Source organism: Salinispora pacifica CNR114, from assembly GCF_000514775.1.
Classification (GTDB): Bacteria; Actinomycetota; Actinomycetes; order Mycobacteriales; family Micromonosporaceae; genus Micromonospora; species Micromonospora pacifica.
The window spans coordinates 1-57,094 of record NZ_AZWO01000008.1; the positions used below are offsets into that span (position 1 = coordinate 1).

54 protein-coding genes, 1 tRNA gene and 1 pseudogene (1 of these 56 cut by a window edge) are annotated in these 57,094 nt (G+C 70.8%); 40 read left to right on the top strand and 16 right to left on the bottom strand.

The features are described 5' to 3' along the window. The 4 genes from B118_RS0106655 to B118_RS0106670 form a co-directional block, all read left to right on the top strand. Positions 1-1,882: serine/threonine-protein kinase (locus B118_RS0106655; RefSeq protein WP_018810722.1), on the top strand; the 1,882-nt coding region annotated here is incomplete at its 5' end. Between the two features lie 75 nt (positions 1,883-1,957). After that, positions 1,958-2,701, top strand: coding sequence for a M50 family metallopeptidase (locus B118_RS0106660; RefSeq protein WP_018810723.1), 744 nt, complete (start codon positions 1,958-1,960; stop codon positions 2,699-2,701). Between the two features lie 106 nt (positions 2,702-2,807). Next, positions 2,808-3,308 carry a SigE family RNA polymerase sigma factor gene (locus B118_RS0106665; RefSeq protein WP_018221139.1) on the top strand — a complete coding sequence of 167 codons (501 nt, stop codon included), beginning with the start codon at positions 2,808-2,810 and terminating at the stop codon, positions 3,306-3,308. After that, the gene (locus tag B118_RS0106670; RefSeq protein WP_018810724.1) at positions 3,301-4,182 is read left to right on the top strand and encodes a hypothetical protein; all 882 of its coding nucleotides are present in this window, start codon (positions 3,301-3,303) and stop codon (positions 4,180-4,182) included. The genes B118_RS0106665 and B118_RS0106670 overlap by 8 nt, the downstream gene beginning before the upstream one ends. 18 nt (positions 4,183-4,200) lie before the next feature. Here B118_RS0106670 and B118_RS0106675 read toward each other — a convergent pair whose 3' ends face one another. Next, positions 4,201-5,784: an acyl-CoA carboxylase subunit beta gene (locus B118_RS0106675; protein ID WP_018810725.1), complete on the bottom strand. Its 1,584-nt coding sequence runs from the start codon at positions 5,782-5,784 to the stop codon at positions 4,201-4,203. A gap of 85 nt (positions 5,785-5,869) precedes the next feature. Between B118_RS0106675 and B118_RS0106680 the strand changes: the two genes are divergently transcribed. Further along, positions 5,870-6,745 carry a biotin--[acetyl-CoA-carboxylase] ligase gene (locus B118_RS0106680; protein WP_028192542.1) on the top strand — a complete coding sequence of 292 codons (876 nt, stop codon included), beginning with the start codon at positions 5,870-5,872 and terminating at the stop codon, positions 6,743-6,745. Between the two features lie 64 nt (positions 6,746-6,809). Beyond that, entirely contained in the window at positions 6,810-7,433 is a 624-nt protein-coding gene (locus B118_RS0106685) for a PH domain-containing protein (RefSeq protein WP_196230329.1), read from the top strand. A 91-nt stretch (positions 7,434-7,524) separates the two neighbouring features. On the opposite strand, the gene B118_RS0106690 is transcribed toward B118_RS0106685, so the two are convergent. From B118_RS0106690 to B118_RS33855, 3 genes and pseudogenes are all read right to left on the bottom strand, one after another. After that, the gene (locus tag B118_RS0106690; RefSeq protein WP_018221134.1) at positions 7,525-8,220 is read right to left on the bottom strand and encodes a GtrA family protein; all 696 of its coding nucleotides are present in this window, start codon (positions 8,218-8,220) and stop codon (positions 7,525-7,527) included. 64 nt (positions 8,221-8,284) lie between these two features. Next, complete coding sequence (locus tag B118_RS0106695; RefSeq protein WP_018221133.1) at positions 8,285-8,860, bottom strand: GtrA family protein; 576 nt, start codon at positions 8,858-8,860, stop codon at positions 8,285-8,287. A 140-nt stretch (positions 8,861-9,000) separates the two neighbouring features. Beyond that, positions 9,001-9,085: pseudogene (locus B118_RS33855) on the bottom strand (GtrA family protein); the annotation flags it as partial. 135 nt (positions 9,086-9,220) lie between these two features. On the opposite strand from B118_RS33855, the gene B118_RS0106700 reads away from it, so the two are divergent. Genes B118_RS0106700 through B118_RS0106710 form a run of 3 tightly spaced genes read left to right on the top strand, consistent with a single transcriptional unit; the run spans position 9,221 to position 13,118 of the window. Continuing rightward, entirely contained in the window at positions 9,221-11,059 is a 1,839-nt protein-coding gene (locus B118_RS0106700) for a phosphoenolpyruvate carboxykinase (GTP) (protein WP_018810729.1), read from the top strand. 36 nt (positions 11,060-11,095) lie between these two features. Next, positions 11,096-12,316: a geranylgeranyl reductase family protein gene (locus B118_RS0106705; RefSeq protein WP_028192543.1), complete on the top strand. Its 1,221-nt coding sequence runs from the start codon at positions 11,096-11,098 to the stop codon at positions 12,314-12,316. Positions 12,317-12,347: 31 nt separating this feature from the next. Further along, entirely contained in the window at positions 12,348-13,118 is a 771-nt protein-coding gene (locus B118_RS0106710; RefSeq protein ID WP_026185416.1) for an isoprenyl transferase, read from the top strand. A gap of 116 nt (positions 13,119-13,234) precedes the next feature. On the opposite strand, the gene otsB is transcribed toward B118_RS0106710, so the two are convergent. From otsB to B118_RS0106725, 3 genes are all read right to left on the bottom strand, one after another. After that, positions 13,235-14,059, bottom strand: coding sequence for a trehalose-phosphatase (gene otsB / locus B118_RS0106715; RefSeq protein ID WP_018221129.1), 825 nt, complete (start codon positions 14,057-14,059; stop codon positions 13,235-13,237). A 100-nt stretch (positions 14,060-14,159) separates the two neighbouring features. Further along, entirely contained in the window at positions 14,160-14,513 is a 354-nt protein-coding gene (locus tag B118_RS0106720; protein WP_018221128.1) for a hypothetical protein, read from the bottom strand. Positions 14,514-14,672: 159 nt separating this feature from the next. Then, on the bottom strand, positions 14,673-15,116 hold the full coding sequence (locus B118_RS0106725; RefSeq protein ID WP_018221127.1) for a helix-turn-helix domain-containing protein: 444 nt from the start codon (positions 15,114-15,116) through the stop codon (positions 14,673-14,675). A 266-nt stretch (positions 15,117-15,382) separates the two neighbouring features. Between B118_RS0106725 and B118_RS0106730 the strand changes: the two genes are divergently transcribed. The 5 genes from B118_RS0106730 (at position 15,383) to B118_RS0106750 (ending at position 18,966) form a co-directional block, all read left to right on the top strand. Then, positions 15,383-15,727, top strand: a complete 345-nt coding sequence (locus B118_RS0106730) for a hypothetical protein (RefSeq protein ID WP_018221126.1) — start codon at positions 15,383-15,385, stop codon at positions 15,725-15,727. Between the two features lie 31 nt (positions 15,728-15,758). Next, positions 15,759-16,130, top strand: a complete 372-nt coding sequence (locus tag B118_RS0106735) for a hypothetical protein (RefSeq protein WP_028192544.1) — start codon at positions 15,759-15,761, stop codon at positions 16,128-16,130. A 282-nt stretch (positions 16,131-16,412) separates the two neighbouring features. Continuing rightward, a complete protein-coding gene (locus B118_RS0106740) occupies positions 16,413-17,105 on the top strand; it encodes an aggregation-promoting factor C-terminal-like domain-containing protein (RefSeq protein ID WP_018221124.1) in 693 nt (230 codons plus the stop codon). 130 nt (positions 17,106-17,235) lie between these two features. After that, a complete protein-coding gene (locus B118_RS0106745; RefSeq protein ID WP_018221123.1) occupies positions 17,236-17,889 on the top strand; it encodes a rhomboid family intramembrane serine protease in 654 nt (217 codons plus the stop codon). A 108-nt stretch (positions 17,890-17,997) separates the two neighbouring features. After that, entirely contained in the window at positions 17,998-18,966 is a 969-nt protein-coding gene (locus B118_RS0106750) for an NAD(P)/FAD-dependent oxidoreductase (RefSeq protein WP_018221122.1), read from the top strand. A gap of 16 nt (positions 18,967-18,982) precedes the next feature. Here the strand turns inward: B118_RS0106750 and B118_RS0106755 are convergent, their stop codons facing one another. Continuing rightward, a complete protein-coding gene (locus B118_RS0106755) occupies positions 18,983-19,675 on the bottom strand; it encodes a TetR/AcrR family transcriptional regulator (RefSeq protein WP_028192545.1) in 693 nt (230 codons plus the stop codon). A gap of 133 nt (positions 19,676-19,808) precedes the next feature. On the opposite strand from B118_RS0106755, the gene B118_RS0106760 reads away from it, so the two are divergent. Next, on the top strand, positions 19,809-20,759 hold the full coding sequence (locus B118_RS0106760; RefSeq protein ID WP_028192546.1) for an NAD-dependent epimerase/dehydratase family protein: 951 nt from the start codon (positions 19,809-19,811) through the stop codon (positions 20,757-20,759). On the opposite strand, the gene B118_RS0106765 is transcribed toward B118_RS0106760, so the two are convergent. Then, positions 20,756-21,700, bottom strand: a complete 945-nt coding sequence (locus B118_RS0106765) for a DMT family transporter (RefSeq protein ID WP_018810737.1) — start codon at positions 21,698-21,700, stop codon at positions 20,756-20,758. The two genes, B118_RS0106760 and B118_RS0106765, sit on opposite strands and share 4 nt — an antisense overlap. 3 nt (positions 21,701-21,703) lie before the next feature. Next, a complete protein-coding gene (gene glpX, locus B118_RS0106770; RefSeq protein ID WP_018221118.1) occupies positions 21,704-22,735 on the bottom strand; it encodes a class II fructose-bisphosphatase in 1,032 nt (343 codons plus the stop codon). A 152-nt stretch (positions 22,736-22,887) separates the two neighbouring features. Here glpX and B118_RS0106775 point away from each other — a divergent pair, with 152 nt between their 5' ends. Further along, positions 22,888-23,637 carry a DUF4245 domain-containing protein gene (locus tag B118_RS0106775; RefSeq protein ID WP_018810738.1) on the top strand — a complete coding sequence of 250 codons (750 nt, stop codon included), beginning with the start codon at positions 22,888-22,890 and terminating at the stop codon, positions 23,635-23,637. Between the two features lie 40 nt (positions 23,638-23,677). On the opposite strand, the gene B118_RS0106780 is transcribed toward B118_RS0106775, so the two are convergent. After that, on the bottom strand, positions 23,678-23,890 hold the full coding sequence (locus tag B118_RS0106780; protein WP_018721170.1) for an exodeoxyribonuclease VII small subunit: 213 nt from the start codon (positions 23,888-23,890) through the stop codon (positions 23,678-23,680). A gap of 112 nt (positions 23,891-24,002) precedes the next feature. After that, on the bottom strand, positions 24,003-25,256 hold the full coding sequence (gene xseA, locus B118_RS0106785; RefSeq protein ID WP_080635150.1) for an exodeoxyribonuclease VII large subunit: 1,254 nt from the start codon (positions 25,254-25,256) through the stop codon (positions 24,003-24,005). Between the two features lie 73 nt (positions 25,257-25,329). On the opposite strand from xseA, the gene B118_RS0106790 reads away from it, so the two are divergent. Both B118_RS0106790 and B118_RS0106795 read left to right on the top strand, forming a co-directional pair. After that, on the top strand, positions 25,330-26,313 hold the full coding sequence (locus B118_RS0106790; RefSeq protein ID WP_026185415.1) for a 4-hydroxy-3-methylbut-2-enyl diphosphate reductase: 984 nt from the start codon (positions 25,330-25,332) through the stop codon (positions 26,311-26,313). A gap of 95 nt (positions 26,314-26,408) precedes the next feature. Then, positions 26,409-26,867, top strand: a complete 459-nt coding sequence (locus tag B118_RS0106795) for a hypothetical protein (protein WP_026270568.1) — start codon at positions 26,409-26,411, stop codon at positions 26,865-26,867. A 72-nt stretch (positions 26,868-26,939) separates the two neighbouring features. On the opposite strand, the gene B118_RS0106800 is transcribed toward B118_RS0106795, so the two are convergent. The 3 genes from B118_RS0106800 to ppc all read right to left on the bottom strand — a co-directional run bounded on the left by B118_RS0106800 (position 26,940) and on the right by ppc (position 34,405). Continuing rightward, positions 26,940-30,185 (bottom strand): S8 family serine peptidase, encoded by a 3,246-nt coding sequence (locus B118_RS0106800; RefSeq protein ID WP_026270569.1) that lies wholly within the window; start codon positions 30,183-30,185, stop codon positions 26,940-26,942. 130 nt (positions 30,186-30,315) lie between these two features. Further along, positions 30,316-31,524, bottom strand: coding sequence for a DNA recombination protein RmuC (rmuC, locus tag B118_RS0106805; protein WP_018810741.1), 1,209 nt, complete (start codon positions 31,522-31,524; stop codon positions 30,316-30,318). A 94-nt stretch (positions 31,525-31,618) separates the two neighbouring features. Further along, positions 31,619-34,405, bottom strand: a complete 2,787-nt coding sequence (gene ppc / locus B118_RS0106810; protein ID WP_018221109.1) for a phosphoenolpyruvate carboxylase — start codon at positions 34,403-34,405, stop codon at positions 31,619-31,621. Positions 34,406-34,642: 237 nt separating this feature from the next. Between ppc and mfd the strand changes: the two genes are divergently transcribed. The 3 genes from mfd (at position 34,643) to B118_RS0106825 (ending at position 40,087) form a co-directional block, all read left to right on the top strand. Next, positions 34,643-38,293, top strand: a complete 3,651-nt coding sequence (gene mfd, locus B118_RS0106815; protein ID WP_018810742.1) for a transcription-repair coupling factor — start codon at positions 34,643-34,645, stop codon at positions 38,291-38,293. A gap of 79 nt (positions 38,294-38,372) precedes the next feature. After that, positions 38,373-39,107: a hypothetical protein gene (locus tag B118_RS0106820; protein ID WP_018810743.1), complete on the top strand. Its 735-nt coding sequence runs from the start codon at positions 38,373-38,375 to the stop codon at positions 39,105-39,107. A gap of 2 nt (positions 39,108-39,109) precedes the next feature. Beyond that, positions 39,110-40,087 carry a nucleoside triphosphate pyrophosphohydrolase gene (locus B118_RS0106825; protein WP_018221106.1) on the top strand — a complete coding sequence of 326 codons (978 nt, stop codon included), beginning with the start codon at positions 39,110-39,112 and terminating at the stop codon, positions 40,085-40,087. A gap of 12 nt (positions 40,088-40,099) precedes the next feature. On the opposite strand, the gene B118_RS0106830 is transcribed toward B118_RS0106825, so the two are convergent. Next, positions 40,100-40,795: a hypothetical protein gene (locus tag B118_RS0106830; protein WP_018810745.1), complete on the bottom strand. Its 696-nt coding sequence runs from the start codon at positions 40,793-40,795 to the stop codon at positions 40,100-40,102. A gap of 243 nt (positions 40,796-41,038) precedes the next feature. On the opposite strand from B118_RS0106830, the gene eno reads away from it, so the two are divergent. The 19 genes from eno to B118_RS0106925 form a co-directional block, all read left to right on the top strand. After that, complete coding sequence (gene eno / locus B118_RS0106835; RefSeq protein ID WP_018221104.1) at positions 41,039-42,322, top strand: phosphopyruvate hydratase; 1,284 nt, start codon at positions 41,039-41,041, stop codon at positions 42,320-42,322. A gap of 32 nt (positions 42,323-42,354) precedes the next feature. Continuing rightward, positions 42,355-42,978 (top strand): FtsB family cell division protein, encoded by a 624-nt coding sequence (locus B118_RS0106840; RefSeq protein WP_018221103.1) that lies wholly within the window; start codon positions 42,355-42,357, stop codon positions 42,976-42,978. A 28-nt stretch (positions 42,979-43,006) separates the two neighbouring features. Next, complete coding sequence (locus B118_RS0106845) at positions 43,007-43,564, top strand: DUF501 domain-containing protein (protein ID WP_018221102.1); 558 nt, start codon at positions 43,007-43,009, stop codon at positions 43,562-43,564. A 1-nt stretch (position 43,565) separates the two neighbouring features. After that, the gene (locus B118_RS0106850; protein ID WP_018221101.1) at positions 43,566-44,078 is read left to right on the top strand and encodes an amino-acid N-acetyltransferase; all 513 of its coding nucleotides are present in this window, start codon (positions 43,566-43,568) and stop codon (positions 44,076-44,078) included. A gap of 45 nt (positions 44,079-44,123) precedes the next feature. Next, positions 44,124-45,053, top strand: a complete 930-nt coding sequence (locus B118_RS0106855; RefSeq protein ID WP_043541068.1) for a Ppx/GppA phosphatase family protein — start codon at positions 44,124-44,126, stop codon at positions 45,051-45,053. Positions 45,054-45,162: 109 nt separating this feature from the next. Next, positions 45,163-46,899, top strand: a complete 1,737-nt coding sequence (locus B118_RS0106860) for an alpha-keto acid decarboxylase family protein (protein ID WP_043541070.1) — start codon at positions 45,163-45,165, stop codon at positions 46,897-46,899. A gap of 142 nt (positions 46,900-47,041) precedes the next feature. Continuing rightward, positions 47,042-47,374, top strand: a complete 333-nt coding sequence (locus B118_RS0106865) for a PadR family transcriptional regulator (RefSeq protein WP_018221098.1) — start codon at positions 47,042-47,044, stop codon at positions 47,372-47,374. After that, complete coding sequence (locus B118_RS0106870; RefSeq protein ID WP_028192549.1) at positions 47,371-48,465, top strand: HAAS signaling domain-containing protein; 1,095 nt, start codon at positions 47,371-47,373, stop codon at positions 48,463-48,465. The genes B118_RS0106865 and B118_RS0106870 overlap by 4 nt, the downstream gene beginning before the upstream one ends. Before the next feature lie 142 nt (positions 48,466-48,607). Beyond that, positions 48,608-49,108, top strand: a complete 501-nt coding sequence (locus B118_RS0106875; RefSeq protein WP_027645510.1) for an LppU/SCO3897 family protein — start codon at positions 48,608-48,610, stop codon at positions 49,106-49,108. 198 nt (positions 49,109-49,306) lie between these two features. Then, positions 49,307-49,993, top strand: a complete 687-nt coding sequence (locus B118_RS0106880) for a dienelactone hydrolase family protein (protein WP_018810752.1) — start codon at positions 49,307-49,309, stop codon at positions 49,991-49,993. A 46-nt stretch (positions 49,994-50,039) separates the two neighbouring features. Next, a complete protein-coding gene (locus B118_RS0106885) occupies positions 50,040-50,801 on the top strand; it encodes a uracil-DNA glycosylase (protein ID WP_018221094.1) in 762 nt (253 codons plus the stop codon). An 18-nt stretch (positions 50,802-50,819) separates the two neighbouring features. Then, positions 50,820-51,602, top strand: a complete 783-nt coding sequence (locus tag B118_RS0106890) for a DUF4129 domain-containing protein (protein WP_018810753.1) — start codon at positions 50,820-50,822, stop codon at positions 51,600-51,602. A gap of 40 nt (positions 51,603-51,642) precedes the next feature. Beyond that, positions 51,643-52,242: a hypothetical protein gene (locus B118_RS0106895; protein WP_018810754.1), complete on the top strand. Its 600-nt coding sequence runs from the start codon at positions 51,643-51,645 to the stop codon at positions 52,240-52,242. Further along, entirely contained in the window at positions 52,242-53,249 is a 1,008-nt protein-coding gene (locus tag B118_RS0106900) for an AAA family ATPase (protein ID WP_018221091.1), read from the top strand. The genes B118_RS0106895 and B118_RS0106900 overlap by 1 nt, the downstream gene beginning before the upstream one ends. Beyond that, entirely contained in the window at positions 53,249-54,637 is a 1,389-nt protein-coding gene (locus B118_RS0106905; RefSeq protein ID WP_028192550.1) for a DUF58 domain-containing protein, read from the top strand. Before B118_RS0106900 ends, B118_RS0106905 begins: the two co-directional genes overlap by 1 nt. Before the next feature lie 31 nt (positions 54,638-54,668). Further along, a complete protein-coding gene (locus B118_RS0106910) occupies positions 54,669-55,229 on the top strand; it encodes a hypothetical protein (RefSeq protein WP_018221089.1) in 561 nt (186 codons plus the stop codon). A gap of 98 nt (positions 55,230-55,327) precedes the next feature. Then, a complete protein-coding gene (locus tag B118_RS0106915; RefSeq protein ID WP_018221088.1) occupies positions 55,328-56,653 on the top strand; it encodes an NAD(P)/FAD-dependent oxidoreductase in 1,326 nt (441 codons plus the stop codon). A gap of 137 nt (positions 56,654-56,790) precedes the next feature. Continuing rightward, positions 56,791-56,871 (top strand) — tRNA-Leu (locus B118_RS0106920). 128 nt (positions 56,872-56,999) lie between these two features. After that, positions 57,000-57,094, top strand: the 5' end (the start) of a protein-coding gene (locus B118_RS0106925; protein ID WP_018221087.1) for a Bax inhibitor-1/YccA family protein. The gene runs 721 nt beyond the window's last position; 95 of the gene's 816 nt are visible here — the first part of the coding sequence; it begins with the start codon at positions 57,000-57,002; the stop codon falls past the right edge of the window.

Here is a 57,094-nt window from a genome sequence, read left to right on the forward strand (position 1 = left end):
GAACGCACCCTCGGAACTCGTCGCTGGCCGGTATCGGCTCTTGTCGCCGATCGGTCAGGGTGGCATGGGTCGGGTGTGGAAGGCGCAGGACGAGGTGCTGCATCGGACTGTGGCGATCAAGGAGTTGGTTCCGCCGCCCAGTCTCACCGATGAGGAGCGCCGTGAGATGCGGGAGCGTTCGCTGCGCGAGGCGCGGGCGATCGCTCGTCTCAATCACGTCAACGTCGTTCGTATCTTCGATGTGCTGCGTACCGATGGTGATCCGTGGATCGTGATGGAGTATGTGGCGTCGAAGTCTCTCCAGGACACGCTGGCGGAGCAGGGGTCGGTGTCGCCGGCCCGGGCGGTGCAGATTGGTCTGGGGGTGCTTGGTGCGCTGAAGGCGGCGCACAAGGCGGGGGTGATGCACCGGGACGTCAAGCCGGGCAATGTGTTGCTCGGTGAGGACGGGCGGGTGGTGTTGACCGATTTCGGTCTTGCCACGGTTCCGGGTGACCCGAATGTCACCCGTACTGGCATGGTGCTCGGCTCGCCTGCGTACATCGCGCCCGAGCGGGCACGGGACGGTACTGCCGGGCCGGAGGCGGATCTCTGGTCGCTGGGGGCGACCCTGTACGCGGCGGTGGAGGGTAAGTCGCCGTATGCTCGTCCCTCGGCGATCGCGACCCTCGCGGCGCTGGCCACCGAGCCGCCGCCGCCGCCGAAGAACGCCGGCCCGCTGCGTCCGGTGCTCAACGGCCTGCTGCGTAAGGATCCGACTGAGCGGATCACCGCCGAGGTGGCGGAGCGACTACTGCGCCGAGCCGGCGGCAAGCGTTCACAGCTCATCCCGCTGCTGTCCGGCGTACGCCGGCCCGGGCCGAACCGTCGCCCGGGGCGGACGCCGGCGGCTGTGCCGGCGCCGCGACCGGCGCCGAAGCTGTCCGAACCCCCGGCGTCGGTGGCACCGGCATCGCCGCCGTCGCCCGGTGCGCCACCACCGACGGCCGAGCCGCCGGCGGATGCCGCCCGCACCGCGAAGGTGACGGGTACCGGCCCGACCGCGCCGGTCGATCCTCCGGTGGACCGACCGTACGCCGACCCGACGGCGAAGCTCGGTGGGCTGTCGGCTGCCCCGGCATCGTCCATGTCCCCACCCGGGGTGCCCGCGGCCGGTACTAAGCGTCACGTCACCCGTCGCAACCTGCTGATCGGTGCCGTGGTGGTCCTGCTCCTGCTTGGTGTCGTGGTGGCCTATCCGCGGCTCGCCACGGAGGGTGACGGAGTGGATCCGGGTGCCGTCGCGACCGGTGCCGGGGCCACCACGGCTCCGGCCAACTCGGCTCCGAGCGCCACGGCGCCAACGAGCCCCCCGACGGCCAGCGCCAGCCCTCCGCCGGCCAGCGTCAGCCCGACCCCGAGTGGCACGGCAGGCGCGGCCCTGCCGGCCGGCTGGAAGCTACACCGGGACGCCACGGGATTTGTGGTGCCGGTGCCGCCGGGGTTCGACCTGGACTACCGCCGGCAATGGGGTCGGGGGCCGGAGGACTATCGGGTCCGGTTCTCCGACGGTCAGGGGCGGGCCCTGCTCATCGACCAGACGACGACGCCACTGGACGATGCTGTGGCCGACTGGCGTAAGCAGGAGGCTGCCCGACGCGACGGCTACCGTGGCTACCAGCACGTCAAGATCGTTTCAGTGGACTACTGGGATGAGGCCGCCGACTGGGAGTGGATCTTCGATGACGACTACGGACGTCGGTTGCACGTCCGCAATCGTGGCTTCGTGACCGCGCCCGACAAGGGGTACGCGATCCGCTGGGACTGCCCGGAGGACGACTGGGCGGCGAACGAGTCGATCTTCGAAATCATCGCCGCCGGTTTTGTGCCAGTACGTAGCTGATCTCCTCCCGGCTGGCCGAGGGCGGCCAGATCGGGCCGGAGGTCGGCCGGGACGAGGGCGGTAGGCTCCCCGCCCATGGTGTCGATCGACGGTCTGACCGGTATCTGGGACACACTGCTCGGCGCGCAGCCGGACCCGCCCCCGCTGCTGGTGCTGCTGACCGGGGTGGGGGCGTTGGTTGTGGTCAGCGCCGGTCGACCCTGGCGGGTCGCCCGCAACGCGGTCACCATCGCCCACGAGGGCGGGCACGCCCTGGCCGCCCTGCTCACCGGCCGTCGCCTGCACGGCATCCGGCTGCACTCGGACACCTCCGGGCTCACCCTCTCCGCCGGTCGCCCCACCGGACCCGGCATGGTGATCACCCTGCTCGCCGGCTACCTGGCTCCACCGCTGGTCGGGCTCGCCGGTGCCGGAATCCTCGGTGGCAACCGGATCACCCTGCTGTTGTGGATCGCCGTCGCACTGCTGCTGGCGATGCTGGTCCTGATCCGCAACGTCTTCGGAGTGCTGTCGCTGCTGGTCACCGGAGGGCTCGTACTCGCCGTCTCCTGGTACGCCGCACCACAGGTGCAGGCGGCGTTCGCGTACACCGGGGTGTGGTTCCTGCTGCTCGGCGGTATCCGCCCGGTGGTCGAGCTGCAACGGCTACGCGCCAGCGGCCGGATGCCCGCCTCCGACGCCGACCAACTCGCCGGCATCACCCCCTTCCCCGCGTTCTTCTGGGTCACGATGTTCGCCCTGGTCAACCTGGTCGTGCTGGGTTTCGGCGCGGCTCTGTTGGCCGGCCCGGCCCTGACCGGGTACGGGCTGACCGGCTGAACCGGAGCCCGGGTTGGCCCAGTCGGGGCGGAAAAGCCGGGAGCTGCCGGCAACCTGGGGCCGGCGCTGGGGCGTGTCCTCTGCGACCGCCACGGGAGGTAGCCAGGTGCCGGATGTCGATGGGTTCGACGAGTTCTATCGGGGGAGCCGACAGCGGCTGCTCGGCTTCGTGTACGTGCTCACCGGTGATCTCACCGAGGCCCAGGATGCGGTGCAGGAGGCGTATATCCGGGCCTGGCAGCGCTGGTCCACGGTGAGCGGGTACGACAACCCGGAGGCGTGGGTGCGGGTGGTGGCGAGCCGGATCGCGGTCAGCCGATGGCGCAGCCTGCGCAGCCGCGCCCGGGCGTACCTGCGGCACGGTGCCACCGAGAGCGTCCCGGCGCCAAGCACCGACACGGTGGCGGTGGTCGCCGCACTACGCCGGCTGCCGGAGGAGCAGCGCATCGCGATCGCGCTCTACTACCTGGTGGGGATGCCCGTCGTCGAGGTGGCCCGGGAGACCAACGCCCCGGTCGGCACCGTCAAGGCCCGGCTGGCTCGCGGCCGGGCTGCTCTCGCCGGGCTGCTCGCTGTCGTCGATCTGGAGGAGGCCGTCGATGCGTGATGAGTTGAGCGTCTCCGAGCCGATGCAACGCGGCCTGCGCGACGTCCGTTGGCTGGAGGCGGCGGAGCTCCGTGCTCGGGCCCGCCGTCGCAGCCGGCGTACCGCCCTGTTGGCGGGGATCGTCCTGGTGGGGACCTTGGCGGTGGTCACCGTCGCGGTGATCAACCCCCCATGGAGCTACTCACCGGCCACCTCGGTACCGGTGCAGGCCGCGGTGGGAAGCACCCCCGCGTCGCCCGCCGGGCAGGTTGCGGCGGTGCGTTCCGACCTTCCGCCCGAGCTCTTCGTCCAACAGTCGGACCTGGTCGTGCGCACGGAGCTGCACCTCGGCGAGGCCGCCCTGGGCGGGACGGTCACGCTGGGGCTCGGGCGCGACCGATGTGGCCCGGGCCCGGAGGCGGAGGCGTGGATGAACCGGTCGCAGACGCTACTGCGGTGGTCGGCCGGCGGCCCCGATCGGCTCGGCGACATCCTGGTTGTGCAGGATCTGTATCGGTTCCGCGGTGATGACGCGGCTCGTTTCTTCGCCGAGGTCCGACAGACGATCGCCTCCTGCCCCCAGCAGGGGGAGGTCTGGACGGCCTACCACGAAGGCAGCGCGGTGGAACTGAAAGCGCTGCACCACTGGGACACCCCGCAGGTGGACTTCGCCGGTGAGGAGTCGCTCCTGCTGCGGCATTCGTCCTCCCTGTCCGTCAACCCCACGACGGGCGAACCGCAGGCCGTGGCGAACTCACCGGAGCTGCGGGTCGTGTTGCGCGTCGGTGACCTGGTGACGGTGCTCTTCCTCAGCATGGCCGGCGAGGCGGAACTGGTCCGCCTCGCCGACGTGGCGGCCCGCCGCATGTGCACCGCCGCCAGCCCGCCCTGCTGAACCCCGCTGACCGCACACCTACAGCGGGATGTTGCCGTGCTTCTTCGGGGGCAGGGTCTCGCGCTTGGTACGCAGGACCCGCAGCGCGCGGACGATCTGTGCCCGGGTTTCGTGTGGCGGGATGACCGAGTCGATGTACCCGCGTTCGGCGGCGATGTACGGGTTGGCGAGGGTGTCCTCGTATTCGGTGATCAGCTCGGCGCGCCGCGCCGCCGGGTCGGCGGCGCCAGCCAGCTCCTGCCGGTGCAGGATGTTGACCGCCCCCTGCGCTCCCATCACCGCGATCTGGGCGGTTGGCCAGGCGAAGTTCAGGTCCGCGCCGAGGTGCTTGGAGCCCATGACGTCGTAGGCGCCGCCGTACGCCTTGCGGGTGATGACGGTGACCTTCCCGACGGTGGCCTCGGCGTACGCGTAGATGAGCTTCGCGCCCCGGCGGATGATGCCCTCCCACTCCTGGCTGGTGCCGGGGAGGAAGCCGGGTACGTCCACGAAGGTGAGTACCGGAATGTTGAACGCGTCGCAGGTGCGGACGAAGCGCGCGGCCTTCTCCGACGCGGCGATGTCCAGCGTGCCGGCGAAGTGCATGGGCTGATTCGCGACCACGCCGACCGGCCGGCCCTCGACCCGGCCGTAGCCGACGATCAGGTTCTGCGCGTACAGCGGCTGCACCTCAAGGAACTCGCCCTCGTCGAGGACGTGCTCGATGACCTGGTGCATGTCGTATGGCTGGTTCGCCGAGTCCGGGATGAGGGTGTCCAGCTCCCGGTCCTCGTCGCTGATCTCGAGGTCCATGTCGACCGGGTACGTGACCGGCTCGTCCAGGTTGTTCGACGGCAGGTACGACAGCAGCGCCCGGACGTACTCGATCGCGTCCTCCTCGTCGGTGGCGAGGTAGTGCGCGTTGCCGCTGCGCGAGTTGTGCGTACGGGCGCCGCCCAGCTCCTCCATTGCGACGTCCTCACCGGTGACAGTCTTGATCACGTCCGGGCCGGTGATGAACATGTGTGAGGTCTGGTCGACCATCACGGTGAAGTCGGTGACCGCGGGCGAGTAGACGGCGCCACCCGCGCACGGGCCCAGGATGAGCGAGATCTGCGGGATGACGCCACTGGCCCGTACGTTGCGGAAGAAGATCTCGCCGTAGAGGCCGAGCGAGGCGACGCCCTCCTGGATTCGCGCCCCGCCGGAGTCGTTGATCCCGATGACCGGGCACCCGATCTTCATGGCCAGGTCCATCACCTTGACGATCTTCTCGCCGAAGACTTCGCCGAGGGAGCCGCCGAAGACCGTGAAGTCCTGCGCGAAGACGCAGACCTGGCGGTCGTCGATGGTCCCGTAGCCGGTGATGACGCCGTCGCCGTAGGGGCGGGTCTTCGCCAGTCCGAAGTTGGTGGACCGGTGTCGGGCCAGCTCGTCCAGTTCGACGAAGGAGCCCGGGTCGAGGAGGAGCTCGATCCGTTCCCGCGCGGTCTTCTTGCCCCGTGCGTGCTGCTTGTCCACGGCGCGCGCCGACCCGGCGTGCACCGCCTCGTCGATCCGACGCTCCAGGTCCGCCAGCTTGCCCGCGGTGCTGTGGATGTTGGTCCCGGTCTCGGTAGTCACCAAGGGAATATAACGATGGTTCAGCTCGGCGCCGCTGTGCAGTACGCCTCACCACCGGTGATCGGGAGGGCCGTAGGCTGGCGGGATGCTGGGTTCCCCGTACACCGATCTGGATCGCCCACCACTGTCGGTGGCGCGGCTGCGTCGCGCGTTGGTCGCGCCGCACGGTGCCTGGGCCCGGCTGGAGCTTCTCGCGGAGACCGGTTCGACCAACGCGGACGTGGCCGAGTATGCCCGCTCGGGGGAGCCGGAGGGCCTGGTACTGGTCGCGGAGCGGCAGCGTGCGGGGCGGGGGCGGCGGGGCCGTGACTGGCAGTCGCCGGCCCGGGCGGGGATCGCGACCAGCGTCCTGCTTCGGCCGGGGGAGGCGGTGGCCGAGCGGGGCTGGGCGCCGGTGCCACCGTCGGCGTACGGGTGGCTGCCGCTGCTCGCCGGAGTGGCGCTGGTGCAGGCGGTGACCCGGCTGGCCGAGTTGGAGGCCACCCTGAAGTGGCCGAACGATCTGCTCATCGGTGCGGCGAAGTGCGGCGGCATCCTCGCCGAGGGGGTGCCGATGGCAAGGACGGCGGCGCCCCCCGCGATCGTCCTCGGCATCGGGCTGAACGTGACTCTTCGTGCTGATGAGTTGCCGGCGAACCCGAATGGTCTGCCGGCGACCTCGCTGCAGTTGGCCGGTGCCGCGGCGACCGACCGGGATCCGTTGTTGCGGGCGCTCCTCCGGTCGCTGGGCGACTGGTATGGGCGGTGGCGGGCCGCTAAGGGTGATGCGGTGGCCAGCGGCCTGCGCGCGGCGTACCTGGCCGTCTGTGCCACCGTGGACCGTCCGGTCCGGGTGCTGCTGCCGGACGGCGGCGAGTTGACCGGCACGGCGACCGGCGTTGACGCCGACGGCCAGCTGGTGGTGGCCACCCCAGAGGCCACCCGGCACCTCTCCGCCGGCGACATTCTGCATCTGCGCTGAACGGCCACGGCTGACCGGCGGGGCCGAGCTCGGTAGCGCTGTCGTCGTCCGGCCCGCGCGGCTGATGTCGTGGGATGGGGTGAGCGGTTACGGTCTGCGCGTCCGATCTGTGCTGGAGGTACCCGTGGCGTTTCCGGAGGACGTGCTCACCGAGGACGAGCACGTCGTGCTGCATCTGCACCCGCACTGGAAGGCCCTGGTCCGGCCGGTCGCGGTGATGGTGCTCGCCGTCGCGGTGGTGGTGGCCGCCCTGGTGCTGGCCCCCGACGGTGCTGGCCGGGCGGCGGCGTTGGTGGTGCTGGGCGGGGCGGCGCTGGTGGGGGTGCTCTGGTTCGCGCTCTGGCCGGCGCTGGTCTGGCAGGCGACCCACTACCTGTTCACCAGTGAGCGGGTGCTCATCCAACAGGGCGTGCTCTCCCGGGACCGCCGGGGCATCCCGCTCACCCGGGTCACCGACCATGCGATGCAGCAGCGCCTCAGCGAGCGGTTGTTCGGCTGCGGAACCCTGACCATCGACTCCGCGGGGGAGCGTGGGCGGTCGGTGTTGGTTGATGTGCCGCAGGTGGGGCGGGTGCAGACTACGCTCTACGAGCTGGTGGAGGCGCAGTACGACCGACCGCCGTCCGACGACGCCGAGCCTCGGGAGGCGCTGACCGAGGCCCGGGACGGCAGGCCGTCCGGGGAGTAGGGCTGAGCGGTCCCGTCGCAGCCGGGCTGAGCTGGCTCCGGGTCGGGCTGGGGCGGGCTGGGCCGGCGCCCCGCCCCGGAGCCGGGCACGGTCAGGGGCGACGGGATCGGCGGGTGCTCGTCTGCAGCTCCGCGGCGAGCTCGGCGGCCAGCTCCCGGTCCAGGTCGAGGCGGGCGTCCAGCGGGATGGTCAGGCCTTGGATCGGTGCGCGGAGGGGGTGGTGGGTGCCCGGTGGCGGGGCGGTTTCCTCCAGCTCCGAGACCGACTCCGCCAGCTCGGCGACCGGGTCCATCTCGGCCATCGTGTCCCACTCGTCGCGGGGGATGCTGTGCCAGTTGTTGGTGGCCGGCGCTGGTGCGGGTTGGAAGACGAACGTCCGGTAGGACCAGAACCGGAACAGCGTCGCCAGCAGGATACCCATCGTCTTGGCGAGGTTGAGGGCGAGCAGGCTGGTCACGCCGAGGCCGTATTTGGCCGCGGCCAGCACGCCCAGCTCGATGAGGAGCCCCGCACCGTTGAAAAGGAAGAAAAGGGCATACTCGCGTCTAACTGCCGTTTTCGGGCGATCACGGTACGTCCAGTGGCGATTCATCAGGTACGACGTGATCGTCGCGGTGATGGTGGCGACGACCGTCGCCTTCAGTGCGCCGCCCTGGAAGACAGTGAGTGCAAGGGCGTTGAACACCGCGTAATTGATAACGGTGTTGACGCCTCCGACGATGCCGAATTTGAGCGCCTCATGCAGGAACTTCTGCCAGCGCTCGGGCAGGAGACGGACAAGACGCATGCAGAACACCTTAGGCGAGTTGGCTGGGCCGGGATCGCCCCGGCCTGGCGAGATGGGCGCCAGGTCACGCCCGGTATCGGTCGTGCTTCGCTTCCGGTGCGGCGGGAGTTCCCGCTGGTACGAAGACGAACCGTCGATAGGACCAGAACCGGAAGAGGGTCGCCAGCCCGGTGCCGACGAGATAGCTGGCGATGTTGTCCGCCAGCGGGGTCTGGAAGACCTCCGGCCAGATCTGGCCCAGGCCGTAGCGGCTGATCGCCAGAACCGCCACGGTGATACCGAGGCCCACCGCGTTGAAGATGAAGAAGAGCGCGTACTCGCGGGCTGGGTTGCCGCCCCGGCGGTGTCGCCACGTCCAGAACCGGTTGCCGAGGAAGGCGAAGGTCGCCGCCACCACCGTGGAGATGGTCTTCGCAGTCACCTGCTCGACGTCCTGCACTGAGGTCAGGAGGTTGAAGAGGGCGAAGTCGACGAGGAAGGCGATGCCGCCCACGGTGGCGAACTTGCTCAACTCGTGGACGAGGTGACCGAACCGGTCCAGCAAGGAGTGGATCAGGCCCGGCCGGGTTCGCCGGGAGCCGGGCTCCCCGGTCATCGTCGCTGCCACCGAGCGAGCGTACCGGGTGCGGGCCCGCGGCACGGGTAGCACCGGTCGGCATGGCCGGTCCCGACAGCGATGAGCGGGGAATTACCGCCCCGGGCAGTGCCTCCCGAGTGACCTGGCCAAGTGGGGACACGGTCACCGCCGCCGTACCGGACGACGACAGGCCAGCTGTTTCGTCACTGGATTTGCGTGAAACTGCGCGTGAAAGCGGGTATTAGCTCGCGATGCCGCAGCCGGACCGTAGCTTGTGCAGTTCTTCACAACCAGTCCCACTGACTGGTGACGCAAGCCGGTTTACGCTGAGGCCAATCCCAGGTTTCACGTAGGCGACGCGACGCGCCGTCAAGCCTCGTGCATCCCATAGACCGGTCAGCGTCGACCACAAGGAGATGTGTCATGGTTGCTCCGGCCACTGTTCGGGGTATCGATCAGGCCCCGACATCCCACCCCAAACTGCTTGCCTGGGTCCGTGAGATCGCGGAACTGACCACCCCGGACCGTGTGGTCTGGGCGGACGGGTCAGAAGAAGAGTGGCGTCGTCTCACCGACGAACTCGTCGAGGCCGGCACCCTGGTCCGACTCAACCCGGAGAAGAAGCCCAACTCGTTTTACGCGCGAACCGATCCGACGGACGTGGCGCGGGTCGAGGAGCGTACCTACATCTGTTCGGTGGACGAGGCAGACGCCGGCCCGACCAACAACTGGATGGCCCCGGCCGAGATGAAGCGGACGATGACGGAGCTGTACCGCGGTTGCATGCGCGGTCGCACCATGTACGTCATCCCATTCTGCATGGGCCCGGTAGAGGCCGAGAAGCCGATGTTCGGCATCGAGATCACCGACAGTCCGTACGTGGTCGCCTCAATGCGGATCATGACCCGGATGGGCGGGAAGATCCTCGCGGCGATGGGCGACGACGCGGACTTCGTGCACGCGCTGCACTCGATCGGCGCGCCGCTGGCACCGGGCCAGCAGGACGTGTCCTGGCCGTGCAACGAGACGAAGTACATCTCGCACTTCCCGGAGACCCGGGAGATCTGGTCCTACGGCTCCGGCTACGGCGGCAACTCGCTGCTCGGCAAGAAGTGCTACTCGCTGCGGATCGCCAGTGTGATGGGGCGGGACGAGGGCTGGCTCGCCGAGCACATGTTGATCCTGAAGATCACGTCGCCGGAGGGGAGGGTCTACCACATCGCCGGGGCCTTCCCGTCGGCCTGCGGCAAGACCAACCTCGCCATGCTGGAGCCGACCATCCCGGGCTGGAAGGTCGAGACCATCGGGGACGACATCGCCTGGATGCGGTTCGGCCCGGACGGGCGCCTCTACGCGGTCAACCCGGAGTACGGCCTCTTCGGGGTCGCCCCCGGCACCGATTGGAAGACCAACGCCAACGCGATGCGGACGTTGGACCGCGGCAACTCCATCTTCACCAACGTGGCCCTCACCGACGACGGTGATATCTGGTGGGAGGGCATGGGCGAGCCCCCGACGCACCTCATCGACTGGAAGGGCAACGACTGGACGCCGGAGAGCGAACACCTCTCCTCCCACGCCAACAGCCGGTTCTGCACCCCGATCACCCAGTGTCCGATCCTCGCCGAGGACTACTACAACCCCAACGGCGTACCGATCGACGCGATCCTCTTCGGTGGCCGGCGTCGGGACACCGTTCCACTGGTCACTGAGGCGCGGGACTGGGTGCACGGCGTCTACCTGGGCGCCACGCTCTCCTCGGAGACCACCGCCGCGGCTTCGGGCGCGGTCGGGGTCGTGCGTCGCGACCCGATGGCGATGCTGCCCTTCATCGGCTACCACGCCGGCGACTACTTCCGGCACTGGATCGAGATGGGTAAGGGCGTCGACGGCGACGAGTCGAAGCTGCCGAGCGTCTACTACGTCAACTGGTTCCGCAAGGACGCCGAGGGTAACTTCCTCTGGCCGGGCTTCGGCGAGAACTCCCGGGTCCTGAAGTGGATCGTCGAGCGGATCGAGGGCCGGGCCGACGCCGTGGAGACGCCGATCGGCATGGTTCCCACCGCGGACGCGCTGGACATCGAGGGCCTGGACATGACCTCGGAAGACATTCGGATCGCACTGAAGGTCGACGCGAACGAGTGGCAGGCCGAACTACCGATGGTCACCGAGTGGTTTACGAAGTTCGGGGACAAGCTGCCTGGTGTCCTCTGGGCTGAGCTGGACGCGCTGCGTGCTCGGCTCGACGTGGAGCCGCAGTAGGAGCGGATTTGGCTGGGCCGGCGCCGCGGGCGATGGATGATCCCCGCAACGGCCGCCGAGAGCGGTAGCTCGGCGGCGGAGAGGGGATACGACGTGGCGACCGGGCTGGCTGACGGGGGCGACGAGTTCGATGTGGTGGTGGTGGGGGCCGGCCCGGCGGGCTCGGCCGCCGCCCTCGCCGCCCGCCGGACCGGAGCCCGGGTGCTCCTGCTGGATCGGGCCGACTTCCCCCGGGACAAGGCCTGCGGGGACGGGATCGCCGCGGATGCGCTGGATGTCCTGGCCGGGCTGGGGGTGCCCGACCCGGTGGCCGGATACGCCCCGCTGCGCGCACTTCGCCTGGTCGCCCCGGGCGGACCGGCGGTGGCGCGGGCACTGCCCCGCCCGGCGTACACGGTGCCCCGAACCGTCTTCGATGCTCGGCTGGTAGCGGCGGCCGTCGCGGCCGGCGCCCAGCTGCGTCGGCACGTGGTACGTCGGGTCGAGGTGCGGGCGGACCGGGTCGTGCTCGATGGGCAGATCGCCGGGCGGGCCGTGGTGGGTGCCGACGGTGCGGGCTCCGTCGTGCGTCGGGTACTGGGACACCCCCCGAATCCGGACCGCCATCTGGCCCTGGCGATCCGGGGCTACGCGCCCGCCCCGCCCGGCCCGCCGGAGCAGCTCATCGTCACCTCGGCCGCCCGCTGGCCGGCATACGCCTGGTCCTTCCCGATCGGCGACGGACGGGCGAACGTCGGGTACGGGGAGGTGCTCCGCGGCGAGTCGCTGACCCGGGAACACCTCGTCGCGCGGATTCCAGCGCTGCTACCCGGGCTCGATCCGGCGGCGGTTACCGCCCTGCGAGCGCACCACCTGCCGCTCTCCACCCATCGGCCGGTGCCGGGGCGCGGCCGGGTGGTGCTGGCGGGTGACGCGCTCTCGTTGATCAATCCGTTCACCGGGGAGGGGATCTTCTACGCGTTGCTCTCCGGAGCGCTCGCCGGCGCCGTGGTGAGTCGTACGCCGGGGCAGGCCGCTCGGCGCTACACCGCGGCGCTTCGTCGTCGACTCGGTGGCCATCTGCGGCACAGCTCGGTTGCGGCCTGGCTCGCCCGGCGGGAATCGGTGGTGGACGCGGCGGTGTGGGCGGCCGACCGGGATGACCGGGTGTATCGGGCGGTGGTGGAGTTGGGGCTCGGCGACGGCCGGTTGGATCTCCGGACGCTGGCAATGATCGGGCGTGGTCTGGCCGTCGGGGATCGGCATCCCCAGCCGTGAGGCGTCATTCCGGTCGCTACCCTGGCAGGTGATGACTCTGCGGGACGTTGTCTACTCGGTGTACGAACGCCGGCTCACGGCCAAGCTGGCGGGCAAGCCGGTGCCTCAGCACGTCGGTGTGATGTGTGACGGTAACCGCAGGTGGGCGCGGGAGATGGGGTTCGTTGACCCCAACGACGGCCACCGGGTCGGTGCCGAGCGGATCAAGGAGCTGCTGCGGTGGTGTGACGCGGCCGGCGTCGGGCATGTGACGCTCTGGCTGCTCTCCACCGACAACCTGACCCGCCCGGCCGCTCAGCTCGATCCGTTGTTGCAGATCATCGAGGACCTGACGAGCGAGCTGGCCGAGGAGGGCAACCCCTGGCGGCTGCGGCTGGTCGGGGCGCTCGACGTGTTGCCGGCGCAGCACGCGGCGGCGCTCAAGGCAGCGGCGGAGCGGACCCGGGACCGGGTGGGCGGCGCACAGGTCAACATCGCCGTGGGCTACGGCGGCCGGCGCGAGATCGCCGACGCGGTGCGGTCGTTCCTGCACGAGCACGCGAAGGCCGGCACCGGCATCGAGCAGCTGGCCGAGACGTTCGATGTCGAGCACATCACCGAGCACCTCTACACCCGGGGCGTGCCGGACCCCGATCTGATCATCCGGACCAGCGGCGAGCAGCGGATGTCCGGCTTCATGCTCTGGCAGTCCGTCCACTCGGAGTTCTATTTCTGCGAGTTGAACTGGCCGGATTTTCGCCGGGTCGACTTCCTCCGCGCGCTGCGCTCCTACGCCACCCGCCAGCGTCGCTTCGGTATCTGATCGCCCGGGGACCGCCGTCGCTGGCTGGCCCGGGATCACCGCGCACCTGGTCGGCGGCCCCGAACCGGCCCGAGGCTGGGGTGTGCCACGGCCGCTGGTGCGCCGCAGCCCGGGAGTCAGGCCAGCCGGCGCGCGGCGGCCGTGAGGAAGTCGCCGAGGTCTGCGGGTGAGTCGATGGTCAGGTCTGCCTCGGCGGCAACCTCCGCACCGGTCTCCGGGTTGGCGACGGCGACGCAGACGCCGAAGAAGCGCGGGTCGGCGGCGGCCCGGGCGCGTAGCGCCGCGAAGGCCTTGATGTCCGATACGTCGTCGCCGAAGTACCAGGCGGCCTCCGCGTCCCGCACCGCCTCGTCGATGACCATGCCCTTGTCCCGGTCGACCGGCGGCTTCAGCTCGAGGACCATCCGTCCGGCCTGGACCCGGAGGCCGAGCTGCTCGGCCTGGGCGTAGCCCCACCGGGTAACCGCCGGTCCGAGCTGCGGGGCGGTCCGCCAGTGCAGTGCCACCGAGAGCCGTTTGTACTCCACCAGGGTGCCCGCGGGCAGCTCGGCGCGGGCCTGGCCGGCGAGCTCCGCCATGGTCGGCACCCAGGGCAGCGCCGCCGGTTCGGTGACGGTTTCGCCGCCGGAGTGGCTGTGCTCCAGCCCGTAGAGACCGTAGAGGTCAACACCGGCGAGATCACCGAGTCGCTCGCGGAGGAAGTCGACCGGGCGGGCGGAGACGATCGCGATCCGACGGACGAGGGGAGCGAGCGCCTCGATCGCGGTGCGCACCCTCGGTGCGGGGTGCACCGCCGTCGGGTCGTCCCGGACCGGTGCGAGGGTGCCATCGAAGTCGAAGAAGAGGACGGTTCCGGCAGCCCGGGCAGCGGTTCTCTGCCAGGCGAGGTCGGCGGTGAACGGGGTTTTCGGCGGCTGCTTGCCCAGATTCAACGGCGGCACGCGCGACAGCGTACCCCGCTCGCAGCGGCTCAATCGTGGCCGTGAGGTACCCGGCCACCGGGCCTGGCGGCGGGTGGATGCCGGGTCTTGGTGGTGGCGTTCAGCGTTCGGCGGCTTCCCGTCCCCGACGCCCGATTGGGACGACGGTGGCTTCCCGACTGTGCCTGAGCAGGTAGCCCTCGACGAAGCCGGAGTTTCGGTCACCGGTGCCGGATTCGATCTCGTTGAGCCGGGCCACCAGGAACTCGGTGAGCGCGCTGATTCGGTCGTTGAGTCGTTCGTTCAGTTCGGCGAGCACGGCCAGGACGACGGCGGTGCCGGTGGCGGTGAGCGTGACGAGGTTGACGAGCAGGGGAAGCTGCTCGCCGTTGACCGCCAGGGTCACCGCGTTCCCGGTCACGCACAGCGTCAGGGACGCGGTGCCGACCACGACTGCCAACCATTTCAGGGTCATGGACAGACCCCTCCTTCTGTCCCGCAGGGCTGGGTTCGGCCTTCCCGTCCCCCCGCCGACGACGAGCCCAAGCAGTACGAGTAGGGACGCTAGCGTGCCGATCCGGGCCCGGGAGTGAAACGAATGAGTCTGACCTGCTGTTCTTTCGCCATCTGAGGATCATCCAACCTTTTTGCCCTGGTTTGGTGCTGCCACCGGGAGAGTGGGGCGATACGCGAGGTATCGGATAGTTTCTCGAATGTGGAACTTCTCCGCATCCGACACCTCGGGGTTGACCAGTCGGCGCAGGAGTGCCTCGACGTCGGGATCCATCGGGGGCGGGATCGTCTCGGGTCGGTGGGGGGTGCTCCGTCGGTCCCAGCCCAGCGTGGTGAAGGCGGTTGCCGGGTCGAGCCCGAGTCCTTCACAGAACGCCACGACGCGTTCCGCCTCGGGGTCGCTGGCCCAGTCGCCCCGGACCCATCGGTTCACCGTCTGTCGGGAGACGCCGGTGCGCCGGGAGACCTCAGTGCCGCTCCAGGCGCGGGTAGCTCGGGCCTCTTCGAGTGCGCGCCGGACGAAGGTGGCGAAGGCGATCTTTCGTGCGTTGGCCGTCTCGGTCACCTGGTGACCGTACGGCTACGGAGCCCTCGAACGGTCTCCTGGCACGCGGTTGTCACGTGAATGTGACGATCTGCTCGGCTTTTCGCTGTCCAGATCAGCGCTCCTGATACCGGTCCTCACCTGGGTTAATAGGTGCTTGCGCGGCTGGGGGGAATCAGGCGAAAAGCTGATACTGTCACGTTCGCGGGACACTCTACCGTGTGTCCCTGCAGGAGATGACGACTGCTTGCTCCCATGCGTGATATCTCCGGCACGAGGGGGACTTGGTGACCGAACTCGCCACCCGAGCGCAGGCCTTCGGCCTGATCGCCGCCGGGGTAGCCACCGGTTTGAGCGCGCCCTGGTGCCTCTACCTGGCCCGGGGTTCCCGCTACCTCTCCCTCAGCGTCGGGGACCGGGCGGAGTGGCACGCCTGGCGTACCCACCTCGGTTGTCCGGAGCTCCGCGTCCGCGTCTACGACACGGGCGGTGAGCTTCGCCGCTCGTCGGTGGCCGAGGTTGTCCTGGACGGGTGCCGGATCCGCGTCGAGTTGGTCGAACAGGTCGGCACCGCCGACCTCGACCAGCTACTCGTCGTGGATCCCACCCCGGTTGAGCCGGAGGAACGATGAGTTCACACAGCCCACAGTCCGGAGTGGCCGGATGAGCCCACTCCTCGCCCTGCTCCTCGTCTGCGTCCTGACCGCCGCCAGCTATGCCGCCGGTCGTTTGCATGGTCAGCTCAGCTACCGGATCGGTTACCGGTTCGGCTACCGGCAGGGCTACTTCGACGGTGACCGCGGCGCCTGGAACCGGCGTCGGCGCGACGCCCAGGCGGCGATCGCATCCGCGCTCGCCGGCCCGCGGCCGGTGGAGGCGGCTCGCACCCGCATCGCGCCCCCGATGGCCCGGTCCGGCACCACCTACACCGGCACGGCGGCGGCTCCGGCCGGTGGCCGACAAGGGACCGGTGCGGCGACGGCTCCGGTCGATGGCCGACATTCGACCGGGACGCTGGTTCGGCGAAGTGGGTGAGCGGTCGGCGGGTGAAGCTCTCGACTACCCTGGGTGGCGAAAGGCGGGGTTCGAGAGTGGTGCAGGTCACAATTGGGGCTGATGGTTTCCCATCCGCTCTACTGTGCGCAATCGTGTCCCCGAGCGCTCGCACAACCGGCGGATCGTCGGTGATCGTTCGCCCGCGTCCCCGTTGGCGGGGTTGCCAGGGGACCCGCGCGGTCGGAGCGCTCGCGGTGTGACCCCACCCCATCCGGGTGTGGTCAGCGCCGTTTCCGTGCCCCGAAAGGAAGGGACCACCTCGTGAATCGGCTGTGGAGCCGGTTGGGTGCCCGGACGGCCGCGGTGGCGCTGCTCTCTGCGGGCGTCGTCGGCGGCTTCCAACTGGGCGACGACCGGGATCAGGGCCAACACCTGTTGGAGACCGCCGGAGTCGAGCAGGTTGCGCTGCGAGCACCGCAGGTGCATCCGATGCAGGAGCAGGCCACCGAATACCAGGAGAAGCTGCGCGACGCCGCGGTGGCCGAGGCGGCGGCGGAGCGGAAGCGCCGGGAAGAGGCCGCTGTGGCCTCGCGGAACGCGGCCCGAGCGGCGGCGGCGGAGCTCGCCGAGGCCAAGGCCGAGGCCGAGGCCAAGGCCAAGGCGGCCGCGGAGAAGCCGTACGACGGCCCGATCCCGGCATCGTGTGCGGAGTTCACCGGCAACCGGCAGATCGGCTGCGCGGAGATGCTCAACGCCGGCTTCGAAATCGACGAGTTCCCCTGCCTGGACAAGCTCTTCACCAAGGAGAGCGGCTGGAACCACCAGGCCCGCAACCCGTCGACCGGCGCCTATGGCATTCCGCAGGCGCTGCCCGGTAGCAAGATGGCCTCGGCGGGCGACGACTGGGAGACGAACCCGAAAACCCAGATCCGGTGGGGGCTTGGCTATATCGAGGGTCGCTACCAGACGCCGTGCAATGCCTGGGCCTACCTGCAGCGCGTGGGCTGGTACTGAGCTCCAGCAGGGACTACTGCTGATTTGTCGGGTGGCGACGGGGTGTGCTTGGTCACACTCCGTCTCGTCCGGCCAAACTTGACACCGGCCCAGGTGGCGGCGGTCGCCGCTACCTGATAGCTGTTGACGGGTGAGCCTGCTATCGGAGGGCGGTGACCGGCACCGGTTCGGCACCGAGGCGTTCTACGCCGCGATCGGTCGGGCCTTCGTCGCCATGTGCGCGGTGGTGCCGTTCCTGTTCCTCGTCGAGGCCATTGACCAGGGGCTGGCATTCGGGCTCGACCCGGCGGCCGGCATCATCCCGCAGCGCCTCGACGGCCTGGATGGCGTCTTCTTCTCACCGTTCCTGCATCATGGCTTTGATCACCTTTACAGCAACAGCGTCCCGCTGATCCTGCTCGGCACCTTCGTGCTCGCGGCGGGTGCGCGTCGCTTCCTCTGGTCCACGCTGATCATCATTTTGGTCAGCGGGCTCGGCGTCTGGTTCACCGGAGCCCCGAACTCCGTCGTGGTCGGCGCGAGCGGCGTCATCTTCGGCTACCTCGGCATCCTGCTCACCCGGGGCATCGTCGAGCGGAGCTGGTGGAACTTCGCGGTTGTTCTCCTGGTCGGCCTCCTCTACGGCTGGCAACTCGTCGGCATTCTCCCCACCGACGAGCGGATCTCCTGGCAGGGGCACCTCTTCGGGCTGCTGGGCGGGGTGGTCGCCGCGATCGTCTTCCGGCGGCGTCGACCGGGCCTGGGTGGTTCGCACTACTCCGACTCGACCCGCATCTTCGGCTGACCGGAGCGGCGACGACGGACTGTCGGACATCCTTGCCCGGCGGCTCCGGCACCTCTACCGTCAGGATCAGCGTCGGTTGAGCCGGGAGCGGAAAGCGACGGTACGCCCATGCACGAGGTCGATGTCGCGGTGATCGGGGCCGGGCCCGCCGGCCTCTTCGCGGCGTACTACGCCGGCTTCCGCGGGCTCTCGGTGGCGGTGGTGGACGCGTTGCCCGAGCCCGGTGGCCAGATCACGGCGATGTACCCGGAGAAGTTGATTCACGACGTCGCCGGCTTCCCATCCATCAAGGGCCGGGATCTGGTGGCCAACCTGGTTGCCCAGGCCGCCCCGTTCGACCCGCGTTACCTGCTCGGCACGCGGGCGGAGAAGCTGTCGTACGCCGATGGCCAGCCGGTGCTCGGCCTGGCCGGGGGTGAGCAGCTCCGCTGCGGCGCGGTAGTGATCACCGGCGGGCTGGGCAGCTTCACACCCCGCCCGTTGCCCGTCGCGGAGGGCTTCGTCGGCACCGGAATCATCTACTTCGTGCCGCAACCGGCGGACCTCACCGGTCAGGACGTGCTGATCGTCGGTGGTGGGGACTCCGCCTTCGACTGGGCGTCAACCCTCCAGCCGCTGGCCCGTTCGGTGACCCTCGTGCATCGCCGGGAGAAGTTCCGAGCGCACGCCGCCACCGTCGCCCGGGTCCGCGCCCTGCCGGTGCGGGTGGTGGTGAACGCGGAGGTGACGATGCTGCACGGGGGCGGCGCGGTGACCGGTGCCGAGGTCACTGTCCGGGGTGGCGCGGCGGAGCTGTTGCCGGTCGACACCGTCGTCGCGGCGCTCGGCTTCACCGCCGACCTCGGCCCGCTGGCGGAGTGGGGCCTGCGCCTGGACCGCCGGCATCTCGTGGTTGACAGCACCATGGCGACCAACCTGCCGCGGGTCTTCGCCGCCGGGGATATCACCGAGTACCCGGGTAAGGTTCGCCTGATCGCCACCGGCTTCGGTGAGGCCGCGACCGCGGTGAATAACGTGGCCGTGGTGCTCGATCCGGCGGCGCACCTGTTCCCCGGGCACTCCTCCGACGGGACCTGACGCTTCGGCGACCGGCTTATCGGGGTAGGCCGACGAGGTCGGCCATCAACGCGATCTGGTGGTCGAAGTAGTCGTCGCGGTGCGGCAGGCCACCCTTGATCCGGCCGAAGAGCTCGAAGCTGATCAGCCCGAAGAGCTGGGTCCACCCCGCCATCCCCCGGGCGAGCAGCGCTGCCGGCATCCCCGGGACGAGGCTCGCCGCGATGTCGGTGAGGTCGGCTCGGACGGGTTGGGGTAGGTCGTCGGTGGGGGGTGGGGTGAGCTGTCCGGCGGCAAGTCCATCGCGGGCGATGCCGATCAGGGTCATTGGTGGGCGCAGAGCCGGCTCGACTGTGTCGTCGGGCGCCGTGTAGCCGGGTACCGGGCTGCCGTAGAGCAGCGCGTACTCGGCGGGGTTGGCGAGGGCCCAGGCCCGGGCAGCCCGACACCCGGCGAACCATCGTCCGCGCAGGTCGTCGCGGTCCACGGCAGCGTCTGCTGCCTCGACCGCGTCGCCCAGGGCCATGTACGCCTCCAGGATGAGCGTGGTGAGCAGGTCGTCCCGGCTGGGGAAGTAGCGGTAGATCGCCGAGGAGGCCATGCCCAGGTCGCGGGCGACCGCCCGCAGCGACAGGTTGGCGCCGTCGGTGGCCAGATGGCGGCGCGCCGCGGCCTTGATCTCGTCGATCATTTCGGCTCGGACCCGGGCCCGGAGTGAGTTGGCGACCATCTCCTCACCCTGTCATGCGTAGGGCGCTGATCCAATTCGAGAGCAGTGCTCTTGACGGGTTCGGCAACTACCGACACACTCCCTAGTGAGCACTGCTCTCGAAGTGATCCCCTGATTCGGAAGGTGAGCTCTGATGTCGATTCACGTGATCGTCGGTGCTGGCCCGGTCGGCACCGCGACCGCCGACCTCCTCGCTCGGCAGGGGGAGCAGGTCCGGCTGGTCAGCCGCCGCGGTGCCGGCCCCGAGCATCCGGCCATCGAACTCGTCGCCGCCGATGCCACCGACGTCGCCGGCCTGACCCGCCTGGCGTCCGGCGCCGCCGCCCTCTACAACTGTGCCAACCCCGCGCTTCACCGGTGGGCTGTCGACTGGCCGCCACTGGCAACCGCCCTGCTCGCCACCGCCGAGCGGACCGGTGCGGTGCTTGCCACGATCGGCAACCTCTTTGGGTACGGCCCGACGGACGGGCCGATGACCGAGGCCACCCCGCTGGCCGCGACCGGCGTCAAGGGGCGGGTGCGCAACCAGATGTGGGCCGGGGCGCTGGCCGCCCACGAGGCGGGCCGGGCCCGGACGACCGAGGTCCGTGGCTCGGACTACCTCGGATACCGGACCAACTCGATCACCACCCGGATCCTGCCGAACGTACTGGCCGGCCGCCGAGTGGTCCTGCCGGTCGACTTCGACGTCCCGCACGCCATCACCTACGTCGGCGACGTGGCCCGTACCGTGGTCGCCGCCGCCACCACCCCGGATGCCTGGGGACGGGCCTGGCACGTGCCGAGCCCGCGCGCGCTCAGCATGCGGGAGTTGGCCACCCGCGCCGCTGCGCTGGCCGGCGCACCCAGGCCCCGGTTGACCCGCCTGCCCTACCCGGTGCTCTGGCTGGGCGGCCTGGTCAACCCGTTACTCCGGGAGCTGCGGGAGACGACATACCAGTTCGATCGCCCGTACGTGTTGGACTCCTCGGCCACCCAACAGGCCCTCGGGATCGAGCCGACCGCGCTCGAAGAGGCCCTCGCCGAGACCCTCCGCGCGCTGCGCCGGGACCCCGGTGTCAGCTCGGCGAAGCGCAGCTCCTAACGCCGGGCGGCGATCAGGACAGCGACCAGGGTCAGTGCCGCGCCGAGCAGGGTGGTGGCGTCGGGGCGGGAAGCCGCGGTCGGCAGGAGCACGTCCAGCAGGACGGCGCCGACCACCTGGCCGGCGATCGTGGCCAGGCCGAGCAGCAGCACCCCGGTGAACTCGACGACAGCGGCGGCGATCGCGATGAAGGTGATCCCGATCGGCCCACCCAGGTAGAGCCACGGCTCGGCCGGCGGTGAACCAGCGGGTAGCCCGCGTACCGCGATGTCGACCGCGAAGACCGCCAACAGGGCGACGAGGCCTACCGTGAAATTGACCAGCGTCGCGGTCAACGGGCTGCCGGCCGCCCGGCCGACCAGCCCGTTGACGGCCTGCTGCCAGGCCACCGCGATCCCCGCGAGCAGCGGCAGCACCGCCAGCGCCAGCGCGGTCGGATCGTTGAGCCGCCCGCCGACGGCCAGCCCGACCGCGAGCACGGTGAGCGCCGCCCCGAACAGGCGCCGACCGGTAACCGGCTGGCGTCCGCTCGGGCCGATGCCGGCCCGGTCCACGAGGAGACTGCTGGCGGATTGGCCGGCGACCACCGCCACGGTGAAGACGGCGACGCCGAGGGTGCCGACCGTGAGGCCCTGCGTCGCCACGAGGAACGCCCCGCAGAGCCCGCCGAGGCACTGCCACGGGCGCAGCCTGCCGGCGGTCAGCGCGGCGCGCAGGGCGGCCAGCCCGCGCCGACCGCCGGGCGTCGCCGGCACCAGTACCAGCAGGACCAGCAGGCCCAGACCGAACGAGATGACCGCCGCGGCGACCCCGTCGGCCAGGCGTACGCCCAACTCGCCGTTGACCCGGGATTGCACGGCGACGGCGACGCCGGCAATGGTCGCGAGCACCACCCCGACCAGCCGGCGGGCCGGGGACGGCCGGTGTAGCGCCCCCGGCAACGCCTACTCCTGCTCGGCGAGGGGGCGGCCGTCGAAGTCCACGGCGGAGTACAGCGCCAGCTTCTCCAGTCGGTGATAGGAGTCGATCATGCGAATCGTGCCGCTCTTCGAGCGCATCACGATCGACTGCGTGTACGCCCCACCGGCCCGGTACCGGACACCACGGAGCAGGTCACCGGAGGTGACTCCGGTAGCGACGAAGAAGCAGTTGTCGCCGGTCACGAGGTCGTCGGTACCGAGCACCCGGTCGAGGTCGTGGCCGGCGGCGACGGCCTTCTCCCGCTCCTGCTCGTCGCGGGGCCAGAGCTTGGCCTGAAGGGCGCCGCCCATGCACTTCAGGGCGCAGGCCGCGGTGATCCCTTCGGGGGTGCCGCCGATGCCCATGAGCACGTCGACGTCGGACTCCTCACGAGTGGCGGCGATCGCGCCGGCGATGTCACCGTCGGAGATGAAGCGGATGCCCGCGCCGGTGCGGCGGACCTGGTCCACCAGCTCGTCGTGCCGGGACCGGTCCAGCACACAGACAGTCACCTCGGCGGCGTCGGTGCCCTTGACCCTGGCGATACGTCGGATGTTCTCGGCCACGCCGGCGTTGATGTCCACCACGTCGGCGTAGGCCGGGCCGACGGCGAGCTTCTCCATGTAGAAGACGGCGCTCGGGTCGAACATCGCCCCGCGCTCGGCGACCGCCAGCACCGCCAGGGCGTTCGGCATGCCCTTGCTCATCAGGGTGGTGCCGTCGATCGGGTCGACCGCGACGTCAACCTCCGGCCCCGTCCCGTCGCCGACCTCCTCGCCGTTGAAGAGCATCGGCGCGTTGTCCTTCTCGCCCTCGCCGATCACCACGATTCCGCGCATCGGAATCGAGTTGATCAACTTGCGCATCGCGTTGACGGCGGCGCCGTCCCCGCCCTCCTTGTCGCCCCGGCCGACCCACCGGCCGGCGGCCATCGCCGCGGCCTCGGTCACCCGGACCAGGTCGAGGGCGAGGTTGCGATCGAGATTCTGTGGGGTCCGCGTCGTGGTGTTCGTCATGACGGCTCCTCCTCGCGACGGTGCGGGGTGGCCCGGCAGGCGTGGGTCGCTGCCGGCTTTGTCGCTGATCCTCACATGATCGGCGACACTGCGTGGTGGTGGGGCGGTGATGGCTTGGTCACGTCTGATCGGGTGGCTGCGAAGATAGCGGGGTGGAACCCGCACAGCCCGCCGACCGCGTCCCTGCCGACCAGACCGCGCCGGAGCTTTCGCCGGTCGATCCGGCGCCCCCCGGCCCGGCCGCGCCCGCGACCGCCGAGGAGCCGGCGTTGGTCGAGCCCGCCACCGGCCCGGCGGCAGCCAGCGGCCCGACCGAGACCACCGGCGTCGGGGAGACCAGCGCTGCGCGGGAGGCCGGCGAGTCGTCGGCACCGCCCGCTGCGGCGGACACCACCCGTTCGGAGCGTTCGCCGAAGGACATGGCCATCTCGCTCCTCGTGCTGCTGGTCCCGATCGCCCTGCTGCTCGCCTTCTACCGAGGCTTCCTCGGGGGAGACCAGGCAACCGTCGTCGACCCGGCGCCCGCGTTGGATTCGGCGCAGGCGGCGGCGGCCTTTCCGGTCAGCCAGCCACAGGGGCTGGACGCGGGATGGCGCACCGTCCGGGCCGACTTCCGGACCGTCGAGGGCGGGTCGACGCTGCGCCTGGGCTACCTGACCCCGGAGGGGCGGGGGGCGCAGATCGTGCAGAGCAGCGTGCCGCCGGAGCAGTTGCTCCCCACCGAGCTGACCGATCAGGGGCAGCCCCAGGGCCGGACCGATCTCGCGGGACGCACCTGGCAGCGGTACACGGCCCGCGGCAACGAGCAGGCGTTCGTGCTCCTCGAACCGGACCGCACAGTGATCGTGGTCGGCGATGCCCGAGACACCGAGCTACGGGAGCTGGCCGGGGCGTTGGGCTGAACCCGACCCGAGTCAACCGGGGCAGCGGGGCGGGGCGGCGTCAGTCGGTCGGTTCCTGTCGGGCGGCGTCCAGGCGGGCCCGGGCGCCGTCCAGCCAGGCCTGGCAGACCCCGGTCAGCTGCTCACCGCGCTCCCAGAGGGCCAGTGACTCCTCCAGCGTGGTGCCGCCGGCCTCCAGCCGTTCGACCACCGACGCCAACTCGGCGCGGGCCTGCTCGTAGCTGAGCCGCTCGTCCTTCGTCTCCTCGGTCATCGTGCACATCCCACCACATCTACCCGTCCGGGCTTTCCCCGCCGTGCCCGGGCGCCGCCGGTGCCCGCCCCGACGCCGGTACCCGGGTTCGGCCGGATCGGCGGAGGAACCGCTACCGCCGTTGGGCCTCCGGGTGGTGCGACCCGGCGTCGATGGTCGCCGCCAGTTCCCCGTCGCCGAGCCGGACCCGCACCGGGTCCCCGACGGCGACCTCGGAGACCGTGCGGACGACGGTGCCGTCGGCGCGCCGCACGATCGCGTACCCCCGGTCGAGGGTGGCGGCCGGGGAGAGGGCCCGGAGCCGGGCCCGGGTGTGCCGAAGGCCCTCCTCGGCGGCGGTCAACCGGTGGGCGAGACAGCGGGCGGCCCGATGGCGCAGCCCGGCGACGTCGGTGGCCCGCTGCTCGATCATCACCTCTGGCCGGGCCAGCACCGGCCGGGATCGCAGCAGCTCCAGCCGGTGTGCCTCGCGGTCAACCAGGTTGCGCACCGCGCGTTCGAGTCGGGACCGGGCCTGCCCGATCAGGCGTACCTCCTCGGTGAGGTCCGGGACGACCCGCTTGGCCGCGTCGGTCGGGGTGGAGGCGCGGATGTCCGCGACGTAGTCGAGCAGCGGCGCGTCGGTCTCGTGGCCGATGGCGCTGACCACCGGGGTACGGGCGGCGAACACCGCCCGGCACAGCGCCTCGTCGGAGAAGGGCAGCAGGTCCTCGATGCTGCCGCCGCCCCGGGCGATCACGATCACCTCGATGGTCGGGTCGGCGTCCAACACCCGTAGCGCGTCCACGATCTGCGGCACGGCCGACGGCCCCTGCACGGCCACGTTGACCGTGCGGAACGCCACCGCCGGCCAGCGTCGGCGGGCGTTGGTACGCACGTCCCGCTCGGCGGCGCTGGCCCGGCCGGTGATCAGCCCGATCCGGTGCGGGAGAAAGGGCGGGCGTCGCTTGCGTCGGGGGTCGAAGAGCCCCTCGGCGGCCAGCAGCTTCTTGAGCTTCTCCAGCCGGGCCAGCAACTCGCCCAGCCCCACCTGTCTGATCTCGTCGGCGCGCAGGCTCAACGTGCCCCGGGCGGCATAGAAGTCGGGCTTGGCGTGCAGCACCACCCGAGCGCCCTCGCGAAGCTGCGGTGCGCCGGAGTCAAGCACGTCGCGGTTCGTGGTCACGGTCAGGCTGAGGTCGGCCGAGGGGTCCCGGAGGGTGAGAAACACCGTGCTCGCGCCGGGCCGGCGACTGACCTGCGCGACCTGCCCGTCCACCCACACCCAGCCGAGCCGGGCGATCCAGGCGCTGATCTTCTGGCTGACCACCCGGACCGGCCATGGCTCCTCGGGTGTGCTGCGGGTAACCCCGCCATCCGAACTCACCCGCTCACCCTACGGACCGTCCGGGCGGGTCGCAGCCGCTGGCGGGTGGTGGGTCGGCACGTACGATGGGCGGGTGAGTGAGGCTGAAGCGACCCGGACCGGTAAGCGGGTGATCCTGGCGAAGCCGCGCGGTTACTGCGCGGGCGTCGACCGGGCGGTGCAGACCGTGGAGGAGGCGCTCAAGCTCTACGGCGCGCCGATCTACGTCCGTAAGCAGATCGTGCACAACCAGCACGTGGTGCGGACCCTGGAGGCCAAGGGCGCCATCTTCGTGGAGGAGAACGAGGAGGTGCCGGAGGGCGCGACCGTGGTCTTCTCCGCGCACGGCGTCGCCCCCGAGGTCCACGAACAGGCGCGGAGCCGCTCGCTGAAGGCGATCGACGCGACCTGCCCGTTGGTCACCAAGGTGCACCAGGAGGCGAAGCGGTTCGCCGCCGAGGACTACGACATCCTGCTGATCGGTCACGAGGGGCATGAGGAGGTCATCGGCACCGCTGGCGAGGCGCCCGAGCACATCCAGCTCGTCGATGGTCCGCAGGACGCCGAGCGGGTCACCGTCCGGGATCCGAACAAGGTGGTGTGGCTGTCGCAGACCACCCTGTCGGTGGACGAGACGCTGGAGACGGTGGCCCGGCTGAAGAAGCGGCTGCCGCTGCTCCAGTCGCCGCCGAGCGACGACATCTGCTACGCCACCAGCAACCGGCAGCACGTGGTCAAGCAGATCGCCTCGGACTGCGACGTCATGATCGTGGTCGGCTCCACGAACTCGTCGAACTCGGTGCGGCTGGTCGAGGTGGCCCTGGACGCGGGTGCGCGGGCCGGCCACCTCGTCGACTTCGCCCACGAGATCGACGACGCGTGGCTCGGGGGCGCCCGCACGGTCGGCCTGACCTCGGGGGCCAGCGTCCCCGAGGAGCTCGTCCAGGAGGTTCTCGTGCACCTCGCGGCGCGGGGCTTCACGGATGTCGAGGAGGTGGTGACCGCGGACGAGCGGTTGACCTTCTCGCTGCCGCAGGAGCTGAAGCGGGACATGCGGGCGGCGGCGGCCCGCGGTTGAGCGGTGGGGACCCGCTTCGACGGACGGGGCCCGGGCAGGGGTGGCGGCAGCGGCGGGACGGGAACGAACCCATGGGCCGGAGCGTCCGAAACTGTATGAGAAGCCCTTGGCTCGCCACCCCGGCGTTGGCCGTCTGCCTGGCGCTCAGTGCCTGCGGCAGCGGCCAGGGCGCGGGTGCTGACCCCCCGACCGAGATGGGAGCGACGCCCGTGACGACCCCCACCGATCCGGAACCAGCGGCCGCCGACAGCGAGTCCGCCACCCCGGCCGCCCCGAGGTCGACGCCGGCCTCCGTGCCGACGCGTACCCCGAAGGCGCCGGCGGGTCCGAGTAAGCCGCCGCCGGTCGGCGCCGCCACCCTTACCGGCACCGTGCAGGCCGGGGTGGAGCCCGGATGTCTGCTGCTGGATGGGTATCTGCTGGTGGGTGGGCCCCGTGCGGTATTGACCCCCGGCGCGTCGGTGCTGGTGACCGGGAAGATCCAGCCGGACCTGGTGACCATCTGCCAGCAGGGCATCCCCTTCCTGGTGGAGACGGCCTCTCGGCAGGGCTGACCCGCCCGCCGAAACCGACGGAGCCCGCCCCCGGGTCACCGGGGACGGGCTCCTACTGGTTTCGGGTACGGGTCAGTTCACCGAGCCGATGGCGACGGTGCCACGGCCGACGACCGCCCCCTCCGCCGTCACCACGGTCAGCTCACCCTGCAGCTCCCGACCAGCGGCCGGGCCAGCCAGGGCGGTCACCGTGCCGCCGAAGGCGTCGGTGTCGCCGTGCCCCAGGGTGAGGGAGGTTGCCGGTGCCGACAGGGTGCCGAGCGCCGGGGCGGAGAAGGAGTCCCGGTAGTCGTAGGCCGTGCTGCCACCGAGGCCGTCCACCGAGTACCCCTCGACCACGATCCGGTAGGTGCCCGGACCCGGGTTCGACAGCGTCACCGCCTCCTCCGAGTCACCGTCCGCAGAAGAGCCGAGCAGCTCGGTGCCCCGGTAGACGTACAGGTCCAGGTCGGCTCCGGCGTTCGCCGGGTTGCCGATCCGGGCCACGAACTCGGCTGCGTCGGCCGGCACCTCCACGTGGAACTCCTGCGCGGCGTCCTCGGCGATGGTCGGGCGGTCGGTGTGGACGCTGGCGAGCGGGCCACCCTGGCCGGTGATGGTGACCGGGCCATAGGTGTTGGTCAGGCTCCACTCGACCGGGGTCGGCGCACCGGCGTCAACCGCCGGTAGGTCGACCACGGCCGGCTCGAACGCCACGCCCTGGATCCGCGCCGTCAGCTGGTACGGGTTGTTCAGCGACGGCGAGGTGCGACGCGACTCCACCTCGATCTGCCAGACACCGGGGAGCGGGTTCTGGTAGTCCCGCTCCTGCGGGTTGCAGATGGCGGGGTCGGAGTAGTTGGTGAAGCAGACTCGGCTGGAGGTGCTCTCCGTCGGTACGCCGTACGGGTTGATGGCGATGAACCGGGTCTGCGAGCCGGTGGCGATGCCGCCGAGGTTCAGCTGGAGCGCCTCGGTACCCGGCGGAACGGTCACGAAGTAGGACTCGAAGCCGTTCCGGTCGACCGAGCCTTCGGCGGCGAGGGAGAAGTCCGGCTTGCGGGTGTCGGTGCTGGCCACGACGACGAGGGAGACCTCGAAGTCGATCGTGTTGGTCGCCGGGTCATCCACCGTCATGATCGCACCGTGCGCGCCCGCGTCCGGCCGGGCGACGACGGGGACGGTGACGGTCCGGTTCAGCGGCAACGCGACGGACTTCGGTGCCTGGAAGGTGCCGTCATTGCCGCGCAGCGCGATGTTGTGCTTGACGGTGCCGGTCGGCCCGCTGGTACGGGTGATCTTGACCCGGTAGGTCTTCTTCTGGTCGATCCGGTGACCCCCCTCACCGGCGGGGCACCGGTTGTAGACGCCGGTACCGCGGTGCGGTGTCCCCAACTGGTCGGAGAGGACGGTGCAGACCGGCGCGACCGAGGTGTACGAGCGGGTCTGCACACCCTTGCGCAGCAGCTTCCACGCCTTCGACACGTGCACCATGCCGTAGCCCTGGCCGTACGTGGGCACGTCCTTGATCGGCTGCGCCGAGCTGTACAGCGCGCGGCGCAGCATCTGCGGGGTGACCCCGCGGTCGGTCGCCCGGGCGGCCGAGAGCAACAGCGCGGTGGCGCCGGCGGCCTGGGGAGAGGCCATCGAGGTGCCGTTGAACATCCCGTAGCCCGGCGGCAGCGAGTAGCCGGCCTCGGGGACCGGGCTGCCCGCCTGCCAGAGCGGGATGGTGGAGATCGCCGCGCCGGGTGCGGCGACGTTCGGCTTGGCGCCGCCGTCTTCGCGTGGGCCGCGGGACGAGAAGTTGAACAGCGCGTTCTTGGTCCGCACCACCGAGCCGTAGTTGGCCAGCCAGGTGTCCTTGCTGACGCTGGCCGCGACGCTGATGACGTGCTGGGCGACCGACGGGTCGCCGATGGTGTTCAGGCCGGGGCCGGAGTTGCCGGCGGAGATGATGAGCTGGACGCCGTAGGTGGTGATGAGGTTGTTGTACAGCTCGGCGCGGGCGTTGTCGCCGTCGTTGAGCGCCGGCAGACCACCGATCGACATGTTGACCACGTCGACACCCCGGTTGATGACCAGGTCGGCCATGCCGCTGGTGAGCGCCGAGTAGGTGCAGCCACCGCCCCAGGAGCAGGCGCGGGACGAGACGATCTGGGCGCCGGGCGCGGCCCCGTCGAAGGCCTCGTTGCCGAACATGTCGTTGGCGGCGGTGATGCCGGCGACGTGACTGCCGTGGGCGTCCGAGACGATGCCGATGTTGACGTAGTCGACCAGGCCGGGGCCGCCGACCGGGGTGGTGTCGACGTCCTCCCGGAACTCGACCACGAAGGGCAGCTGCTCGCGGACGGTGGTCGCCGGGTTGTCCGTGCCGAAGTGCCCGATGTCGAACTTCTCCTGGTACGGACGCATGACGGTCTCGTCGGTGAAGTCTCCGTCGAGGTCAACGTCGATCAGGATGTCGTTCGTGGCGGGGTCGTAGAGCACGCCCCACTGGTCGGTGGTGTCGCCGTCGCGGTTGACGTCACCGTCCACCTCGCTGCCCGCGGTGATCTCTTCCCGGAAGACGTTGAAGCGGTAGCTGCCCGCCGGTGCCGTCCAGGTCCCGCCGGCCGACTCGAACGACGGGCCGGTGACCTCGGTGATCATCGGGCGCCAGGTGGCATCCTCGAACGGGTGCGTGGCGGTGACCCAGTCGACGATCTTTCGGTCGCCCGTGGTGGTGTGCTGGAGCGCCGGGTGGTCCAGGTCCACTCCGGAGTCCATGATGCCGATGGTGATTCCCCGGCCGTCCCACTCGGGGTTCTGGTCGACGAACTTGACGGCGCCGGTCTCGCCGGCCGGCAGGTAGGGGTTGTCCGCGCGGGTGTCATCACCGGGACCGCTGAGGGTGCTGCCCTGCTTGGCGGCCTGCCGGCCGCTGGTCACCGGCCGCGGGTCGGCGAGCTGGATCGTCTCGTCCAGGTCGACCGCGGCGACCCCGGGCAGGGTGGCGGCCTTGATCACCTTGCTGGTCGGGACGGTGGCCAGGACGTAGCCGATGGTGTCGTATTTGTCCGTGACGGCCGCACCGAGCTCGGTCAGGTCGGCGGCGACCTCTTTCGCCTCGTCCTGCTCGGTCGCGACGATCAGGGTGACGGTCTCGGCCTTCGTCGCTTCCGCCTCGGCCAGGAGTTTGGCGTCGTGCGAACCCAACACCTCGACGGGGGTGGACGGCGTGTCGGGTGCGGCGCTCGCGGTGGTGGCGCCGCCCGCGACGGTCACGGCGCTGGCGGCCATGACCGAGGCGAAGAGTCCGGCGGAGGTGCGCCGGCTCAGCTTTCGGGGTTTGCTCACGTTCTCTCCTCCGGAGAACAGGGCCCTCAGTTCCAGGGCGCAGGTGAGCGAAATCCTTCGGCTATCGATGCCCATTGTCACTATCGATGGAGGCGTTGTGACCATCTCGTGACATGCAGGTTTGCCGCTGTCACGCCGATTCGGCGTCTTTCCCCTCCATGGTGGAGTGCTCTGGTGTCCGGTTTGGAGTGAAATCCAGCAGCTCCGGCGCCTGCGGCTGGCGGGGAGCGAGCTCCACCTGCGCCGGTGGCGCCAACTCCTCGTCGGAGACGCCCAACTCGGCGAGTTTGCGGGCGCTGACCAGCACCCGCGACTCCAGCGAACCGACCGCCCGGTTGTACGCCGTCACCGCCCCACCGAGCGCGGACCCCAGTCGGCCCACGTGCTCGCCGAGCGTGGCGAGCCGGCTGTGGAGTTCCCGGGCGAGCGAGTGCACCGCCACCGCGTTGCTGGCCAGCGCCGCCTGCCGCCACGCATAGGCGACCGTACGCAGCAACGCGACGAGGGTCGCCGGGGTGGCCAGCACCACGTTGCGGGTGAAGGCGTGCTCCAGCAGGGTCGGGTCGCGCTGTAGGGCGACGTCGAGGAACGGGTCGGCCGGCACGAAGAGCACCACGAACTCCGGTGCCGGGTCGAAGGCGGTCCAATACGCTTTCGCGGCCAGCGCGTCCACGTGGGCCCGCAGGTGTTTCGCGTGCGCGTCCAGGTGTGCGTCGCGTCCCCGTTCGTCGCGGGCCTCCATCGCGGTCAGGTACGCCTCGAAGGGCGCCTTCGCGTCCACCACCACCGACCGCCCCCCGTGCAGGCGAACCACCAGGTCGGGGCGGACCGTCTGCTGATCGGTCGCGGCCGTCACCTGCTCGGCGAAGTCGCAGTGTTCCAGCATGCCGGCCGCCTCGACGATGCGGCGCAGCTGGTGCTCGCCCCACCGCCCCCGGACCTGCGGTGCACGCAGTGCCGCGACGAGCTGTTTGGTCTCGGTGCGCAGCTCACCGGAGACCGTGCTCATGGCGCGTACCTGCTCGCGCAGCTCGGCGTAGGCGTCAACCCGGTCCCGCTCCAACTCGGCTACCCGCTGCTCGTAGCGGTGCAGCGTGTCGTGTAGGGGGGCCACCGCCCGGGCCACCGCCTCCTGGGACTGCGCGGTCGCCTCGTAACCCAACGTCCGCAGGGACTGCTCCAGTCGACCCTCGCCCGCCCGCGCGGCGGCCAGCGTGGCCTCCAGCCGGGCCAGCTCGGTGGCGGAGCGGGCCCGGGCGGCGAACCACCCCACCACGCCGCCCGCCGCGAGGCAGCCGAGCACCACGGCCAGCGTCGGAAACTCCATGTCACCGAGCATCCCAAACGGGTACGACCGAGGCGGCCCCGGGCAGATCGAAGGTGGTGCCCACCCGCCTCCACCGCGAGCCGGCGAAGCGGCCCGCCCGCGGTGTTCAGCCGGTGTTGCGCATGCCAGCGGCGATGCCGTTGACCGTGGTGAGCAGGGCGCGCTCCAGGGCGGTGCCGTCGCTGGGCGCCCGCCGGCTGCCCGGTGCCGTCACCACCGCCCGGCCCGGCGCGCCCGAGTCCCGGTACTGCCGCAGTAACGCCACCTGGAGGTGGTGCAGCGGTTCCAGGTAGGTGTCGCGTACCGCCAGCGTGCGCTGGAGCACCGGGGCGTTCTCCAACAGCTCCGGGGAGGCGGTCACGGCGAGCACCTCCCGCCGGGTCAGCTCGTACTCCTGCTCGATCTTGTGGAAGATCGGGTGCAGCTTCTTCGGTACCAGCGTCTCCACGTACCGGCGGGCGATGGTCAGGTCGGTCTTGGTCAGCATCATCTCCACGTTCGACAGGAACGTCCGGAAGAAGTGCCAACTGCGGTGCATCTCGGCGAGCACGTCCCCGTGGCCGGCGGCGCGGGCCGCCGCCAGCCCGGAGCCGACGCCGAACCAGCCGGGGACGATCTGTCGGGTCTGGGTCCAGCCGAACACCCACGGGATGGCCCGCAGGCCGGTGAGCCCAGCACCCGTGTTTGGTCGCTTCGCCGGTCGGGAGCCGATGTTCAACGCGCCGAGCAGCTCGGTCGGGGTGGACGCCCAGAAGTACGCCGGCAGGTCCGGATCCTCGACCAGGTCCCGGTACGAGCGGTAGGCCGCCGCACTCACCACGTCCATCGTCGCGTCCCAGCGTTCCAGCATCTCGGCCGGCTGCCGGGGCGTGGTGTGCAGCAGCGTCGATTGGAGCACCGCGGCGACGGTCAGCTCCAGATTCTCCCGGGCCAGCGCCGGCAGGCTGTACTTGTCGGAGATCACCTCGCCCTGCTCGGTCACCTTGATCTCGCCGTCGAGGGTCCCGTACGGCTGGGCCAGGATCGCGTCGTGCGTCGGCCCGCCACCCCGGCCGACGGTGCCACCCCGGCCGTGGAAGAGCCGCAGCTGCACGCCGTGCCGGGCGGCCACGTCCCGCAGCGCGCGCTGCGCCCGGTGAATGGACCACTGACTGGTGGTGATGCCGGCTTCCTTGTTGGAGTCGGAGTAGCCGAGCATCACTTCCTGGACGTCGCCGCGGGCGGTGACCAGGGCCCGGTAGGCGGGCAGCGAGAGCAACTCGTCCAGCAGGTCACCGCCGGCGTTCAACTCGGCGGGGGTCTCCAACAGCGGCACGAAGCCGATCCGGGCCCGGCTGCTGTGCACGTCCACCAGCCCCGCCTCGCGGGCCAACACCACGGCGGCGAGGACATCGTCGACGCCGAGGGTCATCGAGATGATGTACGACTCGATCACCTCGGTGCCGAACCGGTCCTGGGCCTCCCGGATGGTGCCGAAGACATCGAAGGTCCGGCGGGCCGACTCGGTCAGTGGAGTGTCGACTGTGGACAGCGGGCGGCGGCCGGCCAACTCGTCGGCGAGGAGCTTGGTGCGCTCCAGTCGGCTCAGTGCCGGGTAGTCAGACACCTCGCCCACCGCACCGAAGAGCTGGGTCAACACCTCGTGGTGCTTCTCCGCGTGTTCGCGGACGTCCATCGTGGCGAGGTGCAGGCCGAAGGCGGAGACCGTACGGATGGTCGAGGCGAGTCGGCCCACGGCGGTGAGCTGGCCGGAGTTGCGGGCCAGCGAGGCGCGCAGCAGCTCCAGGTCGGCGATCAGCTCACCCGAGCCGCGGTAGTCCCGTCCCGGCAGGTGCGGCGTGCCCTGGCGTAGCCGCTGCCGGGTGTTGGCGAGCTTCGACTTCACACACCGGGCCTTGAGCCGGTACGGCTCCTCGGCGTTCACCCGACGGAACCGGGGCGCGACCTCGGGCAGCGCGTCCAGGTCGGCGGCGAGGCTCGCGGAGAGGTCCAGCGAGACCCCGCGCAACCGCCGGGAGACGGAGACCTCCTTGATCAGTTGGTCCATCGCCTTCTCGGTGGCGGCCAGGCCGTGCTCGTGTGCGATGACCAGGACCTCCCGGGTCACCGCCGGCGTGACGAACGGGTTGCCGTCCCGGTCCCCCCCGATCCAGGTGCCGAAGGTGAGGGGCCGGGCGGTGGGTGAGGTCTCCACCCCGAGGGTGCGCAGCGTGTCGGCGAGGTCGTCGAGCACCTGGGGCGCCGCCTCGGCGTAGAGGTCGCGTAGGTAGTAGATGGCGTTGCGCGCCTCGTCGGTCGGGTCCGGCCGGTCGAGCCGCAGCTCGTCGGTCTGCCACATCAGGTCGAGGAGCTCGGCGAGGCGGCGGTTGGCCGGTCCCTCGTCGCTGGCGCCGTAGAGGACCGCGTTGGTGGTCTCGGTGTCCAACTCGTCGGCGATCGCGCGCAGCTTGGACAGGATGGAGCGGCGGGCGGCCTCGGTGGGGTGGGCGGTGAAGACCGGGCGGATGGCCAGCCGCCGCGCCGCCGCCGCGATCTCCTCGGCGGGAACGCCGCGCTCGGCGATCATCTTGGCGGTCTGGTCCAGCCAGCCGCCCCGAACGGCCCGACGACGCCGCAGATCCCGGGCGCGATGGACCTGTTCGGTGATGTTGGCCAGGTGGAAGTAGGTGGAGAAGGCGCGGGCCAGCCGGGTACCGGTGGCGACATCCAGCCCAGCGAGCCGCTGCGCGGCGGCCGGGGCGTCGGTGCGAACCTGGGCGCGGATCTCCTCGACCAGGTCGAGCAGGGGCCGCCCCTCCTGCCGGGCGAGGGTCTGGCCGAGCAGGGTGCCGAGGCGGCGGATGTCGGCGCGCAGTGCGGCGTCGGGGCCGTCGTGGTCGTGCTGGTCGGTCACAATGCGCTCCTTACGTGAGTACGAAGGACAGCGCTGTCCGACTCCCAGGATGGTAACCGCGGGAACCGGGCGGAGCCCACGGGGTGTCCCTGTTAACTCTCGGCGAGCCGCTTTCGGTCCGCTGGAGACGCGTCACGTGGCTGTTGACCCGCCCCCGGAGCGATAGGGTCAACGGGTCAACCCCTCGTCCGGCCGGACGAGGGGCGCTCGTCGTGCCGTCGCCGTGGAAGTGATCACATGCTCACCGGACTCTTCGCCGCCGCCCTCGCCGACCCGGCCCTGGTTCGGGCCCGGGACCTGGCACGATCCGGCGCGGCCCAGGTCGACGGGCTCGACCTGACCGCACCGCCGGCGCTGCGTCCGTTCGCGGTCGCCGCCGTGGCCGCCGACGAGCCGGTGGGGGGCGCGGGGCGCCCGGTGCTGGCGATCACCGCCACCACCCGGGAGGCGGACGACCTCGCCGCCGCGCTGGGCAGCCTGCTCCCCACCGACCAGGTGGCGGTCTTTCCGTCCTGGGAGACGTTGCCGCACGAGCGGCTCTCGCCGCGCTCCGACACCGTGGGCCGCCGGCTGGCGGTGCTCCGTCGTCTCGCCCACCCCGACGCGACCGACGCACAGGGGCGCAGTGGCCCGCTGCGGGTGGTCGTCGCTCCCGTCCGATCCCTGCTGCAACCCCAGCTCAAGGGGCTGGGGGACCTGGAGCCGGTGCGACTGTCCGCCGGTGACGAAGCGGACCTCGAAGAGGTGGCGCGCCGGCTCACCGACATGGCGTACGCGCGGGTGGACCTGGTCACCAAACGCGGTGAGTTCGCGGTGCGTGGCGGAATTCTCGATGTCTTCCCACCCACCGACGAACATCCGTCCCGGGTCGAGTTCTGGGGCGACGAGGTGGAGGAGATTCGTACCTTCGCCGTGGCCGACCAGCGCACCATCGAGCAGGTGGACCAACTCTGGGCCCCACCCTGCCGGGAGCTGCTGCTCACCCCGGCCGTCCGGAAGCGGGCCGCCGTGCTGGCGGCGGAGCACCCGGAGCTGGTGGAGATCCTCGATCAGCTGGCCGAGGGCATTCCGGTCGAGGGAATGGAGTCGCTCGCTCCGGCGCTGATCGGCGCCGACTCGATGGAGCTGCTGCTGGACACCATGGCCGCGGGGACCCACGTGCTGCTCTGCGACCCGGAGCGGATTCGTACCCGGGCGCACGACCTGGTGCGTACCTCGGCGGAGTTCCTCCAGGCGAGCTGGGCCGCGGCCGCGGTCGGCGGCGCCGCCCCGATCGACCTCGGCGCGGCCGCCTTCCGGACGCTCGCCGACGTCCGCGCGCGGGCCCGCGAGCTGCGGCAGCCGTGGTGGACGATCTCCCCGTTCGGGCTGGCCGAGCCGGCCCTCGCCCGCCAGCCGTGGGAGGACGAGCCGGACGGGGTCGACGTCACCCCCGACGACGCGATCGCGGTGACGGTCGCGGCCCAGCCCGCGCCGCTCTACCACGGCGAGACGGCGCGGGTGGTGGACGAACTGAAGCGTTGGGCCGGCGAGGGCTGGTCGGTCGCGTTGGTCTTCGCCGGGCACGGCCCGGCCCAGCGGGCCGTCGAGGTGCTGCACGACGCCGGGCTCGGCGCCCGCCTGGTGGACGAGGTGACCTCGGCGCCGGCGCCCGGCCAGATCCTGGTCAGCTGTGGGTCACTGACCGGTGGCTTCGTCGCCGAGGTACCCCGCTTCGTCCTGCTCACCGGGGACGACGTCACCGGCGGCCGGGGCGCGTCGACCCGGGACATGCGCAAGCTGCCGAGTCGGCGGCGCAACACCATCGACCCGTTGGAGCTGCGGGCCGGCGATCACGTGGTGCACGAGCAGCACGGCATCGGCCGGTACGTCGAGTTGGTGCAGCGCACCGTCAACGGGGCCAGCCGGGAGTACCTGGTCATCGAGTACGCCCCGAGCAAGCGGGGCCAGCCGGGCGACCGGCTCTTCGTCCCCACCGACCAGCTCGACCAGCTCTCCCGGTACGTCGGCGGTGAGCAGCCGGCCCTGCACAAGATGGGCGGCTCGGACTGGCAGAAGTCGAAGGCCCGGGCCCGCAAGGCGGTCCGGGAGATCGCCGCGCAGCTGATCCAGCTCTACGCCGCCCGCAAGGCGTCCAGGGGGCACCCGTTCGGCCCGGACACCCCGTGGCAGCGGGAACTGGAGGACGCCTTCCCCTGGCAGGAGACGCCGGACCAGCTCGCCGCGATCGAAGAGGTCAAGCGGGACATGGAACAGACCGTCCCGATGGACCGGCTGATCTGTGGCGATGTCGGCTACGGCAAGACCGAGATCGCCGTCCGGGCGGCGTTCAAGGCGATCCAGGACGGTCGGCAGGTGGCGGTGCTGGTGCCCACCACCCTCCTGGTGCAGCAGCACTACAACACCTTCGCCGACCGGATGAGTCAGTTCCCGGTGACGATTCGCCAGCTGTCCCGGTTCCAGACACCGAAGGAGGCCGAGCAGACCCTGGAGATGGCCGGCGCCGGCACCGCCGACATCGTCATCGGTACCCACCGGCTGCTTCAGGCGTCCGCCCGGTTCCGCTCCCTGGGGCTGGTCATCGTGGACGAGGAGCAGCGCTTCGGCGTCGAGCACAAGGAGCACCTGAAGTCCGTGCGGGCCTCGGTTGACGTGCTGAGCATGTCAGCCACGCCGATTCCCCGGACCCTGGAGATGGCGATCACCGGCATTCGGGAGATGTCCACCATCGCCACCCCACCGGAGGAGCGGCACCCGGTACTCACCGCGGTCGGGGCGTACGACGAGCGGCAGGTGGCCGCCGCCGTCCACCGTGAGCTGCTCCGGGACGGCCAGGTCTTCTACCTGCACAACCGGGTGGAGTCGATCGAGCGGGCGGCGCGGCGGCTGCGGGAGCTGGTGCCCGAGGCGCGGGTCGCGGTGGCGCACGGCCAGCTGGGTGAGGAGGCCCTGGAGCGGGTCATGGTCGGCTTCTGGGAGAAGGAGTTCGACGTCCTGGTCTGCACCACGATCGTCGAGTCCGGCATCGACATCCCGAACGCCAACACCCTGATCGTCGAGCGGGCCGACCTGCTCGGTCTGGCCCAGCTGCACCAGATCCGGGGCCGGGTCGGCCGGGGCCGGGAGCGGGCGTACGCGTACTTCCTCTATCCGTCGGACAAGCCGCTCACCGAGCACGCCCACGAGCGGTTGGCGACCATCGCCCAGCACACCGAGCTGGGTGCCGGCATGTACGTGGCGATGAAGGATCTGGAGATCCGGGGCGCCGGCAACCTGCTCGGCGGCGAGCAGTCCGGCCACATCGAGGGCGTCGGCTTCGACCTGTACGTGCGGATGGTCGGGGAGGCGGTGCAGGCCTTCAAGGGGGAACGCCCGGAGGAGGAACCGGAGATCAAGGTCGATCTGCCGGTGGATGCCCACCTGCCGCACGACTACGTCGGGGTGGAGCGGCTGCGCCTGGAGATGTACCGCAAGCTCGCCGAGGCCCGGGACGAGGAGCGGCTGCGCGCGGTGGTCGCCGAACTGACCGACCGCTACGGCGAGCCGCCCGCCCCGGTGCAGAACCTGGTGGCGGTGGCCCGGTTCCGGCTGCTCGCCCGCCGGTACGGGCTCACCGACGTCAGCATGCAGGGTCGCAACATCCGGTACGGCCCGTTGCCGCTACCGGACTCGAAGCAGCTGCGGCTCAAGCGCTACCACCCGGACGCGGTCTACAAGCAGGCGCTGGAACAGGTCAGTGTGCCCCGGCCGAGCACCCGGCGGGTCGGCGGCGAGCCGCTGCGCGACCAGGCGCTGCTGGAGTGGTGTGGGCAGCTCCTCGCCGACGTGCTCGGCCCGCCCCGGGAGCCGGCCGGTGCCGCCACCTCCACAGCGCACGGCGGGCGGTGAGCGGGCGCAGCTCCAGCCGGCAGCTGCGGGTCGTGGGGGGCGTCCGTTCCGGCGCCGCCGGCGTGAGAGAGTTGCCGCTATGCGTGCTCGCCGTCTTGTCGCCGCCGCCAGCCTGGTGGTCGGCCTCGTCGCCCTCACCGGATGCCGTACCGAGCCGGGTGTCGCCGCGTACGTGGGTGACCAGCAGATCACCGAGGACACCGTGGACAGCATCCTCGACGAGCTGCGGGACAGCCGCGCCGCGACGGAGGCGCCCGAGCTCGGTGGACCGGCCCCGGAGCTGCCGCCCCGGTCTCAGGTCGTCGGCGAGTTGGTACTGGGTCAGGTGTGTGACCAGGTCTCCGCTGATCAGGGCTACCAGCCGCGGGGGCGGATGGAGCCGGTCCAGCTCGCCGGCCAGCTCGGACTCCCCCCGGAGTCGGAGTATGTGCAGCAGTTGGCCGCCCTCCACACCTGCCTCTCCGGGCTGCCGGTGGGCGAGCCGGCCGCGCCGACCGAGCAGGAGCTCGCGGAGGTGATCGCCGCAGGGCGGGCGGCCGGAGTGATTTCTCCGGACACTCCGGATGCCGAGATCGCCGGTCAACTCGACGTCCCCCAGCTGCGCAACGCGCTGGTGAGTCGCCGGGCACTTGCTGAGGCTGCCGGGGAGCACGGTGTCACGGTCAATCCCCGCTACCGGCCGCTGGAGTTCCCGATCCTTAACTTCTCTTCCGAGGTCGCTGCGGTCAGCGTGCCCCTGGGTGAGCCCGGTTCGGACGCGGTCACCGACGTCTCCAGCCCGGAGCCGCCGACCGGGGCGCAGCAGCCGGCCTGAGCATGACGACGCGGATCATTCTGCTCGTCACCTCGCCGCGGCTGCCGGCCGGGCTGCTCACCGCAGCCGCGTGGGACGTCGTACGCCAGCATCCCGTGCTGGCGGGGGCGGAGAGCGAGTTGACGGCGGCGCTCCGGGTCGCGGGCGCCGAGGTCACTGTCGTGGCCGGCCCGGCCACCCCGGCGTTGCTCGACGCCGCCACCACCCGCGGCGGTGCGGTCTGGCTCGCCGGCCCGGCGGGTGACGAGTCACTCGCTCGGGAGCTGGGCCTGCGACTGGCCCGGGAGCCGGGACTCGCCGAGTTGGAGCTGCTGTACGGATCATGGGACCCGCCCGGAGCGCGGCTGCTCGACGCGGTGGCGGTGCTGGACCGGCTCGCCTCGCCCGGGGGTGACCCGTGGAAGCGGGCGCAGACCCACCGCAGCCTGGCCGGCTTCCTGTTGGAAGAGTGCTACGAGGCGTACGACGCGATCAGCGCCGGTGACACCGACGCGCTCCGCGAGGAGCTCGGGGACGTGCTGCTCCAGGTGGTGCTGCATGCCCGGCTCGCCGAGGAGTTACCCGAGGGCGAGCGGTGGAGCGTGGACGACGTGGCCGGCGGCCTGGTCGACAAGATGGTGCGGCGCAATCCGCACGTCTTCGCCGAGGAGCAGGCCGGCACCCTCGCCGAGATCGAGGAGAACTGGGAGCGGATCAAGCGGGCGGAGAAGGCGCGTGACTCGGTGCTGGACGGCATCGCCCTGAGCCAGCCCGCCCTCGCCCTGGCCGCCAAGATCATTGATCGGGTCGCCCGGGTGCGGCTCGCCGTCGCGCCCCCGCCGCCGCAGTCGCAGGTCGACCCGGAGGCCCGGCTCGGCGCCGACCTGCTGGCCGCGGTGGCCGCCGCCCGCGCCTCCGGGCTGGATCCGGAGGCGGCCCTGCGCCGCGCCGCCCTCGCCCACGCCGAGGCCGTCCGCCGGGCCGAACGCGCTGGCAGTTGAGGTTGGTCGGGGTCAGGTTCCCGGGCTCGTCGAACGGTCGACCACGTCGGCCTCCGTCGGCAATTCGAACATCGGGCCGTCCGCGGTCTCCCGGTAGCTGGTCAGCGTCACACTGACCGGTTCGCCGTCCAGGTGACCGACGAAGCTGCCCAGCGCCCCCTCGGCGGTGAAGCAGCCGGTGAGGTCGCCGTCCGACCGGCCTACTTCGACGCAGGTCGCCGGCCGCCCGGCCAGCGTGGTGTCGCTGCGGGTGATGCTGGACTCCGGATCCAGGGCGGCAGCGGTCAGTAGCTCCAGCACCGCTGGCGGGGTGATCAGCCCCTGCCTCTCGGCGGCGGCGAAGACGGCCACTGCCGGCTTGTCCGGCTTGTCCGGCGGCGGTGTGATCGTGCAGGCCGTCCGCCCGTCGGCGGTCTCGCACCGGGTGGTCGCCTCCTCGGTGGCGGTCAGTTGGCCGGCCGTCCAGTGGTAGGTGGCGCGGGCCGGCTCCTGGTCCTGCGCGATGGTCGCGGTCTGCCCGGACGCGAGCCGGTAGTCGGCCGTGTAGGTCCGGATCAGCGACCCGTCCAGCCGGTTGGCGAGGTCGTTGACCAGATCGGCGTGGCTGATGGTCTGGCCGGCCTCTCCGAGGCTTTGACAACCGGTGACGGTGAGCGACGCGATGGCGGCAGCGGCGAGCAGCCGGAGCGGGGTCGAGATGGCGGACATGATGACCAGCCTCGCCGATCGGATCGAGTGTGCGCAAACTCCGACGTCGGTTGACATCGGAGAATACGGGAATGTCGGGCGGGCCGCTCGGAGGAAGCGGTCGGCGCTCGACTGCGCGGCCGGAGAATCAACCGCCGGGTGCCGCGTCGCGCTCCACCGCCGCCCGATACGCTGCGTGCAACACCTTCCCAGCCGCACCGTCGCGGCCATGACCGATCGGCAACACACGCGAGGAGCGACTCAGTGGCAACCATCGAGGGAATCGTCGCCCGGGAAATTCTCGACTCACGGGGCAACCCGACCGTCGAGGTCGAGGTTGGGCTCGACGACGGTACGATCGCCCGCGCTGCGGTGCCCTCGGGCGCCTCCACCGGCGCCTTCGAGGCGATCGAGCTGCGCGACGGTGAGAAGGACCGCTACCTCGGCAAGGGCGTTGCCAAGGCCGTCTCGAACATCGAAGACAAGATCGTCGACGAGTTGATCGGGTACGAGGCCAGCGAGCAGCGGTTGATCGACCAGAAGATGCTCGACATCGACGGTACGGACAACAAGAGCCAGCTCGGCGCCAACGCGATCCTGGGCGTTTCCCTGGCGGTGGCGAAGGCTGCCGCCGGCGCCGCCGAGCTGAGCCTCTTCCGCTACCTCGGCGGGCCGAACGCGCACCTGTTGCCGGTTCCGATGATGAACATCCTCAACGGCGGGGCGCACGCGGACTCCAACGTCGACATCCAGGAATTCATGATCGCGCCGATCGGTGCGCCGACCTTCCGGGAGGCCCTGCGTTCCGGCACCGAGGTCTACCACGCGCTGAAGTCGGTGCTGAAGAAGAAGGATCTCGCCACCGGCCTCGGCGACGAGGGTGGCTTTGCGCCCAACCTACCGACCAACGCCGCCGCGCTGGACCTGATTTCGGAGGCGGTCGAGAAGGCGGGCTACCGGCTCGGCACCGACATCGTCTTCGCGCTCGACGTGGCCGCGACCGAGTTCTTCGAGAACGGCACCTACACCTTCGAGGGTGCCGCGAAGACCGCGGAGGAGATGAGCAGCTACTACACCCAGCTTGCCGACGCGTACCCGATCGTGTCGATCGAGGACCCGCTGGCCGAGGATGACTGGTCCGGGTGGCGGACGCTGACCGCTGCCGTCGGCGACCGGATCCAGATCGTCGGCGACGATCTGTTCGTCACGAACCCGCAGCGGATCGCCCGCGGTATCGCCGAGAACGCCGCCAATTCGGTCCTGGTGAAGGTTAACCAGATCGGTTCGCTCACCGAGACCCTGGACGCGGTGGACCTTGCCCACCGGGCCGGCTTCCGGTGCATGATGAGCCACCGCTCCGGCGAGACCGAGGACACCACCATCGCCGACCTGGCGGTCGCCACCGGCTGCGGCCAGATCAAGACCGGCGCCCCGGCCCGCTCGGACCGGGTCGCGAAGTACAACCAGCTGCTGCGGATCGAGGAGGAGCTGGCTGACGCCGCGCGGTACGCCGGATCGGGCGCGTTCCCGCGTTACCGTTCTGCCTGACAGACGCGCAACCTTCGGGGGAGGGGCAGGGGATGCAGCAGCGCCGCATGCCGGGCGGACAGCGTCCGGCCCGCCGGCCCGGTCAGGCCGGCCGGTCGGGCGGTGCCCGGCCGGTTCGTACCGGCGGCGTCCGCGCCGAGTCGCGGGCGACCGCCGGCCGCGCCCCGGGCGTGGTCCGGGGCGCCGACGGAGCCCGTTCGGCGAACCGGCCCGCCGCGCGGCGGTCGGCCTCCGGCAGTGCGGTGAAGCGGCTCTCCGCCCCCCGCCCCCGACGGGGCACCGGGCGGGCGACCGTGCTGGTCGCGGTGCTGATCGCCCTTGCGCTCGGCTACACCTATCCGGTGCGGGTCTACCTCGACCAGCAGACGGACATCGCCCGGATGGAGGCCGCCCAGACAGCGCAGCGGGCGGAGATCGAGAGGCTTGCCGCCGAGGCTGCGAAGTGGCAGGACCCGAAGTACATCGCGGCCAAGGCCCGGGAACGCTTCTTCATGGGCCGTGAAGGCGAGCAACTGTTGATCGTGCTCCCCAAACCGGGAGTGGCCGAGTCGGCGGATCAGCCCGCTGGTCCGGACGGTCTGGCCGGGGCCGATCGGTGGTACGACACACTGTGGTCGAGCGTGACGGCCGCGGATCAGGAACGGTCCGGCGAGTGAGTGCCGGCACCGAACCAGGAAGGACACCGTGACAGTCGTACCACCGCAGGAGCCGGCGGCATCCTCCGTGCCGCTGCCGCGACGCGAGCCAGCCACCCCCGCCGACCTGGCCGCGGTGGCGGGACAGCTCGGCCGTCCGCCCCGGGACACCCGGGCGGTGGCCCACCGCTGTCCGTGCGGCATGCCCGATGTGGTGGAGACGACACCGCGGCTCGCCGACGGCACGCCCTTCCCGACGCTCTTCTACCTGACCTGTCCCCGGGCGACGGCGGCCTGTAGCCGGCTGGAGTCCGCCGGGCTGATGAAGGAGATGGCCGACCGGCTCGCGGCGGATCCGGAGTTGGCAGCGCGCTATCGTGCCGCGCACGAGGACTACCTCCAGCGTCGGGAGGCGATCGGTCACGTGCCGGAGATCGCCGGAATCTCCGCCGGTGGGATGCCGGATCGGGTCAAGTGCCTGCACGTGCACCTCGGGCATGCGCTCGCCGCCGGTCCCGGTGTCAACCCTTTCGGGGACGAGGTGTTGCGGCTGATCGAGCCGTGGTGGGCGGGGGGACCATGCGTGGCCACGCCAGCGGACGAGTGAGATGACCGCTGCCGGCGGACCCGTGGTCCGTCGAGCCCGGACGGCGGACATTCGGGGGATCCGGCGGCTGATCGACACGTACACCGACGGCCGGCGGTTACTCAGCAAGGCGACCGTGACCCTGTACGAGCACGTGCAGGAGTTCCGGGTCGCGGTGACACCCACCGGGGACGTGGTCGGCTGTGGTGCCCTGCACGTCATGTGGGAGGACCTGGCGGAGATTCGGACGGTGGCGGTCCACCCGAGCTGTCGGGGTGGCGGGATCGGGCACCGGATCGTGGGCGGCCTGATCGACGATGCCCGGGAGTTGGGCGTGGCTCGGATCTTCGTGCTCACCTTTGAGACTCGCTTCTTCGGTCAGTTCGGGTTTACCGAGATCGACGGGGCGCCGGTGCCCCACCCGGTCTACGAACAGCTGCTGCGCTCGTACGACGAGGGGGTCGCGGAGTTTCTCGACCTGGAGCGGGTCAAGCCAAACACGCTCGGCAACACGCGAATGCTGCTGCGGCTCTGAGCGGGCCGTCCGGCCTGCCGTAGGGTTGCGGGCGTGACGACGCGTGTGGCCGCCATCGACTGCGGGACCAACTCGATTCGCCTGCTGGTCGCCGAGCTGCCGGATCCGGGCGCCGGAGCGAGCGCACCGTTGGTTGAGCTGAGCCGTCGACTGGAGACCGTTCGACTGGGCCAGGGCGTTGACCGCACCGGTCGGCTGGCCCCGGAGGCGATCGAGCGGACCCGGGTGGCGCTGGCGGAGTACGCCGCCGAGATCGAGAAGTTGGGCGTCGACCGGGTGCGGATGTGTGCCACGTCGGCCTCCCGGGATGCGGAGAACGCCGCCGACTTCCGCGACATGGTGGAGCGGACGCTGGGGGTTGCCCCGGAGGTGGTGACTGGTCAGGAGGAGGCGCGGCTTTCGTTCACCGGGGCAGTTCGTGGCCTGCCCGACTCGACCCGGGAGCCGTACCTGGTGGTCGACATCGGCGGCGGTTCGACGGAGTTCGTCGTGGGCACCAGCAGCGGTGGTGTGACGGCAGCGATCTCGGTGGACATTGGTTGTGTCCGGATGACCGAGCGGCATCTGCAGGGTGACCCACCGGATCCGGCCGAGATCAGGGCGGCCGAGGCGGACATCGTGGCTGCCGTGGACCAGGCGCTCGATGCGGTGCCCGGTCGGGAGGCCGCCACGCTGATCGGGCTCGCTGGCTCCGTCACCACGGTGGTCGCGATCGCCGAGGGGCTGACCGGGTACGACCCGCAGCGTATCCACCACGCCCGGGTGTCGGATCGGGCGGTGGCGGCGGTGACGGCTGATCTGCTGGTGGCGACCCGGGCGCAGCGGCTGGCGATTCCGGTGATGCATCCGGGTCGGGCTGACGTGATCGCGGCGGGTGCCCTGGTGCTTCGCGTGATTATGGAGCGTTCGGGCAAGGACTTCGTGGTCGCCTCCGAGCACGACATTCTGGACGGCATCGCCTACAGCCTCCGGTAGGAGCGGCACCGACCCTTCCCGTCGCAATATGACCGAACCAGCTCAATTTTCGGGTGGTTTGGATAGGCTGAGACTGTTTCATGATCGGCCGATCGTGGTGAGGGGAGGCGTGGTGGTCGGGCGGGGGGAGACGGTCACAGTAGCCGAACTACTACTTGGTCGCCTGCACGACCTCGGTGTGCGGCACATATTCGGTGTGCCGGGCGACTATGCAATGGAATTCACCGATCAGGTCATGGCTTTTGGCGGTATCGAATGGATCGGCAGCTCCAACGAGCTCAACGCCGGCTACACGGCGGACGGCTATGCGCGGATTGCTGGCATCGGGGCAATTGCTACCCAGTACGGCCCGGGTGAGCTGTCGGCGCTCAACGCCCTGGCCGGCGCGATGGCTGAGTCTGTCCCCGTCGTTTCGATCGTCGGTGGCCCCTCGACCGAGATCATGCGGCGGCGCACCTCGGTCCATCACTCTTTCGTGGATGGCGACTTTGACCATTGGGCCCGGATGGCGGGCGAGGTTACGGTTGCCCAGACGTCGTTGACCGCGGAGGATGCGCTGCGGGAAGTCGATCGGGTGCTGGGCGAGTGTTGGTCGCAGCAGCGTCCGGTGTACATCCGAATTCCGGGGGACGTGGCGGTGGCTTCGGTCCCGCGACCGGCGCGACCCTTCCGGCGCCCGGAGCCGGTCACGAACGCGGCGCAACTGGACGCGTTCGCGGCCGCTGCGCAGCGCCGGCTCGCCGGCGCCCAGCGGCCGGTACTGCTGGTGGGAAACGTGCCGATCCGGCTGGGTCTGGGGCCGGCTGTCGCCGCGTTCGCGAGCGAGCGCAACTGGCCTGTTGCCGCGCAGGCGCTCGGCCGGGGTCTGTTTGACGAGGCTGACCCCCGATACGTCGGGGTCTATTCTGGCCTGGAGAGTCGGGACGCGGTCCGGGAGGTGGTCGAAGGCGCCGACGTCGTGGTCTGTCTGGGAACCACGTTCATTGACTGGAATGGCCTGTTCACCGCGGAACTGGATCCGGATCGGATCATTAACTTGGGGCCTGATGCCGCATCGGTCGCCGGTACCCGTTTCGGCCCGATCCCCATGGCTGCGGCGTTGGGTCGGTTGCACCAGCTGGCTGTCCGTCGTACGCGCGACTGGCCGAGCGGGGTGGTCCAGTCAAAGACATCGCCCGAACTGGACAGGGCGAGCAGTGGGCCGATCACTCACGAGCGACTCTGGCCGGCGATCGAGGCTCTGCTGCGTCCGGGGGACATTGTGGTCGCGGAGGTCGGGACCTCCTTCTTTGGCCTGGAAATGATGCGTCTGCCGACTGGGGCATCCGCTCTGTCGGCGCCAATCTGGAGTTCGGCCGGCTACGTGATTCCGGCGGCTTTTGGCGCCGGAGTCGCTGGATCGGGTCGGCGGGTGGTGTCGATTACCGGTGACGGTGGAATGCAAATGTCCCCGCAGGAGATTGGCCAGATGTTCAACTTTGGTCAATCGTCGATAATTGTCATGATCAACAATGGTGGCTACGCTACCGAGCGGGCGCTCGAGAAAGCGGTGGGGGAAGAGTCTCAGGGCTACGCCGAGATACTCAACTGGCGGTACAGCAAGCTGTTGGCGGTGTTCGCGGCGGAGGGAGACTTCGTCGCGCGCACGGCCCGCACCGAGGCCGAGCTGGCCGAGATCCTGGCCGATATCGATGAGCGCGCGGAGCGGCTGACCTTCGTCGAGGTGGTCGTCGATCCGGCGGATGTGCCTGAGGGCATGCCGGAGTGGAGTCGGGAGGCTTCCGCCGCCATCTATCACGCGAAGTTTCCTGCTCCGGCTCGCCTGCCCTGGAGCGGGCTCACCTAGTCGGGCGGGCCTTGTCGGCACTGCTCCGCGGGAGGTTCCGGGGTGTCGAGTCAGGGGTGGTGCGCCTGGCTCCGGGTGTCCGCCGCGGATCAGGTGACCCGGCCGTTGACGCTACTGTGCATTGAATAGTACTGTCCTTTGTATGGACACCACACAGCTCTTGAAGGGCGTGCTGGACCTGGCTGTCCTCGCGGTGCTTCGGGAAGAGGACGGCTACGGCTACGACATCCTGCGTCGACTGCGCGACGCCGGCCTGACCGAGGTGGGCGACGCCTCCGTCTACGGCACGTTGCGGCGTCTCTTCGCGGCGGGGCTGCTCACCACGTACGTGGTGCCCAGCGAATCCGGGCCACACCGCAAGTACTACTCGCTGAACGCCGCCGGCCGAGACCAGGTCGCGCGCTCCGGCAAGCTCTGGCGCTCATTCGCCAGCACCATGGACACGCTGCTCGACGATCGGGGGAGGGCGGTATGACCGTCACTGAGCAGGAGATAGCCGACTACGTCGCCCGGGTTCGCGGCGCCCTGACCGACCTGTCGCCGGCGGTCCGCGACGAGCTGACCGAAGACCTGCCGGAGCACCTCGCCGTGGTGGCCGCCGAGTCCGACGGAACGCTGGTGGAACGGCTCGGTGAGCCGGAGGCGTACGCCGGTGAGCTGCGGATCGCCGCCGGGGTCGGAGCCGGTCGCCGGTCGGCGACCGGAGAGCTGACCGCCCTTGTTGACCGGGTCCGCGGCCGGCTGAACACGCTCGACCGGCAACTGGGCCCACCCCTCGGGTATCCGACGGTGCGCGCCTTTCTGCACCTCCTCGCCCCGGGCTGGTGGATTCTGCGCGGCTACCTCGCGGCGATGCTGCTGGCCGTGCTCAGTACCGGCCTCAATGGCGAGATCGGGCTACTGCCCAGGATCGGGGGCCACCTGTCGCTTGGCCTGATGATCCTGGCGGCCCTGGTCGTCGCCTCGGTCATGCTCGGTCGCCGGGATGCCCGGTCGCGACCCTGGCCGGGACGGCTGCTGGTCCTCGGCAACCTGGTGCTCGTCGGTTTCGCGCTGGCGGCGCTGGTTCACCAGGAGGATCGGCGCGGTGCGGGTGACTACTACGCTCCGATCTCGGTCGACAGCCGGTACGACCACATCCGCGACGTCTTCGTCTATGACACCGAGGGTCAGTTGGTGGACTACGCGCGGCTGTTCGACCAGAACGGCGATCCGATCCGGCTCGGCTACCCGGACTGCGCGGACGCGCGGGACGTGATCCGCCGGGATGAGATCAACGGCGCCAGCCCGCTGCTGCGGGGCTACCCGTACTGCCCGGAGGCGGCGCCGTTCGGGCCGCGGCCCACGGCTGAGGCGTCCCCACCGGCCCTCCCCGCTCCACCGGGCACGGTCCAACCGGACTCCACTGCCTCGCCAGCCGTGCCGGAGACCGCACCGAGCACGCCGGATCCAGCGACCCCACCGGTGGTTCCGGAGACCCCGCCGGCCACATCGGAGACCGCAACGACGGTGCCGGATACCCCGCCGACATCCGCGCCCGCGCCGGGTGTCGCGCCCACCGGGTGAGCGCTGGCCCCCGGGTTCCAAGGTGTTCCTCATATCCCCGTAGCGATGAAAGTGGCCGAAGGGATGAGGCTGCGGGGTAATAGGGCCGTTGTTGATCGTCTACGGTTTTCTCCGCACTATCAACCCCTGGGAAGGAAAATTCGTGCCGGAGCAGGTCGTACCCCCCGCCCAACCCGACGTCCCGCAGCCGGCTGGCACTCAGCCGTCAACCGACGTACCCCAGGATGGTGCCCCAGCCCCAGCCCCAGCCCCAGAGCCAGCTCGGAAGTCCGGTCGCAAGAAGGTCTTGGGCATCGTTGGCGCGATCGTCGCGTTCCTGGTGGTCGCCGGCCTCAAGTTCGGCCTGGGCGCGGTGCTCGGGACCGACGAGACCGCGGAAGCCAAGGCTGGTGACTGCATCGCCGAGCTACCCACGACCATCGGCGACGAGATGGAGGCGGTTGACGGTGGCAAGGTCGTTGACTGTGCCTCCGCCGAGGCGACGTACAAGGTGGTCGGTCGAGCAGAGGACCAGACCGAGGAGCAGGCCGAGTCCGGCGAAGCGTGTGCCGAGTTCTTCCAGGAGAACGAGGAGTACTACATCTTCAGTAACATCATTCCGGGCAAGACGGGCTATCTGCTCTGCCTGACCGACAACTCCTGAGCGGCTTACGGAAGTACGGCGACGGCGGCGCGGCTTTCCGGCGCCGCCGTCGCCGTACCTGGGCCATCGATTGGTGTCCGGGAGGTGAACGCCACTTCTCCGGCGTCTTCCCGGGGCCCGCGTGGCCGTGGCAGGCTACCGGCACGTAGGACCACTGGGCGACCAGCCAACGATGACTGACCGCTAGGAGGACGGCCGATGGGCGACATGGTGACGTACCGGTGCGACGGTGGTACGGGCGAGGGGTATCTCGTGGTACCGCCTGGCGGTACGGCCAGCCCGGCGGTCATTGTGATCCAGGACTGGTGGGGTCTGGCGTCGCACGTCCGAGCGGTCGTTGACCGCTTCGCTGAGGCCGGCTTCGTCGCCCTCGCCCCGGACCTGCGGCGCGGCGGGCCGGCCAACAAGCCGGATGAACCCCGGCAACTGCTCAACAGCGGGCAGTTGGACGCCGCCGCGGCGGACATCGCCGCCGCGGCCGACTACCTCGCGGGTCGGCCGGAGGTTGCCGGCAAGATCGGTTGCGTCGGCTTCTGCGCCGGGGCCAGCCTGGCGCTCTGGTCCGTTGCCCGCACCGAGCGGATCGTGGCGACCTCGGCCTTCTACCCTCGGCTGCCCGGGGAGGGGATGCGCCCGAAGTGGTCGGAGTACGCGGGCAAGGCCGCCGCCATCCACTGCTGCGAGGCCGACGGCACCTCGGCCGAACCGGGAGTGCAGCTCGTTCGTCGGGCCATCGAGGCGGGTGGCGGCACCTGTCAGACCTACGACTACCCGAGCACCGCGCACGCCTTCTTCAACGAGGACCGGCCGGAGAACTTTGACCAACGGGCTGCCGCCACGGCGTGGGCCCGCACCCTGGAACTCTTCCGGGCGAAGCTTGGCTGACCACGGATCGGCGCCTCCCGGCGGAACGCCCGCCGGGAGTCGGCGCGTGCCGCGGGTACCCGCGGTCACAGCCCGGCCACGCACCGCCGAGCAGGTGACCGGGGCCGCGGCCGGGGCGCCCAGCCTCGCCGCACTCGGAGCGGCGATCAGCGACTGCTTCGCCTGCCCCCGCCTGGTCGATTGGCGGGAAGAGGTGGCCCGCACTCGACGCGCGGCCTTCCGGGAACAGGAGTACTGGGGACGCCCGGTGCCCGGTTTCGGCGACCCGAGGGCCCGCATCGGGCTTCTTGGCCTCGCGCCGGCGGCGCACGGTGGTAACCGGACCGGCCGGGTCTTCACCGGCGACCGCTCCGGCGATGTCCTCTTCGCCGCCCTGCACCGGGCCGGGCTGGCCAATCAGGCGACCAGCGTCGCCGCCGACGACGGGTTGACCCTGCGCCACACCCGAGTCTTCGCGGCGGTGCGCTGCGCGCCGCCAGCCAACAAGCCCACCCCGGGCGAGCGCGATACCTGCCAGCCCTGGCTGCACCGCGAGGTCGCGTTGCTCCGGCCGAACCTGCGGGTTGTGGTCGCGCTGGGTGCCTTCGCCTGGGCCGCGTGGTGGCCGACTCTGCCCCGGGTGTACGCGATGTCCCCGCCCAGCCCGCGACCCGCTTTCACGCATGGGGCACACTGGTCCGGGAACGGCGCCCCGGATCTGCTCGGCTGCTACCACGTCAGCCAGCAGAACACCTTTACCGGGCGGCTGACACCAGAGATGCTGGACGACGTGTTCGCCCGGGCGAAGCGACTGGCCGGGGTGGAGTAAGGGCTGCGGGGCATTGGGATGACGGACCGGAAGCGCCGATCCGCATCCTCGGCTCCCGCCGACAGCGGTGTGCTGCGCCGGTGGTGGCCCCTCGCAGCGGTGTTGCTCCTGTTGGCCGCCGCCACCGCCGCAGCCGCGCACTCGTCGCTCGGGGCCAGCCGCATCCCACCCGCGGCCGAACAGCTGCCGCTCGTCCCGGACTACCCGACGGCCGAGCCGGCCGTATCGATACCGGTAGAACCGCGCGACGCGGGCGAGCTGAACAGCCAGCAGCGGCCCGACTGGCTGCGAACCGCACTCCTTGCGCTGCTCGGGCTGGCCGGGCTGGCCGTTGCCGGCGTCCTCGCCGGGGCGCTCCTGCGCAGTGTGCTGCGCCGAAGCACTCGGCGCCGCTCCGAGCGCCGGGTCCCGCGCACGGCCGAAGGCACGGCCCGTGAGGTGGTCGCCGCACTCGATGCCGGCCTGGTTGACCTCGACGACACCGGCACCGATCCGCGTACGGTGGTCATCGCCTGCTGGGTTCGCCTGGAGGAAGCCGCCGCCAGCGCCGGGGTACGTCAACTGGCCGGCGACACCCCCACCGAACTGGTGGTTCGCCTCCTGCGGGGTGACCCGGCCACCGGGGTGCCCGCGATCGCCAGCGCCGACGTGCTGGCCGATTTCGCACATGTCTACCGGGAGGCGCGCTACGCTACCCGGCCAGTGGACGAGCGTACCCGGGACCAGGCCCGGGCCGCGTTGCGTCGGCTTCGCGGGGAGCTGACCGAGCTGGCCGGTGCGAGCGGGGAGGGGCCGGCGTGACCAACCGAGGGCTCCGGACCGGGTACGAGGAGGTGTCGCGGTGAGCGGCACCAGCATCGACGACCTGTTCAGTGGCGCGGAGGAGCGGGGCCCGCAGCGGCGCCCACACCAGGAATCGGCTCGCGACCGGCCGTTGCGGCTGTTGCTGCGTAACCTGGCCGGCGTCGGGGCCGTGGTGGTCGTTGTGGTCGCCGGCCTACGTGCGGTTGGGCTCCAGGTGTCGTTGCCGGTTCTGGTCGCTGGCGTACTCGCGCTCTTCCTGGTCCGCCAGGTTGTTCGGGCGCTCCGCCCACCACCTGCGGCGCCGGCCGTTCACCTGGCGCTGTTCGACCCGGCCGAGCTCCGCGGGCAGCGCGGCGACCAGCACGACGCGTTGGGTGCGGCGATCAACAGTTGGGAGGGTCCGCTGGACTGGGCGGCCACCCGGGCCAAGCGGTTCAACGGGACCATCCTGCCCCGACTCGGCGAGCTGGCCGACGAACGGATCCGGCTGCGGCACGGGGTGACCCGCGGGTCGGATCCCGCCCGCGCCCGCGTACTGCTCGGTGATCGGCTGTCGACCTTCCTGGAGCACCCGCCTCGCCGCCCGCCGTCGCCGCGCGAGCTCGCGGCGATCGTCGCCGAACTGGAGAAACTGTGATGAACGACGTGGACCGGAAGTTACCCGCCACGGAGGTCGGCCACCTTGCCCACGCGGTCCTGGACGCGGTGGGCGAGGTCGTGGTCGGAAAACGGGAGGCGCTGGAGCTGGTCCTCGCCGGGATTCTGGCCGGCGGGCACGTGTTGCTCGAAGACCTGCCCGGGCTCGGTAAGACGCTGACCGCCCGGTCCTTCGCCCAGGCCCTCGGGCTCGATTTCCGGCGGCTCCAGTTCACTCCGGACCTGCTGCCCGCCGATGTCACCGGCTCCTTCCTCTACAACCAACGTAGCGGGGACTTCGCGTTCCGCGCCGGGCCGGTCTTCACCAACCTGCTCCTCGCCGACGAGATCAACCGCACTCCGCCGAAGACCCAGTCCGCGCTGCTGGAGGCGATGCAGGAGAAGCAGGTCTCGGTGGAGGGCGTCACCTACCGGCTGGATGAGCCCTTCCATGTGCTCGCGACCGCCAACCCGGTCGAGTACGAGGGCACGTACCCGTTGCCCGAGGCCCAGCTGGACCGCTTCCTGCTCCGGGTCTCCTTCGGATATCCCGAGCCCGGCGAGGAGTGGGAGGTGCTGCGTCGCCGGATTTCCCGCCGTCGTGAGGAGGCGGAGATCAAGCCGGTGGTAAACGCCGCGACCCTGCGCGCGATGCAGGCCGCGCTGGAGGACGTGGTGGTGGAGGACTCGATCGGCCGGTACCTGGTCGCGCTTGCCGCGGCCACCCGGGAACACCCCTCCGTACTGGTCGGTGCCTCCCCGCGTGGCTCGCTGGCGCTGCTGCTGCTGTCCCGGGTCCGGGCCGTGATGGCCGGCCGGGACTACGTGGTGCCAGAGGACGTCAAGGAGGTGGCGGTACCGGCGCTGGCGCACCGGATCACGCTTCGTCCGGAGCTGTGGCTGCGTCGGGTCGCTCCGGCCATCGTCGTCGACGAGGTGCTGGCGGCCACCCCGGCTCCGGCCAGCGGCGCGCTGCCCAGCTACGCCACCGGCCTGCCCGTCCGCTGATGACCTCGTCCACCGTGCCGTCACCACCGGAGCAGGCCGGCGGCTGGACGCCGACCTGGGCGTTCGGCCGGGCGGTGCTCCTGACCGGTCTGCTCCTGATTGCCGGCGTGCTGCTCGGGCGGGTGGACCTGGTGGTGCTGGCCGCTCCGTTCGCGATCGGCACCGCGTACGCCCTGCGTCGCCGGCCCGCCGCGTTGCCGCTGGTCCAGGTCGCCGCCGAGGGAAGCCAGGTGGAGGGGGGCGCGCTCGCCGCGCAGCTCACCGTTGGTAATCTGGACCCGGTCGACTATGACCTCGCGTTGCTGCAGAGCCGAGCGTCGCGTTGGTTGCGGGTCGATCGGGTGTCCGTCGCCGGGATGGCGGCGACCCACGCCGCGTCGCGCGGCGGGCAGTCGGTCGTCGACCGTCCCCTGGCGACCGCCGTACCGGCTGGTGCCCTGGTCGAGGTGGAGCTCGCCGGTACCGTGCGCCGCTGGGGACGGCACCCGCTGGGGCCCGTCGGGGTCCAGGCCAGCGCCGCGTTCGGCTTACTGGTCTCCCGCGCGGTGGTGGCCGAGGCGGTCTCGGTCAGTACCTACCCGGTGACTGATCCCTTCGATGCGGTGGAGGCGATGCCCCGCGCGGCGGGCCTGGTTGGTGCACACCACTCGCGTCGCTCCGGCGAAGGCGGGGAGCTGGCCGGCGTACGGGTCTTCGGCCCCGGTGACCGGCTACGTCGGGTGGACTGGCGAGTCTCGCTGCGGGCCCGACAGCTGCACGTCGCGGCCACCCTCTCCGACCGGGACGCTGAGGTGGTGCTGCTGCTCGACGTGTTCGCCGAGGCGGGCCGCTCCGGTGGAGTCGGGGGCACCGCCTCGGTGCTGGACACGACGGTTCGGGCCGCTGCGGCGATCGCGGAACACTACCTGCACCGGGGCGACCGGGTGTCGTTGCTGGAGTACGGTCCGGCCGGCCGTCGGTTACGTCCCGCCACTGGCCGCCGCCACTATCTGACAGTGCTGGAGTGGTTGCTCGACGTGCATCCCCAGTCCTCCCCAGAGGAGCTGCACGACTCGGGCTTCGGACCGCAGCTGCTCTCCTCGGATGCGTTGGTGGTGGTGCTTACGCCGTTGCTGGATGAACGATCCGCGCAGATGCTGGCTCGCCTGGCCTGGTCGGGTCGCTTCGTCGTGGCGGTGGATACCCTTCCTGTTGAGCTGACCCCGTCGGGGGAGCGGCGGTGGTCGGAGGCGGCGCACCGGCTGTGGCGGCTGGATCGGGACACGATGCAGCGCCAGCTGCGGGAGCACGGTGTGCCGGTGGTGCGGTGGGCCGGCGCGGGCAGCCTGGACGAGGTGCTGCGGGACGTGGCTCGGCTGGCGGTTGCGCCGAGGGCGGGGGCCCGGTGAGCCGGCTGGCCCGGGCCGAGAGCGGGCGGCGATGAGCGCCGCGGTGACCCGGGCTCGCGCGGCCCGGCGCGCGGTGACCCGGATCACGCTGGCGCCGTTGCTGCTCCGGTCGGGCGTCTTCCTCACTGCGTTGGTCGGGTTGGTGCTCGCGTATCCGGTGGAGCTCCTGCGGGGGCAGCTGCTGGTGGTGGCGCCGGTGGTGGCGCTGCTGCCGGCGGTGGGGCCGCGGCGGATCTGGCCGACCGTCGTCGCCCTGCTGACCGTGGGCGGGTGGGTGCTGGCGATCGATGGCTACGATCGGCCGGTCGCGCTCTGGCGGTTGTTTGCCGTGGCGGCGGCGCTCTATCTCAGCCATACCCTGTGCGCGCTGGTGGCCGTGTTGCCGTACGACGCGGTGGTGGATCCGGCCCTGGTGCTGCGCTGGCTGCTGCGGGCGGTCGCCGTGTTGCTCGGTACGGCGGTGCTGGGCGTGCTCCTGGTTGAGCTGGCCGGTGTCGGCGGAGCGCAGGGGCTGCAGGCGGTGACGGTGGCCGGGCTGGTGGTAGCGGTGCTGGTGACTGCGCTGCTGGGGTGGCTACTCCGTCGGCGCTGACGGCGGTATGTCCGGGTTAGGTGGGGTCACCGGTTGTGTTGGGTCACAACCGGGTCCGTAGCCGGGGATTTGCCGGGTCACCGAGGAAAGATAGAGGCGTGAATCCGAAGCGGATCCTTGTGGTGGGTGCCGGACACGTCGGGCTCTACGCGGCGCTGCGGCTGTCGAAGAAGCTCGGCCCGCGGGAGGCCGAGGTCGTCGTGGTCGACCCGCAGCCCCACATGACCTATCAGCCATTCCTCCCGGAGGCGGCGGCGGGCAGCATCTCGCCCCGGCACTCCGTGGTGCCGCTGCGGCGGGAGCTGCGCCGCTGCACCGTCGTCGTGGGCGCGGTCACCCGGATCGACCACGCCACCAAGACCGCCTTGGTCCAGCCGATCGCCGGTCCGACCCGCGAGATCCGGTACGACCAGGTGGTCATCGCCCCCGGCTCGGTCTCCCGGACCCTGCCGATTCCCGGGTTGCACGAGCACGGCATCGGGTTCAAGACCATTGGCGAGGCGATCTACCTGCGCAACCATGTGCTGGATCGGCTCGATGTCGCCGCGGCCACGCCGGATCCGGCGCTGCGCCAGCGGGCGCTGACCTTCGTCTTCGTCGGCGGGGGCTACGCCGGCATTGAGGCGCTCGCCGAGATGGAGGATATGACCCGGAGCGCGCTGCGGTACTACCCGGAGCTGAACCCGGACGACATGCGGTGGGTGCTCGTCGAGGCGACGCAGCGGGTGCTGCCCGAGGTCGACCCGGACATGGGTGCCTACACGGTGCAGCAGCTCCTCCGGCGCCGGATGGACATTCGGCTGGGTACCCGGCTGGAGTCCTGCGTTGACGGGCTGGTGAGCCTCTCCGACGGCGACAGCTTTCCGGCGGACACGATCGTCTGGACGGCCGGGGTGAAGCCCTCGCCGATGCTGGACTCGACGGACTTCCCCCGTGACGATCGGGGGCGGATCACCTGTCAGCCCACGCTGCAGGTCGTCGATGGTGATCAGGTGGTGGCGGATGCCTGGAGCGCCGGGGACTGCGCCGCGGTGCCGGATCTGACGAAGGAGCCCGGCAGCTACTGCTCGCCGAGCGCCCAACACGCGGTCCGTCAGGCGAACCGGATGGCCGACAACATCGTCAACGTCATCCGGGGCCGGGAGCCGGTGCCCTACCAACACCGGCATGCCGGCAGCGTCGCCAGCCTCGGCCTCTACCGGGGGGTCGCGCAGGTGTACGGCATCAAAATGAAGGGCCTGCCCGCCTGGTTCATGCATCGGACGTATCACATGAGCCGGATTCCCTCGTTGAACCGAAAGGTCCGGGTGGTCGCCGACTGGACATTGGCGTTCTTTCTCCGGCGTGAGGTTGTCGCCCTCGGTCAGCTGCATGATCCGCGTGAGGAGTTCGCCGAGGCGTCCCAGCCGGTCAACCCCCGATAGCCGGGGCGCGGGGTTTGCCCCCGGGCGCGGCGCGGCACCGGCCGTGCCCGGGCACCTGGGACTGCGAGTACGCCTGCTGGCCAATGACCGGCTACGGTGGCACTGCACCGTCGCGTGTCGGCGTGCCGGTGCCACCCGCCCGGGTGGTGGAATGGCAGACACGGCCGCCTTAAAAGCGGCTGCCGCAAGGCGTGCGGGTTCGATCCCCGCCCCGGGCACCTGCGGTCAGCCGTCGTCGGAGCGTCGTTCAACACCGCCCCACTGTGCGATCTCCACGAATCATGTTGGCCGTTTATCCTTGATGCTGCACGTTGACGTGCACCAACCCCCTGAGGGAGGCCTGACAGTGAAGACCTCGAACCCGGTGCTCGCCCGGCTCGGCCAGGCGGCCGAGCGTGAGCGGGCCACCGGGTACGCCCCGACCGGGCCGTATGGACAGCC

Bases quoted from the DNA above. Each gene is read 5' to 3' on its own strand.
- B118_RS0106910 (WP_018221089.1), top strand. From the start codon at position 54,669: ATGAGCGCCGCGGTGACCCGGGCTCGCGCGGCCCGGCGCGCGGTGACC.
- B118_RS0106660 (WP_018810723.1), top strand. From the start codon at position 1,958: ATGGTGTCGATCGACGGTCTGACCGGTATCTGGGACACACTGCTCGGC.
- B118_RS0106840 (WP_018221103.1), top strand. From the start codon at position 42,355: ATGCAGCAGCGCCGCATGCCGGGCGGACAGCGTCCGGCCCGCCGGCCC.
- B118_RS0106900 (WP_018221091.1), top strand. From the start codon at position 52,242: ATGAACGACGTGGACCGGAAGTTACCCGCCACGGAGGTCGGCCACCTT.
- B118_RS0106710 (WP_026185416.1), top strand. From the start codon at position 12,348: ATGACTCTGCGGGACGTTGTCTACTCGGTGTACGAACGCCGGCTCACG.
- mfd (WP_018810742.1), top strand. From the start codon at position 34,643: ATGCTCACCGGACTCTTCGCCGCCGCCCTCGCCGACCCGGCCCTGGTT.
- B118_RS0106820 (WP_018810743.1), top strand. From the start codon at position 38,373: ATGCGTGCTCGCCGTCTTGTCGCCGCCGCCAGCCTGGTGGTCGGCCTC.
- B118_RS0106690 (WP_018221134.1), bottom strand. From the start codon at position 8,220: ATGCGTCTTGTCCGTCTCCTGCCCGAGCGCTGGCAGAAGTTCCTGCAT.
- B118_RS0106680 (WP_028192542.1), top strand. From the start codon at position 5,870: ATGCTGGGTTCCCCGTACACCGATCTGGATCGCCCACCACTGTCGGTG.
- B118_RS0106735 (WP_028192544.1), top strand. From the start codon at position 15,759: ATGAGCCCACTCCTCGCCCTGCTCCTCGTCTGCGTCCTGACCGCCGCC.
- B118_RS0106850 (WP_018221101.1), top strand. From the start codon at position 43,566: ATGACCGCTGCCGGCGGACCCGTGGTCCGTCGAGCCCGGACGGCGGAC.
- B118_RS0106755 (WP_028192545.1), bottom strand. From the start codon at position 19,675: ATGGTCGCCAACTCACTCCGGGCCCGGGTCCGAGCCGAAATGATCGAC.
- B118_RS0106795 (WP_026270568.1), top strand. From the start codon at position 26,409: ATGAGAAGCCCTTGGCTCGCCACCCCGGCGTTGGCCGTCTGCCTGGCG.
- B118_RS0106685 (WP_196230329.1), top strand. From the start codon at position 6,810: ATGTCGTGGGATGGGGTGAGCGGTTACGGTCTGCGCGTCCGATCTGTG.
- B118_RS0106780 (WP_018721170.1), bottom strand. From the start codon at position 23,890: ATGACCGAGGAGACGAAGGACGAGCGGCTCAGCTACGAGCAGGCCCGC.
- B118_RS0106720 (WP_018221128.1), bottom strand. From the start codon at position 14,513: ATGACCCTGAAATGGTTGGCAGTCGTGGTCGGCACCGCGTCCCTGACG.
- B118_RS0106830 (WP_018810745.1), bottom strand. From the start codon at position 40,795: ATGTCCGCCATCTCGACCCCGCTCCGGCTGCTCGCCGCTGCCGCCATC.
- B118_RS0106670 (WP_018810724.1), top strand. From the start codon at position 3,301: ATGCGTGATGAGTTGAGCGTCTCCGAGCCGATGCAACGCGGCCTGCGC.
- B118_RS0106890 (WP_018810753.1), top strand. From the start codon at position 50,820: ATGACGGACCGGAAGCGCCGATCCGCATCCTCGGCTCCCGCCGACAGC.
- B118_RS0106880 (WP_018810752.1), top strand. From the start codon at position 49,307: ATGGGCGACATGGTGACGTACCGGTGCGACGGTGGTACGGGCGAGGGG.
- B118_RS0106700 (WP_018810729.1), top strand. From the start codon at position 9,221: ATGGTTGCTCCGGCCACTGTTCGGGGTATCGATCAGGCCCCGACATCC.
- B118_RS0106705 (WP_028192543.1), top strand. From the start codon at position 11,096: ATGATCCCCGCAACGGCCGCCGAGAGCGGTAGCTCGGCGGCGGAGAGG.
- B118_RS0106905 (WP_028192550.1), top strand. From the start codon at position 53,249: ATGACCTCGTCCACCGTGCCGTCACCACCGGAGCAGGCCGGCGGCTGG.
- B118_RS0106870 (WP_028192549.1), top strand. From the start codon at position 47,371: ATGACCGTCACTGAGCAGGAGATAGCCGACTACGTCGCCCGGGTTCGC.
- glpX (WP_018221118.1), bottom strand. From the start codon at position 22,735: ATGACGAACACCACGACGCGGACCCCACAGAATCTCGATCGCAACCTC.
- rmuC (WP_018810741.1), bottom strand. From the start codon at position 31,524: ATGCTCGGTGACATGGAGTTTCCGACGCTGGCCGTGGTGCTCGGCTGC.
- B118_RS0106865 (WP_018221098.1), top strand. From the start codon at position 47,042: ATGGACACCACACAGCTCTTGAAGGGCGTGCTGGACCTGGCTGTCCTC.
- B118_RS0106825 (WP_018221106.1), top strand. From the start codon at position 39,110: ATGACGACGCGGATCATTCTGCTCGTCACCTCGCCGCGGCTGCCGGCC.
- B118_RS0106750 (WP_018221122.1), top strand. From the start codon at position 17,998: ATGCACGAGGTCGATGTCGCGGTGATCGGGGCCGGGCCCGCCGGCCTC.
- B118_RS0106760 (WP_028192546.1), top strand. From the start codon at position 19,809: ATGTCGATTCACGTGATCGTCGGTGCTGGCCCGGTCGGCACCGCGACC.